The organism is Pseudomonas sp. PME37.24/025 (assembly GCF_055556615.1).
In genome coordinates this window covers 111,949-167,444 of sequence record NZ_JBVHNK010000004.1, presented here as the reverse complement: position 1 = coordinate 167,444, position 55,496 = coordinate 111,949, and the positions used below count along the sequence as shown (strand labels likewise).

The window sequence follows — 55,496 nt, the reverse complement described above, 5'->3', positions numbered from 1 at the left end:
CGCTGGAGTCGGCGCAGGTACTGGAGCGGGTGCAGGAGCAACCGGTGCCACTGGCTCTGGCGCCTTGGCCGGGGCCTTGTCGTCACCGCCACCGAACAGATTGGTGAAGAAGTTGCCTTTCTTCGCCGCCACTGCACCTGCCGCTGCTGCAGTCGCCGCCGGAACAACCTTCGCCGGCTCAAACGATTTGCCCGCCGCCAGGTCTTCTACCTGACTGGCTGCACGCTGTCCGGTGCGCAATGCGCCTTCCAGAGTGCCTGGGTACAAGGTATCGGTGTGTTCGCCGGCAAAGGCTACACGTTGCAGCGGACGTTCCCACAGACGCCAGTATTTGCTCATCTGGCCCGGGCCGAAGGCCAGGTAAGCGCCACCCATCGAGGGGTCGGTGCTGTAGCGACGGATTTCATAACCGGTGAACGAACCGCGTGCCTGTGGATAAAAGGCGTGCAGACGAATCAGCACCTGATCGACCATCTGCTTGTCGCCGAAGGCCTGCATCACGCGCGCGTTGTCGCCGGACAGGTTGATCACCACGTTGGCGCCGCCTTTCAGGGCAGGCTCGACCCACAACATACCCAGGCCGGTGTTGCTGTAGATCTCGCCGGACATGCGCGCCTTGCTTTCCCATACTGGCGTCTTGAACTTCAGCATGATCTGGTCGCGCCAGCCGTAGTTGGTGCCTTTGATGGCGCCCTGGTGCTGGGCATCCAGCGCCGGGGTCATCTGAATCTTGTTCAGTGCACGCAACGGCACGGCCAGCACAACGTAGTCCGCCTGATAGCCAACACTGCCGACCTTGACGGTCACGCCGTCCTTGTCCTGAGTAATGGCCGAAACCGGGGAGCTGGTCTTGATGGTTTTCAGTTGTTTGACGAAGGCCTGGGCCAGAAGCGGGCTGCCACCAGGCAGACGCGCGGCGCGCAGGTCACGGTCGGCAATACCACGGTAGACGCGGCTCTGTTGTGCGAAGTACAGCAGCGACAGGCGTGAAGGTTCGTCATAGTGGGTACGAATCTGCTGATTCACCAACTGACGCGCAGTGGCTGGCAGATTCAAGCGATCGAGCCAGTTGGACACGTTGATCTGGTCCAGGGCAAACAGCGTACTGTTGGCGGCCGGGTTCTGCGGGTCCTCAATCGAACGCGCCAGATCATCCAGGGTCTTTTCGTAGCGTTTCAGCGCTTCGGCGGTGGCCGGCTGTTTAGTCGCCAGATCGGCGGCGGTGAAGTATTCACCGTCGATCAGATAGCCTGGGGTGCGTACGAATTCAGGAGCTGGCGTGGTGGTCAGCTTGAACGTCGAGACGTACTTGTTCAGCACAGGCTGGGTCTTGTCGTTGCCGATCCACTCACTGGTGGCCATGCCGGAACGACCGCCCAGGGTCGGCTTGGCTTCCAGCAGGGTGACCTGCCAGCCTTTGTTCTGCAGCTCATAAGCCGCAGTAAGGCCCGCAAGCCCGCCGCCGACCACGATCGCCGTTTTATCCTTGGCCAGCGCCGAAACGCTGAACAGCCCCAACATCACCAGCGCACAGGCGCGCAGCCAACCAGCAGACATTCAGCGAACTCCGGAAATACACGAGGGAAATAGCGGTTTTACGAGTCAGACGACCCAAAGAACCGCGAAGAATACGTCAGCCATCAAAACGCCGCCAGCAACGTCTATCGTCCTATACAAAGTAGCTCAATCGACACAATGGGTTGTCCCGATGACGCGCATTGCATAGGCTTGCGCGATTGTTTGCCCGCGCACCAAGCGAGCCGCCTCGAGGAGACTGAACATGGGCCTGAATAATCAGTGGATGGAACGCGATCTCGCGGTGTTGTGGCATCCCTGCACCCAGATGAAAGACCACGAACAGCTGCCGCTGATCCCGATCAAACGCGGTGAAGGCGTCTGGCTGGAAGACTTCGAAGGCAAACGCTACCTCGACGCAGTCAGCTCCTGGTGGGTCAACGTTTTCGGTCACGCCAACCCGCGGATCAACCAGCGCATCAAGGATCAGGTCGATCAGCTGGAACACGTGATCCTCGCCGGTTTCAGCCATCAGCCGGTGATCGAACTGTCGGAGCGCCTGGTGAAAATGACGCCCGAAGGCCTGACCCGGTGTTTCTACGCCGATAACGGTTCGTCGTGCATCGAAGTCGTGCTGAAAATGAGCTTTCACTACTGGCTCAACCGCGGCCAGCCGAACAAGAAGCGCTTCGTCACCCTCACCAACGGTTACCACGGCGAGACCATGGCGGCGATGGCGGTGGGCGACGTGCCGCTGTTCACCGAGACCTACAAAGCCCTGCTGATGGACACCATCAAGGTGCCGAGCCCCGATTGCTATCTGCGTCCCGAGGGCATGAGCTGGGAAGAACACTCGCGCAACATGTTCGCCGCCATGGAGCAGACGCTGGCCGACAACCACGATACCGTGGCCGCCGTGATTCTGGAGCCGCTGATTCAGGGCGCCGGCGGGATGCGCATGTATCACCCGGTGTACCTCAAGCTGCTGCGCGAAGCCTGTGATCGTTATGGCGTGCACTTGATCCTCGATGAAATCGCCGTCGGCTTCGGCCGCACCGGGACGATGTTCGCCTGCGAACAGGCCGGTATCCGCCCGGACTTCCTCTGTCTGTCCAAGGCCCTGACCGGCGGATATCTGCCGTTGGCGGCCTGCCTGACCACCGATGAGGTCTACAGCGCCTTCTACGACGACTACCCGACCCTGCGCGCCTTCCTGCATTCCCACAGCTACACCGGCAATCCGCTGGCGTGCGCGGCGGCATTGGCGACGCTGGATATCTTCGAAGAAGACAACGTTATCGAGAACAACAAGGCCCTGGCCCAGCGCATGGCCTCCTCCACCGCGCACCTGGCCGATCACCCGAACGTTGCCGAAGTGCGCCAGACCGGCATGGTGCTGGCCATCGAGATGGTCAAGGACAAGGCCAGCAAGACCGCTTACCCGTGGCAGGAACGTCGTGGCTTGAAGGTGTTCCAGCATGCACTGGAGCGTGGTGCTTTACTGCGGCCGTTGGGTAGCGTGGTGTATTTCCTGCCGCCGTACGTGATTACCCCGGAGCAGATCGATTTTCTGGCCGAAGTGGCCAGCGAAGGCATCGATATCGCTACCCGTGACAGCATCAGCGTGGCGGTGCCGAAGGACTTTCATCCGGGCTACCGTGATCCGGGCTAACAGCCACTGAGTAACCCTGTGGCGAGGGAGCTTGCTCCCGCTCGGCTGCGAAGCAGTCGTAATCCGGTTTGCGCGCTTTAACTGACAAAACGCGGTCGCCGGGTTTGGGGCTGCTTCGCAACCCAGCGGGAGCAAGCTCCCTCGCCACAAAAAGCTGATTGCGCACGCTGCTACATTCGACTTTTTACAGAGACCCAGCATGAGACTGTCCCGCTTCTTTATCGACGCCCCCTTGGGCATCGGCGAACACGAGCTTCCCGAGGCCCAGGCCCATTACATCAGCCGCGTGCTGCGCATGGCCGAGGGCGATGCGGTGCAATTGTTCGACGGCTCAGGCCATGAGTTTCGCGGCACGCTGGCGGAGGTCGGCAAGAAGCGCGTCGTGGTGAACATCGATGAAAGCTTCGCCGGGCAGGTCGAATCGTCGCTGGCGGTCCATCTCGGCCAGGGTTTGTCCCGTGGCGAGCGGATGGACTGGGCGATTCAGAAAGCCACCGAACTGGGCGTCAGCGAAATCACCCCGATCTTCACCGACCGCTGCGAAGTCCGCCTCAAGGACGAGCGCGCCGATAAACGCCTGATGCACTGGCGTCAGGTGGCGATCAGCGCCTGCGAGCAATGCGGACGCTCATCGGTGCCGGTGATTCATCCGCCGCTGCTGTTGGCCGACTGGCTGAAGCAGACGCAGGCCGAATTGAAGCTGGTGCTGCACCCGGTCGCCGCGCCGCTGGTGAGCCATGCGAAACCGGCGACGCTGGCGTTTTTGATTGGCCCGGAAGGCGGGTTGTCCGACGCTGAAGTCGAGCAGGCCAAGGCTGGCGGCTTTCATGCCGCCCGCCTCGGCCCTCGCGTGTTGCGCACTGAAACCGCGCCGGTGGTGGCACTGGCGGTAGCCCAACAGTTGTGGGGCGACTTCTAGGGCCTCTTCGCGAGCAAGCCCGCTCCCACATTTCATCTCTGAACGACACAGATCAAGTGTGGGAGCGAGCCTGCTCGCGAAGGCCGGCGACGCGGTCTACAAGACATAAAAAGCAGGAACTACTGCACCGGATCACTCACAGGTTTGGCGATAATCGCCTTCAACTCGCTGGTCATCGGAAACTCAAGGTTCAAACCTTTAGGCGGAATCGGTTGCTGGAACCAGCGGTTGTAGATGCCGTTGATTTCCCCCGAGCTGTACAAATCGGCGAGCGTCGAATTCACCAACTCGAGAAATTGCGGATCGCCCTTGCGCACCATGCAGCTGTAGATTTCCCGCGATTGCTCCTCGCCCACCACGACCCACTTATGCGGATCACGAGCCTTGGCCCGTTCGCCGTAAAGCAACGCATCGTCCATATAGAACGCCGCCGCCCGCCCTGACTGCAGCATCTGGAATGCTTCGCCGTGGTCCTTGGCGCTGATCACGAACATATCGATCTTGTGATCGACGTTGTAGCTCTTCAGAAACCGCTCATTGGTGGTGCCGGCGGTGGTCACGACGTTCTTGCCGCGCAGATCGGCGAAACTCTTGATGCCGCTGTCCTTCGCCGTGAGCAACTGCCCCTTCACATAGATAAACCCATAGGAAAACGCCACTTGCTGCATGCGCTCGGCGGTCACGCCGGTGGAGCCGCATTCAAGGTCGACCGTGCCGTTCTGCACCAGTGGAATGCGCGTTTGCGAGGTCACCAGGTTGTACTTCACCTGCAGATCCGGCAGCTCGAGTTTTTGCTTGATGCGCTCGACAATCTTGCTCGCCAGGTCCACCGAATAGCCCATCGGCTGCCCCGTGTGATCACCCACGTAAGAGAACGGCACCGACGCGTCGCGATAACCCAGCGTGATGCTCTTGGCATTGGCAACCTTGTTCAGCGTGCCGGTCAGCGGCGTTTCATTGGCCTGGACCTGACTGGCGAGCAGCAGGCCAAGGGTGCAGCCGATCAACGTGATTTTTTGCATTGTTATTCTCCGTTGTGGGTGGATCGATTAGCGGCGGGCGGCGATCACAGTAATTTCCACCAGAACCTCTGGACGGGCCAGTTGCGCCTGCAATGTGGTGCGGGTCGGTGCCTTGCCCGGCGACAGCCATTGTGACCAGACCTCGTTCATGGCGGCGAAATCGCGGCCAATGTCGCTCAAGTAAATGGTCGCGCTGAGCACGTGATCCTTGTCGCTGCCAGCCTCGGCCAGCAACCCGTCGATTTTCGCCAGCACCTCTGCGGTTTGACCGGTAGCGTCGCGGCTGTCACCCGGCACCTGCCCCGATAGAAACACCAGTTCGCCGAAGGTCACGGCGCCAGAGAGTCGACTGTTGCTGTTGAAACGCTTGATGCTCATCGGTTCTTCCTTTTCCAGTCAGGCGACGCGGGGTGCGAGGCCCTGCATTTCGATCGAGGGTGCGCGCCGGGCAATCAACTCACTCAGCAGCCGAGCGCTACCGCAGGCCAACGTAAAGCCCAAGGCGCCATGGCCGAGGTTGAGCCAGAGGTTTCGGTACGCCGTGGCGCCAATCAACGGCACGCCGCTGGGAGTCGCCGGGCGCATGCCGGCCCATTCGATGGCAGCGTCGTAATCGCCGGCATTGGGCAAGGTTTCCTGTGCCTGGCGCTTGATCAGCGCCAGACGCTTGGGATCGAGTGCCGGGTCGAAGCCGACAATGTCGACCATCGCCGCCACCCGCAGTTGTGCACCGATGCGGGCGTAAACGATCTTGCGGTTGTAATCGGTGATGCTCAGCTCTGGCGCGCGATGTTCGGCGCGGATCGGCAGGGTCAGGCTATAGCCCTTGAGCGGATACAGCGGCAGGTTCATGCCCGGCAACGCCAGTGCCGGGCTGCGATGACCGGCAGCAATCACCAGTTGCTCGACGGGCAATACCTGCGTGCCCATTTCGATGGCCTGCACCGCGTCGTCCCCGTGGCGGATGCCGGTGACCGTGCGGCCCAGCAAAAACTCGCAACGCCCCGAGGCCTTGAGCCGGGCCGCCAGTTGCAGACAGAAAGCATGGCAATCGGCGACTTCTTCATCGGGCGTGTAGATCGCGCCCACAAACGGCGCCTCGGCGAGTGCCGGCTCCAACTGTGCGCACTCGGCCCGGGACAACACCTGTTGCTGTCGCGGATCAGCCAGCCCTTGGCGCGCATGCTCGAAGCTTGCGGCCTCACGAAACGTCACCAGTTTGCCGTTGCGTCGCCAGTCGAAACCGTCGAGGCGGTCTTCGTCGCGCCAGCCTTGCAGCGTGGCCTGGCTCAGCAGCGCCAGGCGCAGCAGATGTGCGCCGTTGCGCTGATTCACCGAACGACGGCAAGCCGCCAGAAAGGACGCCATCCAGCGCCATTGCGCCGGGTCCAGACGCGGGCGCAGCTTCAAGGGCGAGTCACCGCGCAACATCCAGCCCAGCGCCTGCAACGGTACGCCGGCGTCGGCCAGTGGCGCGACATAGCGGTAGGACAACTGGCCGCCATTGGCGAAACTGGTCTCGCTGGCAAACGAATCCCGAGCCTCGATCAGCGTCACGTCGATGCCGTCGCGAACCAGTGCGTAAGCCGTTGTCAGCCCAATGACGCCGCCACCGATGATGCAAACCCGCTGAGCCATGTCTGTCCTTAAGCGTTGTTGGAACGTGCTTCAGGTTAGGATCAGGTGACAGCCGTTGAACAATGCATAAAGATGCCTGACCCATAAACAAAGGTTATGGACTTGCCATGCGACTGCGACACATCGAGATTTTTCAGGCCATTCGTCAGACCGGTTCGGTCAGCGGCGCCGCCCAGTTGCTGCACGTGTCGCAGCCGGCGGTGAGCAAAGTGCTGCAACACGCCGAACAGCAATTGGGCTTTCCGTTATTCCTGCGGGTGCGCGGTAAATTGCAGCCGACGCCCGAAGCCCTGGAGCTTGAGCGCGAAGTCGACAAGGTCACCGAAAGCCTGCAAGGCGTGCGACGTCTGGCCCAGAGCCTGCGCCGCGAGCCGGGCCACAGCGTACGGATTGGCGCGATCCCGGCGCTGGCCTTGTCGCCGCTGCCGCCGGCGATCAACGAATGGACGCAACGCTACCCGGAAATCGCCTGCGAACTGTCCAGCGCCCACAGCCGTGAGCTGATGCAGAACCTGTTGATGCGCGAAGTGGATGTCGCCCTGACGTTGCAACTGCCCGATCATCCGGGCCTGAAGGCGCAGGCCCTGGCCTGTGGGATGTTGGTGGCGCTGGCGCCGAAGGACTTTTGGACCGACGACACTCTCGGTAAACCACTGCCGTTGATCGAACTGGCCGGTGCGCCGCTGATCGGCTTGTCCAGCGCCGACCCGCTGGCCGCCAGACTCGACAGCTACCTTGAGGCGGTCGATCCACCGCCAAAGGTACGCATTGCGGTGCAGACCTATTCACTGGCGCGGGCGATGGTTGAATCCGGTGCCGGGCTAGCAGTGATCGACCCGTTCACCGCACTCGGCGCGTCCCCCACCACCACGGCGATTCGCCCGCTGGCGCCGGCGCTACCGATCACCCTGTACGCAGTGACCCGCGCCGACGAACCTCCGCCACACACCTTGAGCGACTTGTTGCAGGTGTTCAGCCGACGGGCTCAGGCGCAACTGGATCGCCTGTGCCCCTGAGTGAGAAAGCCTGCTCGCGATCCCCTGTAGGAGCGAGGCTTGCCCTAATGTCACGCGGTTAAGCTGCGGAACCTGTGGGAGCGTGGCTTGCCCGCGATAGCGATCTGTCTGACACATCAATGGTGAATGTGCTGCCGCCATCGCGGGCAAGCCACGCTCCCACAGGTTTTGCAAATAGCGATCTACAAGACATAAAACAGAATCGCCACGAAGTGCAGCAAACTCCCGGCAATCACGAACAGATGCCAGATCCCGTGCGCATGACGCAGACGATGATCGAGGGCAAAAAAGATAATCCCCACGGTGTACAGCACCCCGCCCGACGCCAGCCAGGTGAAGCCCACAGGCCCCAGCGCCGCCAGTAATGGCTTGACCGCCACCAGCACGATCCAGCCCATCACCGCGTAAATCACGATCGACAGAATCCGCGCTTCCGAGCGGGGTTTGATTTCTTGCAGGATGCCGATCAGCGCCAGCCCCCAGACAATCCCAAACAGCGTCCAGCCCCACGGCCCGCGCAGGGTCACCAGGCAGAACGGCGTATAACTGCCGGCAATCAGCAGGTAGATCGAAAAGTGATCGACCTTCTGCATGATCGCTTTCTTGCGCCCGCGCACGCTGTGGTAGACGGTCGAAGCGCTGTAGAGCACCAGCAAGGTAAACGCGTAAATCGCCACGCTGACGATCTTCCACGGACTGCCATCCATACTGGCGATCACCAGCAGCCACACGCCCCCGACAAACGCCGCCACCGCCCCGACCAAATGCGTCCAGGCGTTCAATCTTTCCCCGTGATACATGTGTTGCTCACCTCAAAATTCGTTGCTGCATCGCGCAAGGCTCAAGCCTTGAGACTAAAAGCGCAATGTTTCAGAACACAGTGCCACCTGTAGGAGCTGTCGAGTGAAACGAGGCTGCGATCTTTTGATCTTGATTCTAGGCGCCCTCTGAAAGTGCGGAAGATCAAAAGATCGCAGCCTTCGGCAGCGCCTGCAAAAGCCATCGAGCCAAACGTCAGCCAATTGGGCACAATCGAGCGATTCGAATAAGAGTCACGCCCATGCTGATCGATGAAGAGTTGACCCTGAAAAAACTCGAGGTGTTCCTGGCCTTCATGCGCACCGGCAACCTGGCCCGCGCTGCCGCCGAGTTGCAAACCAGCAACGTCAGCGTGCACCGCGCCATCCACTCTCTGGAAAGCGCCCTGCGTTGCCCGCTATTCAAACACGAAGGCCGCAACCTGACCCCACTCGAAAGCGCTTATGTGCTGGAAGAACGGGCGCAGAAGCTGATTCATGACGTGCTCGAAAGCGTGCGCCTGACCCGCGAAGCGGCCGGCTTCTCTGCTGAGCGTTTCAAGCTTGGGTCACTGTATTCGCTGACGGTGAAAACCGTCCCGCAGCTGATCATGGGCCTGAAAATTCGCCGCAGCGAACTCAATATCGACCTGATCCTGGGCTCGAACATCGACCTGTTGTACAAGCTCAAGAACATGGAAGTCGACGCGATCCTGGTGTCGCTGGATGACAGCGTGAATGACCCGGACTGCGAGCAGATTCCGCTGTTTTCCGATGACATCTTCCTCGCTACGCCGGCTGATTCGCCCTTTGCCCAGCGGGCCGAAGTCGATCTGGCCGAGGTGCGTGACGAGACATTCATCACCTTGACCCAAGGCTTCGCCACACACCAGGACGGTATTCGGGTGTTCAAGCAGGCGGGGTTCGAGCCGAAAGTGGCGATGCAGGTCAACGACATCTTCACCCTGCTGAGCATGGTCAGCTCCGGGGTGGGTTATGCGTTGCTGCCGGGAAGGATTGCGGCGGTGTATGAGAACCGGGTGAAGCTGATTCCGTTGCAGGAAAAGTATCGGTTGCAGCAGCACATCGGCGTGGTATTTCTGAAGGCCAAGGAGCGTGACCCGAATTTGCTGGCGTTGCTGGCGGAGTGTCGGATGTATGCCAATCGTCAGGCTTGAGACCTTGTGGCGAGGGAGCTTGCTCCCGCTCGGGTGCGGAGCGCCCGCAAAATCAGGCCACCGGATTTACCTGATACGCCTCGGTGGTAGAAGTTGGGGCTGCTGCGCAGCCCAGCGGGAGCAAGCTCCCTCGCCACAAGAAGCAGTCATTCGTTAACCGACAATCCCGCGAACAATGAAGTACAGCAACGAAGGCCCAAGCAAGCACCCAAGCCCGGTGTGGAACGTCGCGGTCAACGCGCCATATGGCACCAGCCGCCGATCCGTCGCCGCCAGCCCTGCCGTCACCCCACTCACCGTCCCGGCCAAGCCGCCAAACACCATCGCCGAGCGCGGGTTGTCCAGCCCCATCCAGCGCGCCGCCATCGGTGTGCCGACCATCACCAGAATCGCCTTGATCAGCCCGGTAGCAATCGACAACGCCATCACATCGGACGTGGCACCAATCGCGGCCCCGGTCACTGGCCCGACGATGTACGTCACAGCGCCTGCACCAATGGTGGTCATGCTGATCGCATCGCGATAACCGAACACCCAGGCAATACTCGCCCCGACAATGAACGGCAGGATCGTGCCCAATAGCAGCGCGATGACGCCAATCATCCCGGCCTTTTTCGCTTCGGTGGCCTGCACCTCAAACGCCGTGGCAACGATGGCGAAGTCACGCAACATCGCGCCACCCATCAAACCAATGCCGGAAAACAGTGACAAATCCGCCAGGCCTTTTTGCCCGCCGGTCATGGTGCCGCCGACCCAGGCCAACACCAGGCCGATGACGATGGCAATCGCCGAGCCGTGAATTCGTCCGAAGGTCAGGCGTTTGGACAACACCACCGACACCCACATGATCACGCCAACGAACGCGAACGCTGTCACCAACCCGTTATGTTCCAGACCTTTCTCGATGAGATCCCACATATCAGCGACCTCCTGCCGGTGCGCCAACTGGCGTTATGTCCGCCGGTTCATCGGGCAAGGGTTCACCTTTGTGGGTCCGGCTGATCAGCGCAATGGTGCAGCCGCAGAGCACCACCGAACCGATCGCCGCCAACACCGCCACCGGGCCGCCGTGCAGGGCGGTAACGACGTTCTGTTGCGCGGCCATCGCCACCACCACCGGAATGTACATGGCGCCCCAGAAGCCGACGCCCATCTCGCAATCCTTGGTCATGCCGCCGCGTTTCTGCATCCACAACCGTGCGCAAATCAGCAGGATCATCGCGATCCCGACCCCGCCGACGTTGGATTTCACGCCCAGCAATGCGCCAAGCATGTCACCCATGATCACCCCTGCCAGCGTACAGATCGCCAACAGCGCCACACCGTAAATAATCATTGTTGTAGTCCTCAAAGTGCATCGTCGGAATTGTTGTTTTTGTAGTTCGCAGCCTGAGTCGGTGATCCAGGGGGCGTTCTCAGTTAGTTTCCCCGTCGCGTTGTCGCCTTAAAGCGGGCCAGGCAAGGCGCAGGCCGCTGGGAATGGTTGTTCCCTTTCCAAGGCCTGCAACGCAGCCTGGCCCGTTTTAAGGCACAACCCGAAGGGCCGGGCCTGCTGCTGTGCAGGGCTGCGTTGCTCGAAGCTTATTTGGAATGACCAAACCACGCTTCTCGCGCCTTGCCCTGCACAACAGCAGACCCGGCGCGACGGGGAAACTAATTGAGAACGCCCCCTAGGGTTGGCGGCTTCCCTCCTCACGCAACAGCGCCTGCAAGGTATCGAGCCGCGCACCGTCGAAGGCAATCACGGTGCCCTGCTCGAACACCCGGCGCGCCAGCCCGGTCAACACCGCACCGGGCGGCAGTTCGATCTGTAGACGTACGCCACGCTCGTAAGCGCTTTGTACCGTGCCGCGCCAATCCACCACGCGGCACATGTTGAAGGCCAGGTCGTCGCGTAACGCCTCGGGATTGATAACAGGCCGTGCGCGACTGCCGCTGAGGTACCCCAGGGTCGGCGTTTTCAATTGCACCTTGGCGAACGCTTCAGCCAGGGTTTTTGCCGGTGCTTCCAGCAGCGGGCAGTGGGACGGCACGCCGACCGCCAGACGTTTGGCCAGACCGGCGCCACAACCTTTCGCCAACTCGGCAACCGCTTTCATCGCACCATCGCTGCCGGCGATGACAACTTGGTTGTCAGCGTTGATGTTGGCCAGGTAAACCGGCATGTCGAGGCTGTGAACCTGCGCCAGCAACCTTTCCACCGTCGCCAGATCCAGACCGATGATCGCGGTCATGCCATAGCCCTGAGGATAAGCCTGCTGCATCAGCTCACCGCGCAGGCTGACCAGATGCAGTGCATCGCTGAAGTTCAAGGCGCCGGCGACCACCGCTGCGGGATAAGAACCGATGGACAATCCGGCCACGTAATCCGCGCTCAATAACAACTGGCGTGAAGCGGCGACTCCGGCGATCAGCAGGCACAGCTGAACAGCTCTGGTCGACTGCAACGCCTCGGCAGAATCGAGCAACAAAACATCTTCACCCAGCACCTCACTCGCCTCGATCAGCATTTCCCGAGGCAAACGATGGAGCATGCCCGGTTGCTGCGCGCCCTGGCCGGGGAACACCAGCAAACTGCTCACGCTGCTTGCTCCTGCGGGTTCCAGGGATCGGTGACCAGACAGGCGACCTGAGCGTTTTTGAGCAGCACCCGTTGCGACGGACCGGCCCATTCGCGCAGGGCCACCGCGCCGTAAGGTGTCTGCAATTGCATGTCGACCAGACATTCAGCGGTGCCGAGAAGCGTCACCCATTCTTGCGCTTGAAGTCGGCTCAACGGTTGCGGTGTACGCAGAATCAAATCCAGATCGCTGCGCTCATGGATCGCCGCAAAACCGCTGGCCAATTCAAATCCGGCGCTGCCGCTGACACCCCACACCCAACCGCAGGCGTCGAGTATTGGTCGCAATTGCGCCAGCGCTCGCAGGGCCGGCAGGTCCCGAACCGTCTCGACATGACACAGCTCTTCCGGCCTTACCCGACGTGAAATCGCTGCGATCGCCATCGACGTTGCATAGCGCTGCTCACGCAATTGCCCACGCACGCCGACCGCGATTTGATCCGGCGCAGTCATCGCACGCCGAACCACCACCGGTTGACCCGCACTGATCGACTCGATCACCCACGCAGGCGCATCCGCAGGCAACTGCTCCGGGGTCATCCCCCACAGCAGGTCGTGGGCCAGAAACGTGTTCACCACTGCGCTCTCAGCAGTTGGCGAACCTTGCTCGACGCGGCGCGATTGCTCGCACCCAAACGGCCGCTCAAATCGCGACGACCTGCCTCGACATCTGCAATCGCCTGAACCAGACACTCGTTCACCCGCGCCAGATCCGCCGTCGTCGGTTGTTCGATCTGATCCACCGACAAGGTTTCCCAGAGCAAACCCAGGCTGGCAAAGCTGTCGATGTCATAGGCCATCGGCGGCACGCTGGCGGCCAAGGCTTCAAGTTCTTCGACGCTGCGCAATGTGACCCGCGCCGCCGACGCCTTGCCCATCGCATGCACCATCACGCCCGGGTCGCGCAACGCGATCAGCCGGTTGGCCTGATAACCATGAGCGAGAAACGCCCCGGACATCGCCTTGCCCACCAGCAAACCGATCACCGCGTGCCCGGCCAGTCGGGCGCGGGCATAGCTGTCCGCAGCACCGGCCAAGGCTTGATGAATGCCGAGGGCTTCTTCGCGCCGGCCGTAAGCCTGGCTCGGCACATCGACAATGGCGATCAAGGCGCGTTTTTGAGGTTTGTCGTTATCCGCAGCAATAACGTCATCCACCGCTTTGGCCAGGCCCCAGCCTTCCAGCAAACCCACCTCGCCATTGCGGGCACGGACGAAGCGGTTGTCGGGATCGGCCACCACCGCGATAAAACGCGCAGGCTGCTCACCCAATAAACCATCGGCGACTTTCAACGATGCCGGTAAACCCTCGACCGGTTTCGCGCCGGCACTCAGGGCGTTGAACCAGTTCAAGCCTCTCAGGGAATACGAACTCATGAGCGCTCTCCTTGATACAGATCGCGAACCGTCGCCGGCTCGATTTGTGGTTCAGCATCGAGGCTGGCCAGCCGTTGCAGAAACCATTCGGCCTGGCGGCTACGTTGCTGCGCCGGCAAACCCTGCTGGAGCAACTCGCTAACCTGCTGCTGAATCTGCGCCACGTCATCGCCGACATAGCGATCCACCAACCCACTGGCGAACCGTTGCTCGCCGCCGGTCAGGCTCCAGATAAACGGCCGGTCACGGGAGTCGTATTCCTCAAGCCCGGCTTCCTGCTCGATCACTTGGGGGCCGTTGAGGCCAAGGCGCGCTTCCTGAGTCACCAGCAAATAGCTGCACAACCCGGCGGCAATCGACATGCCGCCAAAGCAACCGACGCTGCCGGCGACTACGCCGACTACTGGCTGGTACTGGCGCAAATCGACAATCGCCGCATGAATATCGGCAATCGCCGCCAGCCCCAGATTCGCTTCTTGCAAACGCACACCACCGGTTTCAAGCAGCAACACGGCGCGAGTGGGAATGCCTTTACGGTTATCCTCGGCGGCCAGCTCCAGCGCACCGGCAATCTTCGCCCCGCCGACTTCACCCAGGCTGCCGCCCTGAAACGCACCTTCGATGGCCGCGATCACCACCGGCAAACCACCGAGGCTGCCCTTGGCGATCACCACGCCGTCATCGGCTTGCGGCACCACGCCCTGGCGTGACAGCCATGGCGACATGACGCGCTGAAACGGGTCGAGCAGTTCACGGAAAGTACCCGCGTCGAGCAAGGCTTTCGCTCGTTGCCGGGCGCCGAGTTCGACGAAGCTATGCCTTTCAAGGAACGGGTTGAGAAGCGCTGCGCTGTCAGTCATGGCCGATCTCCTCGAAGCCTTGTTCCAGGCGCAAGCGCACCACGCCGGGAGTGGCGCCGAAATCGTGGATATCGATCGCCATCGCGGGCGGTGTCTGGCCGTCGAACATCCGCGCGAACAGATGCTGCCAGCGTTGTTCACTGCCGTTGACCGAGGTTTGCACCTGGATCGTCAGCTTGCCCGCCAGCCCCGGTTCGATCAGCACTTCCAGATCGCCCGAGCCCACGCAGCCCACCAGCGCCCTTCCCCGAGGCGGCTGCCCGGCGGGGAATTCAAAGGATAAGGTTTCCATCAAAACGCTCCCTGGAAGATGCCGTCGTCCGAGTCGATGCGGTCGATAAACAGGCAGGCTGCGAGCAAGTCCGCAGCGCCGCCGGGCGAGGCATTCAACGCGATTAATTGTTGGTCCAGCTCATGTAAACGGCGACGACCGGCCAGGCTCGCACTGCCGCCGGCGTCGAGCACCGCTTGGGCGCCGAGTTGCATGGTCTGCAGGCCTTGTTTGCCTGCGCGGTAGAGCACGCAGGTGTCGGCCAGTGTCGTCATGATCGCCAGCAAGGCGTCGAGCCGAGCGTTCTGCTCACCATGGCCGGCGGCGCGGCTGCGTTTGAGTTGCGGCAGTGCGCGTTGAATCACTGCAGGGAAACCAAGCTGTGCTTCTTCGCGTGCACCGCGAGCGCCGTAACGCTGGGCGACTTGGGCGCCATGGCTCAAAGGACGCGGCGCGTAACGGTCGTCGAGCAAGGCCAGACGTGCAGCGCGCAAGGTCACGGCGCTTGCTTTGGTATTCGCGCACTCCAGCGCCGCCGCAGCGACCAACAGCCCCAACGCCCAGATCGCCCCACGATGAGTATTCACACCGTTGGTGGTGGCGAGCATCGTTTGCTCACCGTCACGACCAATCCGCCCAAGGGCTTCGCGCAGGGGTAAACCGACTTCGCCGAATTCGATGGCCGCTTCTGCCATTGCCTTGAACGCCGGCCACAACGACAGCGCCGAGGCGTGCATCAGGCTCAGGTGTAAATCGGTGTGCGCGCCATTGCCGCGACGGTCGACCAGCGCCGGTTTCGGCGATAGATCCGCTTCGTCGATCAGTGCGTCCACCGCGAAATCCGCCAGCCGCTCAGTCAGGGTTAAAGGTTTCGGTTGCAGATTGAATGCGTGCATTACCAGCTCCTGAACTTGGCGGGTGGGTTGTAGAGACCACCGGACCACTCCACCAGATCGGCCACGCTTTTCGCTGCGAGCAATTCGCGGGTGGCGTCGGTGCGGCGAATGCCGAGGTCTTCGGGCAAGGCGATCAGGCCTTCGCGGCGCATGCGGGCGGTGTCTTTCGGGTTGTGGCGCAGGCCGATGGCAGTCACCCCGGCCACGGCCGCGATCATCGCCTGACGCTCTTCGAGGGAACGGGCCTTGTACAAATAGGCGATGCCTTCCTCGGTGAGCAGATGGGTGACGTCGTCGCCGTAGATCATGATCGGCGCCAGCGGCATGCCGCTTTTCTTCGCCACTTCCACTGCGTCAAGGGTTTCGACGAAGGTCGGTTTACCGCCCTCCTGAAAGGTCTCGACCATTTGCACCACGAGTTTTTTTCCGCGCTCCAGCAGCGCTTCGGGCGCATCGTCGTGACGCATGTCGAGCCAGGCCGGCGTGCCGTGACGGCGACCGCGCGGGTCGTGGCCCATGTTCGGCGCACCACCGAAACCGGCCAGCCGTCCACGGGTCACGGTGGAGGAATGACCGTCACCGTCGACTTGCAGGGTCGCGCCGATGAACAGGTCCACCGCGTATTGCCCGGCCAGTTGGCAGAACATCCGATTGGAGCGCAGTGAGCCGTCGCGGCCGGTGAAGAACACATCCGGTCGGGCAGCGATGTAGTTTTCCATGCCCAGTTCGGTGCCGAAGCAATGCACGCTTTCGACCCAGCCGCTTTCGATGGCCGGGATCAGGGTTGGGTGAGGATTGAGCGTCCAGTTGCGGCAGATCTTGCCCTTCAAACCGAGGGATTCGCCGTAGGTCGGCAGGATCAGTTCGATGGCTGCGGTGTTGAAACCGATGCCGTGGTTCAGGGACTGGACGTTGTGTTTTTCGTAGATCCCGCGGATCGCCATCATCGCCATCAACACGTGCACAGGCTTGATGTGTCGTGGGTCGCGGGTGAACAGCGGCTCGATGTAGAACGGCTTGTCGGCCACCACCACGAAGTCGACCCAGGACGCGGGAATGTCGACACGGGGCAGTTCGCTGACATCGTCCACCAATTGGTTGACCTGGACGATGACGATGCCGTCGCTGAAGGCAGCAGGTTCGATCAACGCGGGGGTGTCTTCGGTGCTCGGCCCGGTGTAGATGTTGCCGGCGCGGTCAGCCATGAAACCGGCCGAGAGCACGACGTTCGGGATCAAGTCCACCACCAACCGCGCATAGAGCTCGATGTAGGTGTGGATCGCGCCGATTTCCAGCAGGCCATCTTCCAGCAACTGACTGATGCGCAGGCTCTGGGTGCCGGCAAAAGAGAAGTCGAGCTTGCGGGCGATGCCGCGCTCGAACAGGTCCAGGTGCTCGGAACGCCCGACGCTGGGCATGATCATGTGCAGATCATGCAGCTTGCCCGGATCGGTCTTGGCCAGGGAGCGGGAAAGGAAGTCCGCCTGCTTCTGGTTATTGCCCTCCAGTACCACACGGTCGCCAGGCAGAATCAACGCCTCCAGCGCCGCAACGATCTTGTCGGTGGGCAGCACCACACCGTCGGCTAGATCCTTGACCAACTCAAGGCGCCGCTGCTTTTCGCTGCGCCGCCGCGTCCATCGCGAGTCGGGGGTTATTGTTGTTGTCATGACCACTCCACGGGTTCGCTGTCGTGGGAGTCACCTTAGGAGCGTTGGGTGGGGGGCATCAATCAAGCAGAGTGTTGAATCGTTACGGTCAGGGTAATGATCGACAGAAGACCTCTGTTGCCAGTACTGGCCTCATCGCGGGCAAGCCCGCTCCCACAGTGTCCGTGCCTTGCTCAAATCCTGAGTCATCCACAATACCTGTGGGAGCGGACTTGCCCGCGAAGGGGCCAGAACAATCCCCGCAGTTTTCGATGACGAAGATTTCGTCGCTCATGGCAGAGAGCAAACAACCGATAAGTCCAAAAATAGGACCGATCGGTCCCTTTTTGGGAATCTTCAACCTGGCGCAGAACCCTGTGGCGAGGGGGCTTGCCCCCGTTCGGCTGCGAAGCAGTCGTAAAACCATTGTTCTCGGTGTACCTGATACACCTCGATTGCAGGTTTTGGGGCCGCTTCGCGACCCAGCGGGAGCAAGCTCCCTCGCCACAGGGATCCGGTCAGACCAGACCCGTACTCACTAGCAGTTCTTCCAGCGCCAACAAATCCGGCACCTTGGCCACTTGCTCCCCCACCTGCACCGCCGCCTGTTCCAGCGAACACAACGGCACATCGACATAGCTCAACTGGCTATCCAGCTTGTAAGACCGCGGAATCCCCTGCACCAGCAGCGCAATGAACTTCAGCTCAGGCCGCCCGCCGAGGGCGTTGAGGATGACGATCCGTGCTCGCTCGCCGATCACCACTTTGTTGCCACACGCCGACTCGAAACTGAGCAATGGAATCTGTCGCTCCCGCCACATTACCCGCCCCAGATACCACGGCGGTGTATCGAGATCGAAAGCCCCCGGCTGATAGTCGATGAGTTCAGCGACAGCGACGTTGGGCAGGATCAGATTGCGATCAGCCAAGGGCAATAAAAGCCCAGTGAGATTGCTGGAGCGGTGTTCATGCATGGGTTTTGCTCCACCGGGCGATGCTATCGAGCAGCACCGATTCCTGATACGGCTTGCCAAGGTAGTCGTTGACGCCGATGGCCATGGCGCGGTCGCGGTGTTTTTGGCCGGTACGAGACGTGATCATGATGATCGGCAGATGCTGCAAACGCTCGTCGGCGCGTACCTGGGTCGCCACTTCGAAGCCATCCATGCGCGGCATTTCGATGTCCAGCAGCATCAGGTCGGGCATGTGTTCTTCGAGCAGCAGCATGGCGTCGACCCCGTCCTTGGCGGTCAGCACGTTCATCCCGTGGCGTTCCAGCAGACGGCTGGTGACCTTGCGCACGGTGACCGAATCGTCGACCACCAGCACCAGCAACGGCCGTTGCGATTCGGGCTCTACGTCCTGCGTCACCGGTCGTTGCGGCACCCGCGCTTGCATGGCGCGGATCGGCGCCAGCAAGTCGAGAATCAGCACCACCCAGCCATCGCCCAGAATCGTCGCGCCGGACAAACCCTGCACCGCAGCGAACTGCGGGCCCAGGCTTTTGACCACGATCTCCCGGGTGCCGGCCATGGCATCCACCTGCACCGCGACGTGCCGCTCGTTGCATTGCACCAGCAACACCGGCAATGGCAGGCTCTGGCCCAGCAGTTTCGGGCGGGGGGTGGTTTTCAGCAGCTCGCCGAGATAGCACAACTCATAACGTTGCCCGGCATATTCGTAAGTCGGCGGATCGAGCCGGTAATGCCCTTCGAGTTCGTTGGGCAACACCCGAACGATGCCGTCGATGGTGTTCAAAGGGATCGCGTATTGATCCTCTGCGCACTGCACCATCAGCGCGCGGTTGACCGACACGGTGAACGGCAGGCGAATCCGGAAATGCACGCCCTGCCCCGGCACAGAGTCGATGATCATGCTGCCGCCGAGCTGCCGGACTTCTTCGTGAACCACGTCCATGCCCACGCCACGCCCGGAGATCTGGGTGATTTTTTCGGCGGTGGAGAACCCCGGTTGCAGGATGAATTGCAGCACGTCGCGGTCGCTGATGTCGCTGTCCGGGTGGAGTAACCCGCGTTTGATCGCCTTGCGCCGCACGGCGTCCAAAGGCACGCCGGCACCGTCGTCGCGGATGTCGAAAATGATGTCGCCGCCCTCTCGGGACAAATCCAGAGTGATCTTGCCTTGGGCCGGTTTACCCGCCGCGATACGCACCTCGGCCGATTCCAGCCCATGGTCGACGGCGTTGCGCAGCATGTGTTCCAACGGCGCGGCCATGCGTTCGAGGACGTTGCGGTCCATCTCGCCTTCGGCGTTGCCGACGACGAAGTCCACGTCCTTGCCCAGTTCGCTGGCGACCTGCCGAACAATGCGCTTCAAACGCGGCAGCATTCGCTCGAACGGCACCATGCGCGTACGCATCAGGCCTTCCTGCAATTCGGTGTTGATGCGGCCTTGCTGTTGCAGCAGGTTTTCCGCGTCATGATTACGCCGCTCGAGGGTTTCCTTGAGGTCGAGCAGATCGGAGGCAGACTCGAACAGCGCCCGCGACAGCTGTTGCAGCTGCGAGTGACGGTCCATCTCCAGCGGGTCGAACTCTTCGTACCCCAGGCGTTCGGCGTCGACTTGCTGACGGCTGAGAATCCGCCCCTGGGTTTCGGTATCGAGGCGGCGCAATTGGTCGCGCATGCGCTCGATGGTGGTTTCCATCTCGCTCAGCGCCACCCGTGCGTCGTTGACCTGTTGTTCGATGCGGCCACGGAAGATTGAAGTTTCCCCGGCCAGGTTGACCAGGTCGTCGAGCAACTCCGCCGAGACCTTGACCGTGTCAGCGCCTTCCGGTTGCAGCGCGGTTGGCTCGGCTTTGGGCGCTACGGGCAGCGTCACGGGGGCCGATGTTTCGGGCACCGCCGGATGGCTGAAATTCTTGATCGCATCGATCAGCCGATCGGCCGGCGGCAATGGCTGACCGGCGCGGGTGGCGTCGAGCATCTGCGCCAGTCGGTCATGGCTGCGTTGCAACAGCGAGAACAGCTCGGCGGTGGGTTGCAGAACGCCAGCCGACAAGCCTTCGTAGAGGAATTCCAGTTCGTGGGCCAGGTCGCCAATCGGCGCAATTTCCACCATCCGAGCGCCACCCTTGAGGGTGTGCAGATCGCGCAGCAGGGTTTCCACTTCCTGGCGATTCGACGGTTCGGCCTGCCAGCGCAACAGTGCCGCGCCGGAGTTTTCGATGATGTCGAAACCTTCTTCGAGGAAGATCTCCAGAAGCTCGGAATCATGGCCCGCTGAGTCATTGCTGACCGCTGGCTCGATCACCTCGGCGCTGCCGGCATTGCCCTGGCGAAACTCACGAATAGCTTCGATCAACTCGCCCGGGTCACCCAGCGGACGGTTGTGCTGCAACTGATCAAGGAACATGGCCAGTCGGTCATGGCTCTGTTGCAGCAACTGCGCCAGCGCTTCGCTGTGGCTGTAACGGCGGTCCACCAAGCCTTCGTAAAGGCTTTCCAATTCATGGGCCAGATCGCCGACCGGCTCGACCTCGGCCATCCGCGCACCGCCCTTGAGGGTGTGCAAATCGCGCTGCAAGGACGACAGCGGCGCGGCGTTGTCCGGGTCACTCAGCCAGCGTTGCAAGGCTTGGCCGGCGCTTTCGAGGATATCCACCGCTTCTTCAAAGAAGATCGAAACGATTTCGTCGTCCAGCTCCACCTGCGTTGCGGCTTGCTCCAGCTCGGCCGTGGCGCTGCTCAGCTCCCGAATGCTCAGGGTGCGGCTGCCGTCACTGCGGATCAGGCCCATGGAGGATGGATCGAGACTCTCATCGAGCAAGTCGCGCAAGGCCCGCACCCGCTGCGGTTGAGCAGTAACTTCCTGGCCAGCGGCCAGTTCGTCGAGCATGTTGATCAGCGCCTCATGGGCACTTTGCGCTTCGTGGAAAAACCTGTCGCTGACCGCCAGGCTGCTTTCTTCCACCGCGCCATAGAGGTCGAGCAATGCTTCGCAGAGCTCATCCACCGGATGCAGATCGGCCAGGTGCGCGCCTTCGCCGAGGGTGGTCAATTCGTCCAGTAGCGCGCTGAGTTCCTGCCGCTCGCCGGGGTGCTGCTGCCAGCGCTGCAACAGGCTTTCGGCGTCCAGCAGGATGTCCATGCCCTGGGCGAGGAAGTTGTTGATCAGTTGCGGATCGCGCTTGATGCGCTGCTTCGTATTGGGCGTGCTCAACAGGCTTTGCAGACGCTCGGCCAGCAATGCCTTGGTTCGCTCGATCAGCGAGCGAGCGTCGGGGATTTCAGCCAGCGGGTCACTCTTGAGTTGTCGCAGCCCAAGGCGGAACAGACCTTCGGCTTCCAGCAGCAATTCAACTTCGTCCAGGTCGAGGGCAATCCGGTGTGCCTTGTACTCCCGGGCCAGTTCATCCAGCGACGCCGCCAACTCGGCAATCGGCAGTACGCCGGCCATCGAGGCGCTGCCCTTGAGCGTATGCAACGCCCGCTGCAACTCGTCGCTGGCCTGAAGCGGTACGTGTTCGGAGGCTTGGTCGAGGAAGCGATTGAGGCTGCTCAAATGGGTTTCGGCTTCGTTGCGGAAGATCTCCAGCAACAGTGGATCGAGCGCCGCGACATCCTGCGTGTCCTCATCGGACACCGGCTTATCACCCTTGGCGAGGGCATGCGCACGGGCGGCCAATTGATCGACATCGTTGCGCTGGCGCTGGGCATTGGCGGCGAACTCGGCCACCAGTTCCGGCAGCAGCTTCAACGCATCGCCCACCAGTTGTTGCACCGCTGGCCCTGGGGAGACGCTGTGCTCAAGCACGCGGTTGAGCAGGTTTTCCACCGCCCAGGCCAACTCACCGAGCACCAGCGCACGGACCATCCGGCCACTGCCTTTGAGGGTGTGGAAGGCGCGGCGTAGTTCACTCAAGGCCGATGTGCTGTCAGGGTTGGCCGACCAGCGCGGCAGATACTCCTCGAAGATTTCCAGCACCTCGTCAGTCTCTTCGAGAAAGACTTCCCGCAGCTCATCATCCACCGGTTCTTCACCGGCGGGCGGCGGCAGCAGGCTACCCGGCGTGGTCAGGGCTGGCGGGTTGACGGACGACACCGGGCTGGCCAACACATCGGCCAGAGACTGAACGGTTTCGGGGTCGTCGAGTTCCTGCATGTCCTGCATGATCAGGGCTTCATTGGGGCTGAGCACCTCCTTGAGCATCGGCACCCGCTGTTTGCTGGGGAAGAAGCCGAGTGAGGCCAGGCCTTTTTCCGCGACATCGAGCAGGTGTTCCCCCGGTGCTTCGGGGTCGTCGCCGAGGCGCTCCAGGTAATACTCGATGCTGGTGATGACGTCGGCCAGGCTGTCCAGTTGCTGCCAGCCGGGCTGGTCCGGGTCCACCAGCAGATGCTCGCGGATGAAGCCGTTGCAGGTTTCGACGAGGCTCGCCGCGCGGGCCAACGGAATCATCGCCAACGCACCGCGCACTTGCGTCAGCAACGCCGGCAAGGGTTGCAAATGCTGGCGGTCCCAGTCGGCGTCGATGTAGTCGACGATCATGTCCTTGGCCTGTTGCAGGCAAATGCGCGCTTCCCTGATCACGATCTGATGGATCTGCGTCAGGTCGGTGGTCGGCAGACGGCTGTCTTCCTGGCTTTCCGGCTCCACGGTACCGACCATGCCGGCCAGGGTCGCTTCGACGTAAAGCAAGGCACCGGCGACGTCCATGAGGGTCGCGTCGTTGGGTTCGCGCTGGCCTTGGGCGAGGCTCAGCACCACTGCCAGTTGATCGATGATGACCTTGCGCGGCTGGCCGAAACCGAGCACCGCCAGGGTGTCGGCGATTTGCCGCAGGGGCGCCAGCAGGCTTTCGAGGTCCGAGGTGTGCTGACGGTCGCTGCGCACGAACAAGTCCAGGCGCTCCTTGACCCGCACCAGCTCTTCGCACAGCGCCGACAATACCGAGCGCATGGCGTCGCGGTCAGGGCCGGCCAGCCTTGCCCGTTCTTCATCGACCATCGCGCCATCGGGTAGCGCATCGTCAAGTGAGTAGCGATCTTTCATGGTCAGCATCTGCCCGGTGGGGTGTTCGGCCTTGGCAATATAGAACAACAAACTCTTGAGCAGCTCCGGCGGTGCCGGTTGATTGATTCCGGGCATGCCCTGTTCGAGCAAACGCTTGAGCTCTTGGTCGGTGTCCTTGAACAAGCTGCGCAACGCGGGGCTGTTGGCAATCGAGCCATTGCGCATACCCTCGACCAGCGCCGAAGCGACTTGCCATAACGGGCTCAGCGGCGCGTTGTCGCACAGCGCTTCGAGGCGCGCAAACACCCTGGCCAGATAACCGAAGTGGGTTTCGTCATCCTGCTCACGCAACAAACCTACCAGGGCCATCTGCAACATTTGCCGCAACTTGCGCAGCACATTCGGCAAGTCGGACGGTTCCAGCAGCGCCAGGGCTTCTTGGCTCAGGGGCGGCAGCTCTGGCAGTTGCGGGCTGAACAGGCTGGTTTCCGATAACAGGCTTTCGCCGCGGGCGCTGCGCAGGTCGTTGATCAAAGGCAACACGACTAAAGGCAAATCACGACGGGCGCCTTGCACCCGGTCGAGGTAAGTCGGCAATTGCCCCAGGGCTTGCAGCAACAGATGGATCGCCTCGTCGCGATGGCTGACGCGGTTCTGCTGCAAGGCGCTGGTCAACTGCTCGATTTCTTCGGCGAGCAGGGCCGCGCCGTAGAACTCGACCATCTGCAAGCTACCGTGAACCTGATGGACACAGGCCAGACACTCACTCAGCGTGTGCGTCGCCTGCGGGTCGTCGATCAGGGTTTCGATCGCCTGATGAGCCTGTTTCAGCGTTTCGGCAATCTCGCCTTTGACCCACTCGAGGGCCACATAGTCGTGCCGATCACCCATAACTACTCCAATCAAATGCATACGCCCTGAGGCGGTTCAAGCTTTGTCCGCAGCCTGCGCTTTAGCGGCCGGCAAGGTGAAACCGGACACCGAACGCCGCAGCTGGCTGGCCATTTTCGCCAGGTTGCCAATGCTCTCGGCGGTGGCGGTGGAGCCGGACGAGGTTTGCGTGGTGATCTGCTGGATCACGTTCATCGTCAGGGAAATCTGGCCGGCCGACGAAGTCTGTTGCTGCGCGGCGTTGGAAATACTCTGGATCAGTGCCGCGAGGGTCTTCGATACGCCTTCGATTTCTTCCAGGGCCACTCCGGCATCCTGCGCCAGACGCGCGCCGCGCACCACTTCGGTGGTGGTCTGCTCCATGGAAATCACCGCTTCGTTGGTGTCGGTCTGAATCGCCCGCACCAGTGTTTCGATCTGCCGGGTCGCCGCGGACGAACGCTCGGCCAGACGCTGCACTTCGTCGGCCACCACCGCAAAACCGCGCCCGGCGTCACCGGCCATGGACGCCTGAATGGCCGCGTTGAGGGCGAGGATGTTGGTCTGGTCGGCAATGTCATCGATCAGACTGACAATGTCGCCGATTTCCTGAGAAGACTCACCTAGCCGTTTGATGCGCTTGGCGGTGTCCTGAATCTGCTCGCGAATATTGTCCATGCCATGAATGGTGTTGTGCACCACTTCGTTGCCCTTGTTGGCGATTTCCACCGAGCGCTCGGCTACCGCAGAGGATTCGGCGGCGTTGGCCGAGACCTGATCGATGGACTGGGCCATGTCGTTGATGGCCGTGGAGGCTTCGGAAATCTGCTGGGCCTGATGCTCCGAGGCTTGGGCCAGGTGCATGGCGGTGGCCTGGGTTTCCTGCACGGCGGCGGCGACCTGGCCGGCGGTGAGGTTGATGGTCGCCACCAGATCGCGCAGTTGGTCGACGGAATAGTTGATCGAGTCAGCGATGGTCCCGGTGAAGTCTTCAGTCACCGAGGCGGTCACGGTCAGGTCGCCGTCGGCGAGGTCTTCGATTTCGTCCAGCAAACGCATGATCGCGTTCTGGTTGCGCTCGTTCTTCTCGGCGGTTTCCCGCAACTGACGGTTGGTTTCGCGCACCATCACCAGGCCGATGAGGATGATCGATGTCAGTGCGAGCAAGCCCAGCACGTAACCGCCGATGGTATCGGTGTTGCGCCCGCCGGCGAGGTTTTCGAAACGGCTGGCCAGGTGCGAGGCTTCATCGAGCAGGGTTTGCGACAGGGTAAAAATGTTGCTGGCCGATTCGCGGACCTTGAACAGCTGCGGCGAAGTTTCGAGGATTTCATCCACCGAACCCGAGACGAATTCAAACAGTTCGGAAATTTCGGTCAAACGGGTACGCGCATCACGGTCTTCGACCTGGCTGATTTTCAGTGCCGCATTGCCCTGAAGCATGCCGTTGAGCACCAGGCCGAAACGCGCCGCGTCGCGACCGAAAGCGTCGGCCGCCTGCTGCGAATTTTCATCGCCGGACAGCACGGTATTCACCGCACCGAGAATCCGCTCGGCCAGCAGCGACTGACGCTGGGCCATCGCCACCTGAGTGGCCGGGGCGCCACGTTGCAGGAGGGTTTCGACGACCTTTTCATACTCGACCTGCAACTGCGGCACAGTTTCGGCCAAGGTTGCGGCCACTTGATGCAAGGACAACACGGTCTGTTCGCTGGAGAGGATGGCGTCGGTATTTTTCAGCAGACGCTCCCAATCCAGCTGCACGGCGCGCATTTCCGGGCGCACGGTGGACGGTGCCGGCGGTAGGCCGGTGGAAGGATCGCCTTTCTTCAGATAACCCCAACGCTGGGCGAAGTCGTTGCGCGCATCGCTGAGCAATTTGAACGCCGCTGCCTTGCCGGCGGCGGCTTCGGTGGCGTTCTTGGCGATGCGTTGGGACAGCACGCGCAGCTCACCGGCGTGGCCGATGTACTGTTTGTCGTAATTCGCCTGGGTGTTGAGGTACGCGAAGTTGGCGAACAGCAACATGATGAAGACAATCAGCGCGATGAACAGCACGATGATCTGCGACCGGCTGCGCGACCCTTCTGGCTTGCCTGTGTTTGCTTTTATCATCGGTCCTCGCCTGTTAACCAACACCCTTGTGAGACCTGCCAGGAACCCTGTGGGAGCGGGCTTGCCCGCGATGAGGGCGTGTCAGTCGACATCTATTGAACCTGACACACCGCTATCGCGGGCAAGTCGGATCGCCGCACCGCCGCTCCCACAGGTTATACGGCGACGTTCATGAATCCTTGCGACTGCGCCAACGCAAACGGGCTGAACACCTGCCACATCTGTTCACGCTGAAACCGGCCTTTGACGAACGCCGACATCGGCCCTTGCAAGTCACCGACCGGCACCGGCTCCAGACTGTCCTGGGCAAAGTGCTGCAAGCCGAAGACCTCATCGACCATCAACCCTGCAAACACGTCTTTGTGCTCCACCACCAATATCCGCCGTTGCTTGCGCAAGGCAGGCAGTTCATGGCCGGGCTCATGACCATAAAAAAAGCCATGCAAATCCATGATCGGCAGCAGGCGCCCGCGCAGGTTAGCCACGCCCTTGACCCAGGGTTTGACCCCCGGCAATTGCGTAACCCGCGGTTCGTGCAGGACCTCGCTGACTTCGCCCATGGGCGCAACATACCAATGCTCGCCCAAGCGAAAACCGATGCCGCTCCAGCTGTCCTGTCGGGTCGGCTGGGACGGCAGGTCTGCCGCCAGCAGACGACAGCGCTGGTCAATCTGCAGCAGCAGTTCGAAAGCCGTCAGCGACTCGGTCATGACCGGACGATCAACCGGCCAGCACGTTGTTCAGGGTTTTGATCAGGGTGTCTTCGTCGACCGGTTTGGTCAGGTAGTCCTTGGCGCCTTGGCGCGTGCCCCAGACCTTGTCGGTTTCTTGATCCTTGGTGGTGATGATGATCACCGGAATGTGCCCGGTTTCCGGGTCTTTGGTCAGCTGACGGGTCGCCTGGAAACCATTGAGGCCGGGCATGACGATGTCCATCAGCACCGCGTCGGGTTTTTCCTGACGGGCCAGGGCCACGCCGTCGGCGCCGTTTTCGGCTTTCAACACCTCATGACCGTGCTTTTCGAGCATGCCGGTCAGTTTGTACATTTCAGTCGGCGAGTCATCGACGATCAGAATACGTGCCATGGTCTTCCCCATTCTTGTCGACACCGGGCCCCATGGCCGAGCGTCACTGTGGTGTCCTACTGCGGCGAAACGGCGGCGAAGCCCGGTACATGGGCCTGAATCGCGTTCAGCAGTTCTTCCTTGCTGAAAGGCTTGGTCAAAAACTGGTCGGAACCGACGATCCGGCCTTTGGCCTTGTCGAACAACCCGTCCTTGGACGACAGCATAATCACTGGCGTGGACTTGAACGCACTGTTGTTCTTGATTAAAGCGCAGGTCTGATAACCATCCAGACGCGGCATCATGATGTCGACAAAGATGATGCCGGGGTGATTGTCGGCAATCTTGGCCAGGGCATCGAAACCGTCGATTGCGGTGATGACTTCACAGCCCACATTTTTCAACAGCGTTTCGGCGGTGCGACGAATCGTTTTCGAATCATCGATCACCATGACCTTCAAGGCGCTGGAATGCTGTTCCATAGTGGCTCTACCGTCGCCTTTGTGAATCCATTTGTCCGTTTTCCGCCCACCGCTGGCTCGAAACCCTTGATACTTAAGGGCCAATACGGCATGGCAGCCTTTTTAGCACAGTCTCCCCATCCAATCTATCGGGCGACCCTGGCGGTGGTTTTTCCTTGACCGGGAACACACTCAGCGCCACTCTGACGCCACTTTTTCACAACACTTTCCACCCCAATTTCGAGGAAAACCCCATGAGCGTTCGCGTCGGGATTGTCATGGATCCTATCGCCAGCATCTCCTATAAAAAGGATAGCTCGCTGGCCATGCTGCTGGCCGCGCAAAAGCGTGGCTGGGAACTGTTCTATATGGAACAGCGCGATTTGTATCAGGCTGAAGGCGAGGCTCGCGGGCGGATGCGTCCGCTGAAGGTGTTCGCCAATCCGGAAAAATGGTTTGAGCTGGGCGCCGAAAGCGACGCGCTGCTGAGCGACCTGGACGTGATCCTGATGCGCAAGGATCCGCCGTTCGACATGGAATTCGTCTATTCCACGTATTTGCTGGAACAAGCGGAGAATGCCGGCGTACTGGTGGTGAACAAGCCGCAAAGCCTGCGTGACTGCAACGAAAAGCTGTTCGCCACGCTGTTCCCGCAGTGCACGCCGCCGACCATCGTCAGCCGTCGTCCGGACGTGTTGCGTGAATTCGCCGACCATCACGGTGACGTGATCCTCAAGCCGCTGGACGGCATGGGCGGCTCGTCGATCTTCCGTCACACCGCTGGCCACCCGAACCTGTCGGTGATCCTCGAAACCCTGACCTTGCATGGCCGTCAGCAGATCATGATCCAGGGTTACCTGCCGGCGATCGTTGATGGCGACAAACGCATCCTGATGATCGACGGCGAGCCGGTGGATTACTGCCTGGCCCGAATTCCCGCCGCAGGCGAAACCCGTGGCAACCTCGCCGCCGGTGGCCGTGGCGAAGCCCGACCACTGACCGAGAAAGATCGCTGGATCGCCGCGCAAGTCGGCCCGACCCTGCGCGAGAAGGGTTTGCTGTTCGTCGGTCTCGACGTGATCGGTGAGCATCTGACCGAAATCAACGTCACCAGCCCGACCTGCATTCGCGAGATCGATAACGCATTCGGTACCGACATTGGTGGCCTTCTGATGGATGCCATCGATCAGAAGCTCAAGGCTCGTTGATAAGCCAAACCAACATTGCGTTATCATGCCCGGCCTGTGAAAACGCGATGTTGGTTTCCTTGTTATGACACTCCCGTCCGATCTGCCCCCTGAACTCGCCCACCTTGGCGTGCGTCCGGCTGATCGCCTCGGTTTTACCCTGTTTCTCGCGGCGCTGATTCACCTGGCCTTGCTGTTGGGCGTCGGGTTCTCCATGGTCGAGCCCCAGCAAATCAGCAAAACCCTGGAAATCACCCTCGCCACTTTCAAAAGCGAAAAGAAGCCTGCGAAAGCTGACTTTCTCGCCCAGGAAAATCAGCAAGGCAGCGGCACCCTGGAGAAAAAGGCGATTCCCAAGACCACCGAGGTCGCGCCCTTCCAGGACAACAAGGTGCAGCAAGTCACCCCTCCGCCGGCGGCCAAGCCTCAAGTGCAGGAAGCCGCGCCCAAGGCGTCTGTGACCACCGTCGCGCCGAAGCCGAAAAAAGCCGCAACCAAGACTGAAGAACCCAAACCCCTGACCAAACCCCAAGTGGCGGCACCGACGTTCGACAGCTCGCAGCTGTCCAGCGACATCGCCAGCCTGGAAGCGGAACTGGCCAACGAACAGCAGCTGTACGCCAAGCGCCCGCGCATTCACCGCTTGAGCGCCGCGTCGACCATGCGCGACAAAGGCGCCTGGTACAAAGATGAATGGCGCAAGAAGGTCGAGCGCATCGGCAACCTCAACTACCCCGACGAGGCTCGGCGCAAACAGATCTACGGCAATTTGCGACTGATGGTCTCGATCAACCGCGACGGCTCGCTGTATGAAGTGCTGGTGCTGGAATCGTCCGGCCAGCCGCTGCTGGATCAGGCGGCGCAACGCATCGTAAGGCTCGCGGCGCCGTTTGCACCGTTTACCGGGGATTTGTCGGATATCGATCGTCTGGAAATCATCCGGACCTGGAAGTTTGCGCGTGGGGACCGGTTGTCCAGTAATTAACCGCCACCAAACCCTGTGGGAGCGGGCTTGCCCGCGATAGCGGTCTGTCTGACACTTCAATTTTGGATGTACCGCCGTCATCGCGGGCAAGCCCGCTCCCACAGGGAACAGGTTGTTTGCAGGGATTCGGGGCATTTCCTGTGCATCCCCGGCTTGTCAGTTCGCCCCTCCAACGCCACACTAGCGCTCATGAAGAACGTCAGCCCCAGCTACCTCAAGCATCACTTCCTGATCGCCATGCCTCACATGGCCGACCCGAACTTTGCGCACACCTTGACCTACATCGTCGAGCACACGGCCAATGGTGCCATGGGGCTGGTGGTCAATCGCCCGCAGGACCTGAACCTGGCCGATATCCTCGAGCAATTGCGCCCCGATATAGAACCGCCGCTGCTCTGCCAGCATGTGCCGATCTTTATGGGTGGCCCGGTGCAAACCGATCGCGGTTTTGTCCTGCACCCGTCGGGGAAAACCTTTCAGGCGACCGTCGATCTGGAAGACGAGCTATCGCTGTCGACCTCCCAGGACGTGCTGTTCGCCATCGCCGACGGCGTCGGCCCCGCGAAAAGCCTGATCACCCTCGGCTACGCCGGTTGGGAAGCAGGACAATTGGAAGCCGAACTGGCCGACAACGCCTGGCTGACCTGCCCGTTCAATGCCGACATCCTGTTCAACACCAGCAGCGAATTGCGTCTTGAAGCGGCGGCCAAACACTTGGGCGTCAATCTCAGCCTGCTCACCAGCCAGGCGGGGCACGCCTGATGGCCCTGCGGTTGATTTTGGGTTTCGACTACGGCACCAAACAGATCGGCGTTGCGGTCGGCCAGGTGATTACCGGCCAGGCCCGCGAGCTGTGCACCTTGAAGGCGCAAAACGGCATTCCCGACTGGAATCAGGTCGAAGCGCTGATTAAAGAGTGGAAACCCGACGCCGTGGTGGTCGGTCTGCCGCTGAACATGGATGGCACGCCGAGCGACATGTGCCTGCGGGCCGAGAAGTTCGCCCGACGCCTGAACGGCCGCTACAACCTGCCCTTCTATACGCATGACGAGCGCCTGACCACCTTCGAGGCCAAGGGCGAACGCCTGGTCCGGGGCGGCCAGAAAGGCAGTTACCGCGATAACCCGGTCGATGCCATCGCCGCCGCGCTGCTGCTGCAAGGCTGGCTCGACGAAAACACCGCACTGTTCGAATCCTGACCGCACCTAATTCTGAAGAGCCGCTGCGGCGTCTCCCTTAGCTACAACCCGAGCCACCACTCAAGCAACATCCGGCTCGGGACAAAGAAGGAGCAAACCATGAGCCTGCCCAATCCCGCCGAACTGATCAGCCAGATGGCGATCCGTCTCAAGGCTTATCTGGAAAACCGTGGCATCAGCGAACCGCGCTATATCGGCATTCGGACCGGTGGCGTCTGGGTCGCGCAGGCGTTGCTCGATGAACTGGGCAGCGATTCGCCCCTGGGCACCCTGGACGTTTCGTTCTACCGCGACGACTTCAGCCAGAACGGCCTGCACCCGCAAGTACGCCCATCCGCACTGCCGTTCGAGATCGAAGGCCAGCACCTGGTGCTGATCGACGACGTGCTGATGAGCGGTCGGACCATCCGCGCCGCGATGAACGAACTCTTCGACTACGGCCGCCCGGCCAGTGTGACGCTGGTATGCCTGCTGGACCTGGACGCCGGTGAGCTGCCGATCCGCCCGAACGTGGTTGGCGCGACCCTGTCGCTGGCGGCCCACGAACGAGTGAAACTGTCCGGCCCGGAACTCAAGCTCGAACTTCAAGACCTCGCCCTTTAATTCGCCCTATTGAGAGTCCCCCTCGCGATGACGCCTCTAGAAACCAAGCGCCCGCTGCAGCTCAATGATCAGGGCCAGCTGCGCCACTTCCTCTCGCTCGACGGTTTGCGCCGCGAGCTGCTGACGGAAATCCTCGACACCGCCGACTCGTTCCTCGAAGTGGGCGCCCGGGCGGTGAAGAAAGTCCCGTTGCTGCGCGGCAAGACCGTGTGCAACGTGTTCTTCGAGAACTCCACCCGCACCCGCACCACCTTCGAACTGGCGGCTCAGCGGCTGTCGGCTGACGTGATCACCCTGAACGTGTCCACGTCGTCGGCGAGCAAGGGCGAAACCCTGCTCGACACCCTGCGCAACCTGGAAGCCATGGCCGCCGACATGTTCGTCGTGCGTCACGGTGACTCCGGCGCGGCGCACTTCATCGCCGAGCATGTCTGCCCACAAGTGGCAATCATCAACGGCGGCGACGGCCGTCACGCCCACCCGACCCAGGGCATGCTCGACATGCTCACCATCCGTCGGCACAAGGGCGGCTTCGAAAACCTTTCGGTGGCCATCGTCGGCGACATCCTACACTCGCGGGTAGCGCGCTCGAACATGCTGGCCCTGAAAACCCTCGGCTGCCCGGACATCCGCGTGATCGCGCCGAAAACCCTGCTGCCTATCGGCATCGAGCAGTACGGTGTGAAGGTCTACACCGACATGACCGAAGGCCTGAAAGACGTCGACGTGGTGATCATGCTGCGCCTGCAGCGTGAACGCATGACCGGCGGCCTGCTGCCGAGCGAAGGCGAGTTCTACCGCCTGTTCGGCCTGACCACCGCACGCCTGGCCGGGGCCAAACCGGATTGCATCGTCATGCACCCGGGGCCGATCAACCGCGGGGTGGAAATTGAGTCGGCGGTGGCCGACGGTCCGCACTCGGTGATTCTCAACCAGGTGACCTACGGCATCGCGATTCGTATGGCCGTGTTGTCCATGGCCATGAGCGGGCAAACTGCCCAGCGCCAATTCGAGCAGGAGAACGCCCAGTGAAGCTCAGCATTCTCGGCGCACGCGTTATCGATCCGGCCAGCGGCCTGGATCAAGTGACTGATATCCACGTTGAAGCCTGCAAGATCGTCGCCCTTGGCGCCGCTCCGGCCGGTTTCGTTGCAGTAGACACCATCGACGCCAAGGGCTTGGTGGCGGCCCCGGGTCTGGTTGACCTGAACGTCGCCCTGCGCGAGCCGGGCTACAGCCGCAAAGGCTCGATCGCCAGCGAAACCCGCGCAGCTGCTGCCGGTGGCGTGACCAGCCTGTGCTGCCCACCGAAAACCAAACCGGTGCTGGACACCTCGGCCGTGGCCGAACTGATCCTCGACCGCGCTCGCGAAGCCGGCAACACCAAAGTCTTCCCGATCGGCGCCCTGAGCAAAGGCCTGGACGGCGAGCAACTTGCAGAGCTCGTTGCGCTGCGCGATGCCGGCTGCGTGGCTTTCGGCAACGGCCTGGAGAGTTTCCGCAATACCCGCACCCTGTGCCGGGCGCTGGAATACGCGGCGACGTTCGACCTGACGGTGATTTTTAACTCGCAGGACCATGATCTGGCCGAAGGTGGCCTGGCTCACGAAGGCCCGACCGCCAGTTTCCTGGGTTTGCCAGGCATTCCGGAAACCGCCGAAACCGTGGCCCTGGCCCGGGATCTGCTGCTGGTCGAGCAAAGCGGCGTGCGTGCGCACTTCAGCCAACTTACCAGCGCCCGCGGTGTGGCGCTGATCGCTCAGGCCCAGGCCCGTGGCCTGAAGGTCACGGCGGACGTGGCGTTGTATCAGCTGATCCTCACCGACGAAGCGCTGATCGACTTCAGCAGCCTCTACCACGTCCAGCCGCCGCTGCGCACTCGTGCGGACCGCGATGGCCTGCGGGCAGCAGTGAAGTCGGGGGTGGTGTCAGCCATCTCCAGCCATCACCAACCCCATGAACGCGATGCCAAACTGGCGCCGTTCGGCGCGACCGAGCCAGGCATCAGCAGTGTTGAATTGCTGCTGCCGCTGGCGATGACCTTGGTGGAAGACGGTTTGCTGGACTTGCCGACGCTGCTCGCACGCTTGGGCGCCGGTCCTGCCGAAGCGTTGCGTCTGCCGGCAGGAAAATTGGCGGTAGGCGGCCCAGCGGACATCGTGCTATTCGACCCGACAGCCTCGACCGTGGCCGGTGAGACCTGGCTGTCCAAGGGCGAAAACTGCCCGTTCATTGGTCACAGCCTGCCGGGTGTGGTGCGTTACACCCTGGTGGACGGGCGGATCAGCCACCAGGCTTAAGACCTGTGGCGAGGGAGCTTGCTCCCGCCGGGCTGCGCAGCAGACCTGTTTTGGGGTCGCTTCGCGACCCAGCGGGAGCAAGCTCCCTCGCCACAACTTACTGGAAGGCGCCTCTATTCTGCGCATTGCGAATCGACACTTGGTCATTCAACGTCCAGAAGTCATACAACACCCCCAGAAAGAACACCCCGCCCGTCACCAGGTACAGCAACCCGCTGATCCACTTCCCCTGATACATCCGGTGTACGCCGAAAACCCCGAGAAATGTCAGCAGAATCCACGCAACGTTGTATTCGATGGGGCCAGCGGTAAAACGCAGGTCCGCTTCACGATCCATGGCAGGGATCAGAAACACGTCGATCAACCAGCCGATACCCAGCAAACCGAAGGTAAAAAACCAGATCGTCCCGGTCACCGGCTTGCCGTAATAGAAGCGGTGAGCCCCGGTAAAACCGAAAATCCACAATAGGTAACCAATCACTTTGCTGTGTGTGTCTTGCTCTGAAGCGGGGTGTTGATAGGTGTTCATGGATGACCTCAACTCACACGATAGAGAAATATTCTTGAATTCTTTGTGACTTTTTTACAGGCGGCCGACATACGGCAAATGCTACCTTCACTCCTGTCAAAGCCTTGTAATACCTGACCTCTGTCCGACAATCGCGTCCATTTTCTGCTTATTTGGTTCCATTGCCCGCAAAGTGAATCGACCAACGGACTCGGAAGGGCCAAAAAAGCTGTTATAAAGTTGCGCGTTCACCCATATGAGCCTTGCCTAATGCGTCCATTTTTCAAGACATGGCTAACCATTTGCCTATTATTGCCCCTGGCCGCCCACGCCACCAATCGTGAGCAACGTCTTCCTAACGTTAATGGTTACACCCCAAAATCCCATGTTTCTGCTCCTTCGAGCAAAGACAAACAGACCGTAAAACGCTCCAGCCAACTGAGCGGCGTAAACAGCAAGCTGGTCCCGCCGATGGCGACCAAGGAAAGCAGCAACGTGCTGAGCCGCGCGGTAAACGTGCTCGGTACGCCTTATCGTTGGGGCGGCAGCAGCCCAAGTAAAGGGTTCGATTGCAGCGGCCTGGTGAAATACGCGTTCAACGACGCCACGTTCGACTTGCCACGTACCTCTAACGCCATGGCCAGCGGTCATGGCGAGAAAGTCGATCGCAACGATCTGAAGCCAGGCGACCTGATTTTCTTCAACATCAAGAGCCGTCGGGTCAATCATGTTGCCATCTACCTGGGCAACGACCGCTTCATCCACGCACCGCGCCGTGGCAAGTCGGTGAGCATCGACACCCTGAAGAAACCGTACTGGGAAAGCCACTACGTGGTTGCCAAGCGGGTTCTGCCAAAAGAACAGAACGCATTGCGGGTTGTTCAGCGTTGATTTGAAATTCCCCCACCTTCTGAAGGCGGGCATTTGTGACGAGGGAGCTTGCTCCCGTTCGAGTGCGTAGCGCTCGCAGTTTTTTTGCGCCGCTTCGCAGCCCAGCGGGAGCAAGCTCCCTCGCCACAGGTTCGCATTCCAGCCTTAAAAATTATCCGGCGACCGTGCCTTCTCCCGCGCATGTTCGCGGCTGATCACGCCCTTGGTCACCAGCTCCTTCAGGCACATATCCAGCGTCTGCATCCCCAGCGAGCCTCCGGTCTGAATCGACGAATACATCTGCGCCACCTTGTCTTCACGGATCAGGTTACGGATCGCCGCAGTGCCAAGCATGATTTCGTGGGCAGCAATTCGCCCGCCGCCGATTTTCTTGATCAATGCCTGCGACACCACCGCCAGCAACGACTCGGAGAGCATTGAACGCACCATCGATTTCTCGTCGCCCGGAAACACGTCCACCACCCGGTCGATGGTTTTCGCCGCCGACGTGGTGTGCAACGTGCCGAATACCAGGTGACCCGTTTCGGCGGCGGTCAATGCCAGCCGAATAGTCTCCAGATCACGCATTTCCCCTACCAGAATCACGTCCGGGTCTTCGCGAAGGGCCGAGCGCAGGGCCGTGGCGAAGCTGCGGGTATCGCGATGGACTTCGCGCTGATTGATCAGGCATTTGCGCGATTCGTGGACGAACTCGATGGGGTCTTCGATGGTGAGGATGTGGTGATGGCGATGGTTGTTCAGGTGATCGATCATCGCCGCCAATGTGGTGGACTTGCCGGAACCGGTCGGACCGGTCACCAGCACCAGGCCCCGGGGCGCTTCGGTAATCTTGCGAAACACTTCCCCCATCCCCAGGTCGTCCATGCTCAGAACCTTGGACGGGATGGTCCGGAACACCGCGCCCGCGCCACGATTCTGGTTGAAGGCATTGACCCGAAAACGCGCCACACCGGGCACTTCGAAGGAAAAGTCGGTTTCAAGATGCTTCTCGAAGTCCACCCGCTGGAGGTCGTTCATGATGTCGTAGATCAGGTCATGCACTTCCTTGTGATCCAGGGCCGGCAAGTTGATGCGTCGCACATCGCCGTCGACACGGATCATCGGTGGCAGGCCGGCGGACAGGTGCAGGTCAGACGCGCCTTGTTTGGCGCTGAAAGCCAGCAGCTCAGTGATATCCATAGCGCTCCTCAATTCCAGTAGAATGCCGCGAACCTTCAGACCGCTGGCGCCTCTTGATGTCCACGATAGCAGACAACATTCTTCAGGTTAGTTCACGCATCCAGGCAGCAGCCAAAGCCGCCCACCGCGATGAGAACAGCATCCAGCTACTGGCCGTGAGCAAAACCAAGCCCGCCGAGGCCCTGCGTGAAGCCTATGCCGCCGGGATCCGCGATTTTGGCGAGAACTACCTGCAGGAAGCCTTGAGCAAACAGCTCGAATTGGCCGACCTGCCCTTGATCTGGCACTTCATCGGCCCCATTCAATCGAACAAGACTCGCGCTATCGCCGAGCATTTCGACTGGGTGCATTCCGTGGATCGCTTGAAAATCGCACAACGCCTGTCCGAACAACGCCCTGCCGATTTGCCTCCCTTGAACGTCTGCATCCAGGTCAACGTCAGTGGTGAAGCCAGCAAGTCCGGCTGCACCCCGGCCGATCTGCCCGCCCTGGCCAATGCCATCGGCGCTCTGCCGCGCTTGAGATTGCGCGGTTTGATGGCGATTCCCGAGCCGACTGAAGATCGCGCCGCCCAGGATGCAGCCTTTGCTGCCGTACAGAGCCTGCAAGCCAGCCTGAATCTGCCACTCGACACACTTTCCATGGGCATGAGCCACGACCTCGAGTCGGCCATTGCTATGGGCGCCACCTGGGTCCGTATCGGAACGGCCCTTTTTGGTGCCCGCGACTACGGCCAGCCTTGAAACAATGGCTGACACCTCTCTTTATAAGGACCTGACATGAGCAAGACTCGTATTGCCTTTATCGGAGCCGGCAACATGGCCGCCAGCCTGATCGGCGGCCTGCGCGCCAAAGGTCTGGACGCCGCGCAGATCCGCGCCAGCGATCCGGGTGAAGAAACCCGTGCCCGCGTGAGCGCCGAACACGGCATCGAAGTGTTTGCCGAGAACGCCGAAGCCATTCAGGGCGTGGACGTGATCGTGCTGGCGGTCAAACCGCAGGCGATGAAAGCCGTTTGCGAAGCCATTCGCCCAAGCCTCAAGCCGAATCAACTGGTGGTCTCGATTGCAGCCGGCATCACTTGCGCCAGCATGAACAACTGGCTTGGCGCCCAGCCTGTCGTGCGCTGCATGCCCAATACCCCGGCGCTGCTGCGCCAGGGCGTGAGCGGCTTGTACGCCACCAACGAGGTGAGCACCGAACAACGCCAGCAAGCTGAAGAGCTGCTGTCGGCGGTTGGCATTGCCTTGTGGCTGAACGAAGAACAGCAACTGGATGCAGTCACTGCCGTTTCCGGATCGGGCCCTGCGTACTTCTTCCTGCTAATCGAAGCCATGACCGCCGCGGGCGTGAAGCTCGGTCTGCCAGCGGACATCGCCGCCCAACTGACCGTGCAAACCGCGTTGGGCGCAGCACACATGGCGGCCGCCAGTGATGTCGACGCGGCTGAACTGCGTCGTCGCGTAACGTCGCCGGCGGGCACCACCGAAGCGGCGATCAAGTCGTTCCAGGCCGGTGGTTTCGAAGCCCTGGTAGAACAAGCACTCGGCGCCGCTGCGCACCGCTCGGCCGAGATGGCTGAGCAACTTGGCCGCTAATCAGCTCTTACAAAGGAATCAATGATGCTCGGACTCAATGACGCTGCCATTTTTATCATTAAAACCCTTGGCAGCCTGTACCTGCTGATCGTACTGATGCGCTTCATCCTGCAACTGGTCCGGGCGAATTTTTACAACCCGCTTTGCCAGTTCATCGTGAAAGCCACTCAACCGCTGCTCAAACCTCTGCGCCGGGTCATCCCAAGCATGTTCGGGCTGGATATGTCGTCGCTGGTACTGGCGTTGATCGTGCAGATGCTGCTGATTGCGGTCATCCTGCTGTTCAAAGGCTTCATGGTCGACTGGCTATTTTTGGTGCCTTGGGCCCTGATCGCCATCTTCTCGCTGTTTTTGAACATTCTGTTCTACGCGATGATCATCAGTGTGATTCTGTCCTGGGTCGCCCCAGGGAGCCACAATCCGGGCGCAGAGCTGGTCGCGCAGATTACTGAACCGGTACTCGCCCCGTTCCGCCGGATCATTCCGAACCTGGGTGGCCTCGACATTTCGCCGATCTTCGCGTTTATCGCGATCCAGCTGCTGCAAAGCTGGCTGATCCCACGCCTTGCGTACTACGCCCTGATGCCCAACGGGCTGCTCGGGCTGATCTGACCCGGTGAGCTACTTTCGCTGGGACGGTGATGACCTGATTCTGGAATGTCACCTGCAACCTGCGGCCCGCAGCGATGATTTCTGCGGGCTGCATGGCGATCGCCTGAAGATCCGCCTGACCGCACCGCCCGTTGAAGGCAAGGCCAATGCGTACCTGATGGCGTTTCTGGCCAAGGCATTCGGGGTTTCCAAGAGTCAGGTGAGTTTGATCAGCGGAGAGCTGAACCGGCAGAAGCGGGTGCGGATCTGTTCGCCGAAGAAGCTGCCGGATTTGCCGGATCTGGTGCGCCCGGCCTGACCTCAATGTGGCGAGGGAGCTTGCTCCCGCTGGGCTGCGAAGCGGCCCCAGACCAGTCGCTGCAAGATCCCTGACAGACCCGGGCATCCGCTTTCAGGGCCGCTTCGCGCCCCAACGGGAGCAAGCTCCCTCGCCACAGGTACATCGGAAAAAAATCAGGCCCGGCCTTTGCTTGCCGCTAACCCCACCGGTCTTTAGACTTACGCCTCATTTCAATGAGAGCAGGGTCGATGCCAGCTGCCTTCCCCCCCGATTCTGTTGGTCTGGTGACGCCGCAACTGGCGCACTTCAGTGACCCCCTGGCCTTGGCCTGCGGCCGTTCGCTGCCCGCTTATGACCTGATCTACGAAACCTACGGCACGCTGAACGCTACGGCGAGCAATGCCGTGCTGATCTGCCACGCCTTGTCCGGTCACCATCACGCTGCCGGCTTCCACAGCCCCGACGACCGCAAACCCGGTTGGTGGGACAGCTGCATCGGCCCCGGCAAGCCGATCGACACCAACAAGTTCTTCGTGGTCAGCCTGAATAATCTCGGCGGCTGCAACGGTTCCACCGGCCCCAGCAGCATCAATCCGGAAACCGGCAAGCCATTCGGCGCCGACTTCCCGGTACTGACCGTGGAAGACTGGGTGCACAGCCAGGCGCGTCTCGCCGACCTGCTCGGCATCCGTCAATGGGCAGCGGTGATCGGCGGCAGCCTCGGCGGCATGCAGGCCTTGCAGTGGACCATCACTTACCCGGACCGCGTGCGGCACTGCCTGGCCATCGCCTCGGCACCGAAACTGTCGGCGCAGAACATCGCATTCAACGAAGTCGCACGCCAGGCGATCCTCACCGACCCGGAGTTCCACGGCGGCTCGTTCCAGGAAGCGGGCGTGATCCCCAAGCGCGGACTGATGCTGGCGCGGATGGTCGGGCACATCACGTACCTGTCCGACGACTCCATGGGCGAGAAATTCGGTCGCGGCCTGAAGAGCGAAAAGCTCAACTACGACTTCCACAGCGTCGAGTTCCAGGTCGAAAGCTACCTGCGGTATCAGGGCGAGGAGTTTTCCGGACGTTTCGACGCCAACACCTACCTGCTGATGACCAAGGCGCTGGACTACTTCGACCCGGCGGCAAACTTCGACGATGACCTGGCGAAAACCTTCGCCAATGCCCAGGCCAGGTTCTGCGTGATGTCCTTCACCACCGACTGGCGCTTCTCCCCTGCCCGCTCGCGGGAACTGGTGGACGCGCTGATGGCGGCCAGGAAAGACGTCTGCTACCTGGAGATCGACGCTCCGCAAGGCCACGATGCCTTCCTGATTCCGATCCCGCGTTATTTGCAGGCCTTCAGCAATTACATGAACCGTATAGCGCTTTGAGGAAGACATGAGAGCCGATCTGGAAATCATCCAGGAATGGATCCCCGCCGGCAGCCGCGTGCTCGACCTCGGTTGCGGTGACGGCGAGCTGCTGACCTGGCTGCGCGACCACAAACAGGTCACCGGCTATGGCCTGGAAAACGACCCGGACAACATTGCCGAGTGCGTGGCCAAGGGCATCAACGTCATCGAGCAGGACCTGGACAAGGGCCTGGGCAACTTCGCCAGCAACAGCTTCGACATCGTGGTCATGACCCAGGCCCTGCAAGCTGTGCACTACCCGGACAAGATCCTCGACGAAATGCTGCGGGTCGGTCGCCAGTGCATCATCACCTTCCCCAACTTCGGTCACTGGCGCTGCCGCTGGTACCTGGCGAGCAAGGGCCGGATGCCGGTTTCCGATTTTCTGCCGTACACCTGGTACAACACGCCGAACATCCACTTCTGCACTTTCGAAGACTTTGAAGCGCTGTGTCGCGAACGTGAAGCCAGGGTCATTGATCGACTTGCCGTGGATCAACAGCATCGACACGGGTGGGCCAGTAAGCTATGGCCTAATCTGTTAGGTGAGATCGGTATCTATCGCGTCAGCAGCCCCGGTCTGCCGGACCACAAGGTCGCGGTCTGAATCACGACACTTCGAGGAGAACGATCATGGGTCGTCTAGCGCTGTTTTTACTTACTGCCTGCCTGAGCATTACCACCATGGCCGCCGATGTCATCAAGGGCGAGCGCAAGGAAACCTTTGGCGATGTGACGGTGCACTACAACACCTTCAACTCCACCTTCCTGACGCCGGAGATCGCCAAAGCGGCCGAGCTGACCCGCAGCAAGAATCAGGGCGTGATCAACGTCTCGATACTGAAGGAAGGCAAACCACAGACGGCTCAGGTCAGCGGCACGGTCAAAGACCTGACCAGCCAAAGCATCCCGCTGAAGTTCAAACAGATCACTGAAACAGGCGCGGTATACTACATCGCCCAGTTCCCGGTGGATCAGCAGGAAATCCGCACCTTCGACATCAAGGTGCAGACCGGCGACAAAACCAACACCATCAGTTTCCAACAAGAGCTTTTCCCTGGCCAATGATGAATTTCACGCAACTCGTACTGGCCAGCCATAACGCCGGCAAACTCAAGGAACTCCAGGCCATGCTCGGCGAATCGGTGCACTTGCGCTCGATCGGCGAGTTCAGCAGCGTCGAACCTGAAGAAACCGGCCTGTCGTTCGTCGAGAACGCCATTCTCAAGGCCCGCAACGCCTCGCGCATTTCCGGTCTGCCGGCCTTGGCCGACGATTCGGGGCTGGCAGTGGATTTCCTTGGCGGTGCGCCGGGCATCTATTCGGCCCGCTACGCTGACGGTAAAGGCGATGCGGCGAACAACGCCAAACTGCTCGACGTCTTGAAAGACGTGCCCGAAGCCGAGCGCGGTGCGCAGTTCGTCTGTGTGCTGGCGCTGGTGCGTCATGCCGACGATCCGTTGCCGATCCTCTGCGAAGGCCTGTGGCACGGGCGCATCCTGACCCAGGCCAGCGGTGAGCATGGTTTTGGCTACGATCCGCTGTTCTGGGTGCCCGAGCGCGAATGCTCCAGCGCCCAACTGAGCCCGAGCGACAAGAACCTCATCAGCCACCGCGCCCGTGCAATGGATCTGCTGCGCCAGCGTCTGGGCCTGAAATGACCCATGACTCGTCCGCGTCGCCGCTGATCTTCGGCGGCGCCGCACAATCGCCTCGAGCGGCCCTGCCCGTGTTGCCGCCCCTGGCGTTGTACATCCACATCCCGTGGTGTGTACGCAAATGCCCTTATTGCGACTTCAACTCCCACACCGCCAGCCCCGTGCTGCCGGAAGAAGAATATGTCGACGCCCTGCTGGCCGACCTCGATCAAGACCTGCATGCGGTCTATGGTCGCGAGCTGAGTTCGATCTTCTTCGGTGGCGGTACGCCGAGCCTGTTCAGCGCCGAGGCTCTGGGCCGTTTGCTCAAGGGCGTCGAGCAACGAATTCCGTTTGCCAGCGACATTGAAATCACCCTGGAAGCCAACCCGGGAACGTTCGAGCAGGAGAAATTCCGCGCCTACCGGGCACTGGGCATCAATCGCCTGTCGATCGGCATCCAGAGCTTTCAGGAAGAGAAACTCAAGGCCCTGGGGCGGATTCACAACGGCGATGAAGCCGTGCGTGCCGCCGGCATGGCCCGTCAGGCCGGCTTCGACAACTTCAATCTGGACCTGATGCACGGTTTGCCCGATCAGTCCCTGGACGATGCCCTGAACGACCTGCGCCAGGCCATTGCCCTGAAGCCGACGCACCTGTCCTGGTATCAACTGACGCTGGAACCGAACACGGTGTTCTGGAACCAGCCGCCGACGCTGCCGGAAGACGACACCCTGTGGGATATTCAGGAGGCCGGTCAGGCACTGTTGGCCGAACACGGTTACGCGCAATACGAAGTCTCGGCCTATGCCCAGCCCGGTCGTCCGGCACGGCATAACCTCAATTACTGGAGTTTCGGCGACTTCATCGGCATCGGCGCCGGCGCCCACGGCAAGCTCAGCCATCCGGACGGGCGCATCGTGCGCACCTGGAAGACCCGCCTGCCGAAGGACTATCTCAACCCAACCAAAAGCTTCCAGGCCGGCGAGAAAGCCCTGACCAACGAAGAACTGCCGTTCGAGTTCCTGATGAACGCCTTGCGCCTGACCGAGGGCGTCGAAGCGCGGTTGTATCCAGAGCGCACCGGGCTGCCCCTGGAAAGCCTCGCCGAAGGCCGTCGCGAGGCCGAACAAAGTGGCTTGTTGCAGGTCGAACCGTCACGTCTGGCGGCCACGCTGCGCGGACAACTCTTTCTCAATGACTTGCTGCAGAATTTTCTGACATAAGGAAATCGAATGGATCTGGTACTCGACCTGCTCGCCACCGTGTCCCGCTGGAGCCGTAGCAACCTGTCGGAAATCTCGCTGGCGCTGGTGGGCTGCTTGCTGGTGCTGTTTGGCGCCGACATCAAGGGCTGGGTCGACCAACGCCTGGGCAGCATCGCCGGCGCCTTGCGCGTCCCGCTGATGGCCCTGCTGTGCATGGTCGGCAGCGGCGTGGCGCTGATCTATGCGACGCCATGGATCATCAAAGGCCTGAGCCAGTTCAACAACTACAGCCTGGCACCGGTGTTGTTGGTGGTGTTGGTATTGATTGGCGTCGTAGCCGACCGCCGCTGAATTCAGCTACAACCGAAAACAACTGTGGGAGCGAGCTTGCTCGCGATGAGGCCATAACATTCAACATCTCAGTTGACTGTCAGGCCGCCATCGCGAGCAAGCTCGCTCCCACAGTTTTTACTGCGTCACGGTTTAGGACTGTTTTTCGAACTTCAAATCCCACACGCCATGCCCAAGACGTTCGCCGCGGCGTTCGAACTTGGTGATCGGGCGTTCGGTCGGGCGCGGGACGCATTTGCCGTCTTCGGCCAGGTTGCGATAACCCGGCGCGACGTTCATCACTTCCAGCATGTACTCGGCATATGGTTCCCAGTCGGTGGCCATGTGCAACACTCCGCCGACCTTCAACTTGCTGCGCACCAGCTCAGCGAACGACGCCTGAACGATACGACGCTTGTGGTGACGGCTCTTGTGCCACGGATCCGGGAAAAACAGCATCAAGCGATCGAGGCTGTTGTCGGCAATGCAACGGTTGAGCACTTCGATCGCATCGCAATCGTAGACGCGCAGGTTGGTCAGGCCCTGAGTCAGCACGCCATTGAGCAGCGCACCGACACCCGGACGGTGAACCTCAACGCCAATGAAATCCTGCTCCGGCGAGGCTGCGGCCATTTCCAGCAGCGAATGGCCCATGCCGAAACCGATTTCCAGCGAGCGCGGTGCCGAACGACCGAACACCTGATCGAAGTCCACCGGCGCATCGGCCAGAGGCAACACGAACAGCGGCGTGCCCTGCTCCAGACCTTTTTGCTGGCCTTCGGTCATGCGCCCGGCGCGCATCACGAAACTCTTGATGCGGCGGTGTTGGCGCTCTTCGCCTTCTTCCGGCTGGATAGGCGTTTCGTTTGATTCAGTCATCAATGGCTCTTACTTGATCAGACCATCCAGCGGCGAGGAGGCGCTGGCATAGAGTTTTTTCGGCATGCGGCCGGCGAGGTAGGCCAAGCGACCTGCCACGATGGCGTGTTTCATGGCTTCAGCCATCATGATCGGCTGCTGGGCATGGGCGATGGCCGAGTTCATCAGCACCGCTTCGCAACCCAGCTCCATGGCGATGGTGGCGTCGGAGGCGGTACCGACACCGGCATCCACCAACACCGGGATCTTGGCTTCTTCGAGGATGATCTGCAGGTTGTACGGGTTGCAGATCCCCAGGCCCGTGCCGATCAAACCGGCCAGCGGCATGACCGCGATGCAGCCGATTTCCGCCAGTTGACGGGCAATGATCGGGTCATCGCTGGTGTACACCATCACGTCGAAACCTTCCTTGACCAGCACTTCGGCGGCCTTGAGGGTTTCGATCACGTTGGGGAACAGGGTTTTCTGGTCTGCCAGCACTTCCAGCTTCACCAGGTTGTGGCCGCCGAGCAGCTCACGGGCCAGGCGGCAGGTGCGCACAGCCTCGGTAGCGTCGAAGCAGCCGGCGGTGTTAGGCAGGAAGGTGTAGCGTTCCGGCGACAGGACTTCGAGCAGGTTCGGTTCGCCCGGGTTCTGGCCGAGGTTGGTGCGGCGCACGGCGAAGGTGACGATCTCGGCGCCGGAGGCTTCGATGGCCAGGCGGGTTTCTTCCATGTCGCGGTACTTGCCGGTGCCTACCAGCAAACGCGACTGGTAAGTACGACCGGCCAGGACGAAGGGCTTGTCGCTACGAACGATGCTCATGGGAAATCCTCTGTAGGGGTGAGGTTCTTGCAGAATAATTCTGTGGCCGCTCGGGCCGGGCGACTAGCCGCCGCCGATGGCGTGCACCACTTCGACCGAATCACCGTCGTTCAATGTGGTTTCTGCGTGCTGGCTGCGCGGGACGATATCCAGATTGAGTTCGACCGCCACCCGGCGTCCGGTCAGTTCCAGACGGGTCAGCAGGGCCGCAACGGTTTCACCGTCGGGCAGTTCAAGGGATTCGCCGTTCAATTGAATGCGCATACCGAATGCCGCCATCATTTTTAGGGGCTGGCATTCTAGCCCGATCAGTCAGGCCGACCCAAGCCATTCGTCACGAAATGGACCGCGTGGTCAGCTCAACCGCCAGGCGGCAAGTCCCAGGCAAACCCAGCCGACCAGGAACGCCAGGCCACCGAAGGGCGTAACGATCCCGAGCTTGCTGATGCCCGTTATCGTCAGCAGGTACAGGCTGCCGGAAAACAACAGAATGCCGATAGCAAATGATGCGCCGGCCCAAGTCATCAGTCGACCGGGCATTTGCGTGGCAAGCAGCGCTACACCCAGCAGCGCCAGGGTGTGCACCAATTGATAGGTGACGCCCGTATGGAAAATCGCCAGGTACTCGGCGCTCAGGCGGCTTTTCAGGCCATGGGCGGCGAATGCGCCCAAGGCAACACCGGTGAAGCCGAAAAAAGCAGCCAGCATCAGGAAGCCACGCAACATGAAGAACTCCAGTCAGACTCGATCAACAGGGTCTGTATAATGGCCGGCTCAACGGGTTCGGCCAAGCCATCTCTATGCTGCGTTTAATTTTCCGTCGTTTCACGAAGGCCCTGCTCTGGTTCGCGGGCGGCAGCGTATTGCTGGTGTTGCTGTTTCGGGTGGTGCCGCCACCGGGAACGGCGCTGATGGTCGAGCGCAAAGTCGAATCCTGGTTCGACGGCGAACCCATCGACGTGCAACGCACCTGGAAACCCTGGGATGAAATCTCCGATGACCTGAAGGTTGCGGTGATTGCTGGTGAAGATCAGAAGTTTCCCGAGCATTGGGGCTTTGATATCGGCGCGATTCAGGCGGCGTTTGCGCATAACGAGCGCGGTGGTTCGATTCGTGGCGCCAGCACCCTGAGCCAGCAAGTGTCGAAGAACTTGTTTCTGTGGTCTGGCCGCAGCTGGCTACGCAAAGGCCTGGAGGTCTGGTTTACCGGGCTGATCGAGGTGTTCTGGCCCAAGCAGCGGATTCTTGAGGTGTACCTCAACAGCGTCGAGTGGGATGAAGGCGTGTTCGGCGCCGAAGCGGCGGCCCGGCATCACTTTGGTGTGGGCGCTCGCTCGATATCCCGACAGCAGGCGAGTTTGCTGGCCGCGGTACTGCCGAACCCACGGGTGTGGAGCGCCAGCCATCCAACCTCTTACGTTGCAAGACGCGCCGGGTGGATTCGCCAGCAGATGAGTCAGTTGGGCGGGGACAGTTATCTGCTCGGCCTCAACGATTCGCGCCGGGCGCCTTGGTCTCAATAGTCGAACACTACTTTCTAAACACTGAAGATCCCTGTGGGAGCGGGCTTGCCCGCGAAGGCGTTGTGTCAGTCAACACAACAGTCACAGACACACCGCTATCGCGGGCAAGCCCGCTCCCACAGGGACCAAGGTGAAGTTGGAAATTCAACACACACAAAAACGCCCCGTTCAATAATGATCGGGGCGTTTTTTATTGCCGGTGCGCAGGTTATGCGGCGATCGACAACTTGAGCTTGTTCATCGCGCTCTTCTCGAGCTGACGAATACGCTCGGCCGACACGTTGTACTTCTGCGCCAGGTCGTGCAGCGTAGCTTTTTCTTCTGCCAGCCAGCGCTGGTAGAGGATGTCGCGGCTGCGGTCGTCCAGCACTTCAAGCGCTTCGTGCAGGTTGTGGTTCGAGTTGTCGCTCCAGTCAGCATCTTCCAGTTGACGGGCCGGATCGTACCGGTGGTCTTCCAGATAGTTGGCAGGCGACTGGAATGCACTGTCGTCGTCCGCTTCCGCAGCCGGGTCGAAAGCCATGTCATGGCCGGTCAGGCGACTTTCCATCTCGCGCACTTCCCGCGGCTCTACGCCGAGGCTTTCCGCCACGCGATGGACTTCCTCGTTGTTCAGCCAGGCCAGACGTTTCTTCTGGCTGCGCAGGTTGAAGAACAACTTGCGCTGAGCCTTGGTGGTCGCGACTTTCACGATCCGCCAGTTGCGCAGGATGAACTCGTGGATTTCCGCCTTGATCCAGTGCACCGCAAAGGACACCAGGCGTACACCCATTTCCGGGTTGAAACGCTTGACCGCTTTCATCAGGCCGACGTTGCCTTCCTGGATCAGGTCAGCCTGGGCCAGGCCGTAGCCGGAATAGCTACGGGCAATGTGTACGACAAAACGCAGGTGGGCGAGCACCATCTGCCGAGCCGCCCCCAAATCCTGCTCATAATAGAGACTCTCGGCCAGTTCACGCTCCTGCTCCGGCGTCAGCAATGGAATGCTGTTCACCGTGTGCACATAGGCCTCCAGGTTCGCACCCGGGACCAGAGCATATGCAGGCTGCAAAGAATTGGTCATACGAAAAAACCTCCGACTTACATAACTCGTGCAGTTCAGCACTGCGAAAATTGACCGGAAACCAAAAGGCAAGTTCCCATAAACGCTGAAAGGTCAATACGAGCAAAATGATATTACTTTGGCGCAAGCTCCCGCAGGTGGCGTGCGACTGCAATCCATGCACCGATATACCCCAACAGCACCGCGCCAAGCAAGAGCGATAGACCATCGGCAACTGGCACTCCGGCCAGCGCAAAATCACTGCCGTACAAACCGGCCAGTCCAACCACCGCGTCGTTCAGCCAGTTCAGGCCGAACGCCAATACACCCCAGGAAAGAATCCCCGCACCAAAGCCATAAAGCGCGCCCATATACAGAAAGGGCCTGCGCACATAGCTGTCAGTGCCGCCGACGAGTTTAATCACTTCTATCTCTGTGCGGCGGTTTTCAATATGAAGACGAATGGTATTGCCTATCACCAAAAGTAATGCAGAAACCAAAAGCACGGTCAGACCGAAGACAAAACGGTCGCCCAGCTTGAGGATGGCTGCCAGACGCTCGACCCAGACTAGATCAAGTTGCGCCTGTTGTACCTTCGGCAATTCGGAAAGTTTTTGTCTCAATGCTTCAAGCGCGGGCTTGTCGACCTCGTTCGGGGTCACCAAGACCACGCCCGGCAGCGGGTTTTCCGGGAGTTCCTTGAGCGCTTCGCCCAGCCCGGACTGCTGCTGGAACTCTTCCAGTGCCTGATCGCGACCCACGTATTCGGCCTCGGCCACGCCCGGCATGCCCTTGATCTGCTCACGCAACGACTCGCCCTGTTCGGGGCTGGCATCGAGTTGCAGGTACAGGGAAATCTGCGCCGCACGCTGCCAGGAACCGCCGAGACGCTCGACGTTACTTAGCAGAAGTGACAGGCCCATCGGCAAACTGAGGGCAACCGCCATCACCATGCAGGTAAAAAAGCTGCCGATCGGGTGTTTGCCCAAGCGGCGCAAGCTGTCCAGCAGACTGGCACGATGGCTTTCGACCCAGGCGCGGAACAGCGTAGAGAAATCCGGGCCATCGTCATCGTCGCGCTTTTTCTTCTGCTGCTGCGGTTGCGGATCGGCGGCCTTCGGGGCCACGCGCTCGGAAACCTTGGGGCTACGTGTTGCACTCATACGCCAGCCTCCCCGTCGCCGATCAATCGGCCACGCTGCAGGGTCAGCATGCGATGACGCATGCGGGCAATCAGTGCCAGGTCGTGACTGGCGATCAGCACACTGGTACCCAGACGGTTGATGTCTTCGAACACGCCCATGATTTCTGCCGCCAGACGCGGGTCGAGGTTACCGGTGGGTTCGTCCGCCAGCAGCAAGGCCGGACGGTGAACGATGGCGCGAGCAATGCCGACGCGCTGTTGCTGACCAGTGGACAGGTCGCCGGGGTAGAGATCGGTTTTGTCCGAGAGCGCCACGCGCTCCAGGGCCGAGTCCACGCGCTTGGCGACTTCGGCCTTGGACAGGCCAAGGATCTGCAGCGGCAACGCGACGTTGTTGAACACCGTGCGATCGAACAGCAACTGGTGATTCTGGAACACCACGCCGATTTGCCGGCGCAGGAATGGAATCTGCGCATTGCTGATGGTGCTCAGGTCTTGCCCTGCCAGCAGCAATTTACCGGTGGTCGGACGTTCCATGGCCAACAACAGCCGCAACAAGGTGCTTTTACCGGCGCCGGAATGGCCAGTGACAAACAAGAATTCGCCCCGACGGACTCGAAAGCTCAGCTCATGCAAGCCGACGTGACCATTCGGGTAGCGTTTACCGACCTGTTCGAAACGAATCATGAACGCTCCCGCTCGGCAAACAATGCCTGGACAAAGGGTTCTGCTTCAAAAGTACGCAAATCATCGATGCCTTCGCCGACGCCGATATAGCGAATCGGCAAGCCAAACTGCTTGGCCAGGGCGAAAATCACCCCACCCTTGGCGGTGCCATCGAGTTTGGTCAGCGCCAGGCCGGTCAGTTCGACGGTCTGGTTGAATTGCTTGGCCTGGTTGATGGCGTTCTGGCCGGTACCGGCGTCGAGCACCAACAGCACTTCGTGCGGCGCATCGGCGTCGAGCTTGCCGATCACCCGGCGAACCTTTTTCAGTTCTTCCATCAGGTTGTCTTTGGTGTGCAAACGACCGGCGGTGTCGGCGATCAGCACGTCAATCCCACGGGCCTTGGCGGCTTGCACGGCATCGAAGATGACCGAAGCCGAATCGGCGCCGGTGTGCTGGGCGATCACCGGAATCTTGTTGCGCTCGCCCCAGACCTGCAATTGCTCCACCGCTGCGGCGCGGAAGGTGTCACCGGCGGCGAGCATGACTTTCTTGCCTTCCAGTTGCAGCTTCTTCGCCAGTTTGCCGATGGTGGTGGTCTTGCCGGCGCCGTTGACGCCTACCACCAGAATCACGAATGGCTTGTTCTGGGAGGTGATTTTCAGTGGCTGTTCGACGGGTTTGAGCATCGCCGCCAGCTCGGCTTGCAAGGATTTGTACAACGCATCGGCATCGGCCAGTTCTTTGCGGGCGACTTTCTGGGTCAGGCGCTGAATGATCACCGAGGTCGCTTCGACGCCGACATCGGCGGTCAGCAGACGGGTTTCGATGTCTTCGAGCAACTCGTCATCGATGATTTTCTTGCCGAGGAACAGGCTGGCCATGCCCTCGCCAATGCTGGCGCTGGTCTTGGACAAGCCTTGTTTGAGACGGGCGAAGAAACCGGCCTTGGTCTCCTCGGTACGCACAGGCTCGACCGGAGTTTCAACGGGAGCAACGGGCGTGGTGGCGACAGGAGCGATAACCGGTGCAGGTGCAGGTGCAGGTGCAGGCGCTTGAACAATCGGAGCAACCGGAGCAGGAGCAACAAATACCGGCACTACAGGTTCTGGAACAACCGGTGCAGGCTCAGCCACGAACACAGGTTCAACGACCGGCTCAACCACTGGCGCCTGAACCGGCTCAGGAGCAAACGCGGTCGGGGCCGGAATCGGCGGCGTGATGTGAGCCGCTTGCTCATCTTCGACCAACGCCACCGGCTCTTCCGCCACCGGCAACGTCAGCCACGGCTCGGCGGCTGACGTCAGCGGCAACGGGGCCACGACTACGGTTTCAGGAACAGGAACAGGAACAGGCTCGACCGCGGATTGCAGCACCGGCTCGGCGATCGGCAGGGCAATCGGCGCGGGCACTTCTTCCATGACCGGCGCCGGTGTTGGCTCAGGAAGTGGTTGTGGCTGTTCGACAACGGGTTCCTGCGGCTTTTTGCGCAGCCATCCGAACAGGCTTTTTTTCTCGCCAGCCGCAGCTGGGGTCTTCTTGTCGTCGTTGGAACCAAACATGGAGGACGGCTATCTCACGGTAGCGACGCGCCAAAGGGCGCCTCGGCAATAAATAATTCGATGCAGAACAGACTGCGATTCATCCAGCTTGTTCACGCGCAACATTTTGTCGAGGTACCAACGGCACCTCAAAGGTTGATTAATACGAAGGACTGGAACGGCATCGTCGGCGAAAACGCAGAGTTTAGCTGACAAACTCAAAGCCCAAGCCGCAAACCCAAACAACCTACTGACCGATCAAAGGCCTGATAGGCGTGGCCGCCAGTAAAACGGATCAGTATCCTAGCACCTCCTCGCCCGCCTAGGCTAAGACCAAGCGGGCAGCCCCAAAGGTTTAAAAACGAATGAATGCTCTAGCCCGCCGCGCTGCAGGCCTGCTGTTCAGCACAGTTTGTCTGCCCCTCTCGGCCCTGGCTGCCGATCCACAACCCACCCACGAATTCACCCTCGACAATGGCCTGAAGGTCGTCGTGCGTGAAGACCATCGTGCGCCGGTCGTCGTTTCCCAGGTCTGGTACAAGGTCGGCTCAAGCTATGAGACCCCGGGCCAGACCGGGCTGTCCCACGCACTGGAACACATGATGTTCAAGGGCAGCGAGAAAGTCGGCCCTGGCGAAGCGTCGCTGATCCTGCGCGACCTCGGTGCCGAAGAGAACGCCTTCACCAGCGACGACTTCACCGCGTATTACCAAGTGCTGGCCCGTGATCGTCTGGGCGTGGCCTTCGAGCTGGAAGCCGACCGCATGGCCAACCTGCGCCTGCCGGCCGACGAGTTCACCCGCGAGATCGAGGTGATCAAGGAAGAACGTCGCCTGCGCACCGACGACAAGCCGATGTCCAAGGCCTACGAGCGCTTCATGGCGATGGCCTACCCCGCCAGCGGTTATCACACGCCGACCATCGGCTGGATGGCGGACCTCGACCGCATGAAGGTCGAAGAACTGCGCCACTGGTATCAATCCTGGTACGTGCCGAACAACGCTACCCTGGTAGTGGTCGGTGACGTGACCCCGGATGAAGTCAAAGCCCTGGCCCAGCGTTACTTCGGCCCGATCGCCAAGCGCGACGTGCCACCCGCGAAAATCCCGCTGGAACTGGCCGAGCCCGGCGAACGGAAGATCACCCTGCATGTGCAGACCCAATTGCCGAGCCTGATGCTGGCTTTCAACGTGCCGAGCATCGCCACCGCCGAAGACAAGCGTTCGGTGAACGCTCTGCGCCTGATCTCCGCACTGCTCGACGGCGGCTACAGCGGCCGGATCCCGACGCAACTGGAACGCGGCGAAGAACTGGTGTCCGGCGGTTCGTCGAGCTACGACGCCTACACCCGTGGCGACAGCCTGTTCACTTTGTCGGCCACGCCGAACACCCAGAAGAAGAAAACCATGGCCCAGGCGGAAGCCGGCCTGTGGAAACTGCTCGAACAGCTGAAAACCACCGCGCCGTCCACCGAAGAGCTGGAGCGCGTGCGAGCGCAGGTCATTGCCGGTCTGGTCTACGAGCGCGACTCGATCACCAGCCAGGCCACCGCCATCGGCCAACTGGAAACCGTCGGGCTGTCCTGGAAACTGATGGACACCGAACTCGCCGACCTGGAAAGCGTGACCCCGCAAGACATCCAGAAGGCCGCCAAGCTGTATTTCACCCGCGCACGTCTCAGCGTCGCCCATGTACTGCCAGAGGAGACGACTCATGAGTGAGCGTAAAAAACCGCGCCTGGCCCTGATCGGCCTGATCGTCATTGCACTGCTCGGGTCTGCCGCCTTCTATTTGTCCAAGTCTGACGAAACCAGCGCCAGCGAAGCCCTCGACAAAGCCAAGGCAAGCCAGAAACTGCAATCGCTGGCCGAACTCGACGGCAAGGCCCCAAGCCATCGCTCTCTGAACGTGCAGACCTGGAACACCGCCGAAGGCGCCAAGGTGTTGTTCGTCGAAGCCCGTGAGCTGCCGATGTTCGATATGCGCCTGATCTTCGCCGCCGGCAGCAGCCAGGACGGCGATGCATCTGGCCTGGCACTGTTGACCAACGCCATGCTCAACGAAGGTGTGGCGGGCAAAGACGTCGGCGCTATCGCCCAAGGCTTCGAAGGCCTGGGGGCCGATTTCGGTAACGGCGCCTATAAAGACATGGCGATTGCCTCGCTGCGCAGTCTCAGTGCCGCGGACAAACGCGAGCCTGCCTTGAAGCTGTTCGCTGAAGTCGTCGGCAAACCGACCTTCCCCGCCGACTCGTTTGCCCGCATCAAGAACCAGATGCTGGCCGGCTTCGAATACCAGAAACAGAACCCCGGCAAACTCGCCAGCCTGGAGCTGATGAACCGCTTGTATGGCGATCATCCATACGCGCATTCCAGCGATGGCACGGCGAAAAGCATTCCGCCGATCACCTTGGCGCAATTGCGGGCCTTCCATCAGAAAGCCTACGCGGCTGGCAACGTGGTCATTGCGCTGGTGGGCGATTTGTCGCGCGCCGAGGCCGAGGCGGTTGCCGCACAAGTGTCCGCCGATCTGCCCAAAGGGCCGGCCCTGGCGAAAATCGAACAACCGACCGACCCCAAGTCCAGCATCGGCCACATCGAGTTTCCGTCCAAGCAGACCAACCTGATGATCGCGCAACTGGGCATCGACCGTGACGATCCGGATTACGCAGCGTTGTCGCTGGGCAATCAGATCCTTGGCGGCGGTGGCTTCGGCACCCGGTTGATGAGCGAAGTGCGCGAGAAGCGTGGCCTGGCTTACGGCGTGTATTCGGGTTTCAGCCCGATGCAGGTTCGCGGCCCGTTCATGATCAACCTGCAAACCCGCGCCGAGATGAGCGAAGGCACGCTGAAACTGGTGCAGGACGTGCTCGCCGACTACCTTAAAACCGGCCCCACCGAGAAAGAGCTCGACGATGCCAAGCGTGAACTGGCCGGCAGCTTTCCGCTGTCCACCGCCAGCAACGCCGATATCGTCGGGCAACTCGGCGCCATGGGTTTTTACAACTTGCCGCTGAGCTACCTGGAAGACTTCATGCAGCAGTCCCAGAGCCTGACCGTCGAGCAAGTCAAAGCCGCATTGAACAAACACCTGAGCACGGACAAACTGGTCATCGTCAGCGCTGGCCCGACCGTGCCACAAAAGCCGTTGCCGGCCCCTACTGATAAACCTGCCGAGCAACCGCTCGGGGTTCCGGAGCATTAATGGCCCGTCCAAAAAAACCTGTTCACAACGTGCATAACGGTGTGAATCAATTGCGCATCATCGGCGGCGAATGGGGCAGCCGAAAGCTGAGCTTCCCCGATGCGCCAGGCTTGCGCCCAACACCGGACCGAGTCCGTGAAACCCTGTTCAACTGGCTCGCGCCTTATGTCGCCGGGGCCAAGGTGCTCGACCCCTTTGCCGGTAGCGGCGCATTGTTTCTCGAGGCTTTGTCCCGTGGTGCAGCAATGGGCCAGGCGCTGGATGCCAGCAACATTGCAGTCGCGAGCATCAAGGAACATCTGGGCACCCTGCGCTGCACCACCGGCCAGGTACAGACTGCCGACGCCTTGCGCTATCTGGAAACCCAACCGGCAACGGCATTCGATCTGGTGTTTCTCGACCCGCCGTTTAATCAGAATCTGTTGCCGGCCGTTTGCACGTTACTCGAAGAGCGTCATTGGCTGAGTGACGATGCGTGGGTCTACACTGAAAGCGAAACGGCACCGTCGATGTTGGGTTTGCCAGAAAATTGGCGCCTGCATCGGGAGCAAAAATCCGGACGGGTGTATTACGCGTTGTGGCAACGTATGGCAGGGATCGCCGGTTAGTCCGGCCTGTAAAAACGGTGCGAAGCTCAGTCAGTTAACGCTGCGGGTAAGCACCGCTGCATCGAGAGCAATCGTGTCCCATCTGCCAGAACGCTTCACCCCCGCCTTCACGCCCGCCTACGGCTTGGGCAATCCGCACTTACAAACCCTGTGGGGACCGCTATGGCGCAAAACCACGCATATCAACCGCGAGCGCGAACGTTTGTGGCTCGAAGACGGCGACTTTCTTGACCTGGACTG

General features: G+C 60.9%; 58 protein-coding genes (2 of these 58 only partly in view). 28 read left to right on the top strand and 30 right to left on the bottom strand.

Annotation, left to right across the window (positions count from 1 at the left end; genetic code table 11):
* A protein-coding gene (locus ACZ3HH_RS09510; RefSeq protein ID WP_465804187.1) for a flavin monoamine oxidase family protein crosses the window boundary here: on the bottom strand, window positions 1–1,557 show its 5' portion. Its footprint begins 216 nt before the window's first position; 1,557 of the gene's 1,773 nt are visible here — the first part of the coding sequence; the start codon lies at window positions 1,555–1,557; the stop codon falls past the left edge of the window.
* Between the two features lie 223 nt (window positions 1,558–1,780).
* On the opposite strand from ACZ3HH_RS09510, the gene ACZ3HH_RS09505 reads away from it, so the two are divergent.
* Window positions 1,781–3,187 (top strand): adenosylmethionine--8-amino-7-oxononanoate transaminase, encoded by a 1,407-nt coding sequence (locus tag ACZ3HH_RS09505; protein ID WP_465804186.1) that lies wholly within the window; start codon window positions 1,781–1,783, stop codon window positions 3,185–3,187.
* Between the two features lie 199 nt (window positions 3,188–3,386).
* On the top strand, window positions 3,387–4,106 hold the full coding sequence (locus ACZ3HH_RS09500; protein ID WP_465804185.1) for a 16S rRNA (uracil(1498)-N(3))-methyltransferase: 720 nt from the start codon (window positions 3,387–3,389) through the stop codon (window positions 4,104–4,106).
* Window positions 4,107–4,225: 119 nt separating this feature from the next.
* On the opposite strand, the gene ACZ3HH_RS09495 is transcribed toward ACZ3HH_RS09500, so the two are convergent.
* Genes ACZ3HH_RS09495 through ACZ3HH_RS09485 form a run of 3 tightly spaced genes read right to left on the bottom strand, consistent with a single transcriptional unit; the run spans window position 4,226 to window position 6,766 of the window.
* Window positions 4,226–5,128: a transporter substrate-binding domain-containing protein gene (locus ACZ3HH_RS09495; protein WP_465804184.1), complete on the bottom strand. Its 903-nt coding sequence runs from the start codon at window positions 5,126–5,128 to the stop codon at window positions 4,226–4,228.
* A gap of 27 nt (window positions 5,129–5,155) precedes the next feature.
* The gene (locus ACZ3HH_RS09490) at window positions 5,156–5,506 is read right to left on the bottom strand and encodes a RidA family protein (protein WP_465804183.1); all 351 of its coding nucleotides are present in this window, start codon (window positions 5,504–5,506) and stop codon (window positions 5,156–5,158) included.
* A gap of 18 nt (window positions 5,507–5,524) precedes the next feature.
* Window positions 5,525–6,766: a D-amino acid dehydrogenase gene (locus ACZ3HH_RS09485; RefSeq protein ID WP_465804182.1), complete on the bottom strand. Its 1,242-nt coding sequence runs from the start codon at window positions 6,764–6,766 to the stop codon at window positions 5,525–5,527.
* 107 nt (window positions 6,767–6,873) lie between these two features.
* Here ACZ3HH_RS09485 and ACZ3HH_RS09480 point away from each other — a divergent pair, with 107 nt between their 5' ends.
* The gene (locus ACZ3HH_RS09480; protein ID WP_465804181.1) at window positions 6,874–7,782 is read left to right on the top strand and encodes a LysR family transcriptional regulator; all 909 of its coding nucleotides are present in this window, start codon (window positions 6,874–6,876) and stop codon (window positions 7,780–7,782) included.
* Window positions 7,783–7,964: 182 nt separating this feature from the next.
* Here ACZ3HH_RS09480 and trhA read toward each other — a convergent pair whose 3' ends face one another.
* The gene (gene trhA / locus ACZ3HH_RS09475) at window positions 7,965–8,582 is read right to left on the bottom strand and encodes a PAQR family membrane homeostasis protein TrhA (RefSeq protein ID WP_465804180.1); all 618 of its coding nucleotides are present in this window, start codon (window positions 8,580–8,582) and stop codon (window positions 7,965–7,967) included.
* 260 nt (window positions 8,583–8,842) lie between these two features.
* On the opposite strand from trhA, the gene ACZ3HH_RS09470 reads away from it, so the two are divergent.
* Window positions 8,843–9,757 carry a LysR family transcriptional regulator gene (locus ACZ3HH_RS09470; protein WP_465804179.1) on the top strand — a complete coding sequence of 305 codons (915 nt, stop codon included), beginning with the start codon at window positions 8,843–8,845 and terminating at the stop codon, window positions 9,755–9,757.
* 153 nt (window positions 9,758–9,910) lie between these two features.
* Here the strand turns inward: ACZ3HH_RS09470 and madM are convergent, their stop codons facing one another.
* The 15 genes from madM to pilG all read right to left on the bottom strand — a co-directional run bounded on the left by madM (window position 9,911) and on the right by pilG (window position 27,940).
* Window positions 9,911–10,675 (bottom strand): malonate transporter subunit MadM, encoded by a 765-nt coding sequence (gene madM, locus ACZ3HH_RS09465; RefSeq protein WP_465804178.1) that lies wholly within the window; start codon window positions 10,673–10,675, stop codon window positions 9,911–9,913.
* Between the two features lies 1 nt (window position 10,676).
* Window positions 10,677–11,093 carry a malonate transporter subunit MadL gene (gene madL / locus ACZ3HH_RS09460; RefSeq protein WP_123357305.1) on the bottom strand — a complete coding sequence of 139 codons (417 nt, stop codon included), beginning with the start codon at window positions 11,091–11,093 and terminating at the stop codon, window positions 10,677–10,679.
* Window positions 11,094–11,427: 334 nt separating this feature from the next.
* A complete protein-coding gene (gene mdcH / locus ACZ3HH_RS09455; RefSeq protein WP_465804177.1) occupies window positions 11,428–12,339 on the bottom strand; it encodes a malonate decarboxylase subunit epsilon in 912 nt (303 codons plus the stop codon).
* Entirely contained in the window at window positions 12,336–12,956 is a 621-nt protein-coding gene (locus ACZ3HH_RS09450; RefSeq protein ID WP_465804176.1) for a malonate decarboxylase holo-ACP synthase, read from the bottom strand. Before ACZ3HH_RS09450 ends, mdcH begins: the two co-directional genes overlap by 4 nt.
* Complete coding sequence (gene mdcE, locus ACZ3HH_RS09445; RefSeq protein ID WP_465804175.1) at window positions 12,950–13,753, bottom strand: biotin-independent malonate decarboxylase subunit gamma; 804 nt, start codon at window positions 13,751–13,753, stop codon at window positions 12,950–12,952. The genes ACZ3HH_RS09450 and mdcE overlap by 7 nt, the downstream gene beginning before the upstream one ends.
* Window positions 13,750–14,613, bottom strand: a complete 864-nt coding sequence (locus ACZ3HH_RS09440) for a biotin-independent malonate decarboxylase subunit beta (protein ID WP_465804174.1) — start codon at window positions 14,611–14,613, stop codon at window positions 13,750–13,752. Before ACZ3HH_RS09440 ends, mdcE begins: the two co-directional genes overlap by 4 nt.
* Window positions 14,606–14,905 carry a malonate decarboxylase subunit delta gene (locus ACZ3HH_RS09435; protein WP_007941972.1) on the bottom strand — a complete coding sequence of 100 codons (300 nt, stop codon included), beginning with the start codon at window positions 14,903–14,905 and terminating at the stop codon, window positions 14,606–14,608. Before ACZ3HH_RS09435 ends, ACZ3HH_RS09440 begins: the two co-directional genes overlap by 8 nt.
* Window positions 14,905–15,780: a triphosphoribosyl-dephospho-CoA synthase gene (locus ACZ3HH_RS09430; RefSeq protein WP_465804173.1), complete on the bottom strand. Its 876-nt coding sequence runs from the start codon at window positions 15,778–15,780 to the stop codon at window positions 14,905–14,907. Before ACZ3HH_RS09430 ends, ACZ3HH_RS09435 begins: the two co-directional genes overlap by 1 nt.
* Window positions 15,780–17,450, bottom strand: coding sequence for a malonate decarboxylase subunit alpha (gene mdcA / locus ACZ3HH_RS09425; protein WP_465804172.1), 1,671 nt, complete (start codon window positions 17,448–17,450; stop codon window positions 15,780–15,782). The genes ACZ3HH_RS09430 and mdcA overlap by 1 nt, the downstream gene beginning before the upstream one ends.
* A 497-nt stretch (window positions 17,451–17,947) precedes the next feature.
* The gene (locus tag ACZ3HH_RS09420; protein WP_465804171.1) at window positions 17,948–18,403 is read right to left on the bottom strand and encodes a chemotaxis protein CheW; all 456 of its coding nucleotides are present in this window, start codon (window positions 18,401–18,403) and stop codon (window positions 17,948–17,950) included.
* Complete coding sequence (locus tag ACZ3HH_RS09415; RefSeq protein ID WP_465804170.1) at window positions 18,396–24,299, bottom strand: Hpt domain-containing protein; 5,904 nt, start codon at window positions 24,297–24,299, stop codon at window positions 18,396–18,398. The genes ACZ3HH_RS09420 and ACZ3HH_RS09415 overlap by 8 nt, the downstream gene beginning before the upstream one ends.
* A gap of 36 nt (window positions 24,300–24,335) precedes the next feature.
* Window positions 24,336–26,393, bottom strand: a complete 2,058-nt coding sequence (locus tag ACZ3HH_RS09410; RefSeq protein WP_465804169.1) for a methyl-accepting chemotaxis protein — start codon at window positions 26,391–26,393, stop codon at window positions 24,336–24,338.
* Window positions 26,394–26,548: 155 nt separating this feature from the next.
* Window positions 26,549–27,103, bottom strand: coding sequence for a chemotaxis protein CheW (locus ACZ3HH_RS09405; RefSeq protein ID WP_465804168.1), 555 nt, complete (start codon window positions 27,101–27,103; stop codon window positions 26,549–26,551).
* Between the two features lie 10 nt (window positions 27,104–27,113).
* Window positions 27,114–27,479: a twitching motility response regulator PilH gene (gene pilH, locus ACZ3HH_RS09400; protein WP_007897961.1), complete on the bottom strand. Its 366-nt coding sequence runs from the start codon at window positions 27,477–27,479 to the stop codon at window positions 27,114–27,116.
* A 56-nt stretch (window positions 27,480–27,535) separates the two neighbouring features.
* On the bottom strand, window positions 27,536–27,940 hold the full coding sequence (gene pilG / locus ACZ3HH_RS09395; RefSeq protein WP_038980984.1) for a twitching motility response regulator PilG: 405 nt from the start codon (window positions 27,938–27,940) through the stop codon (window positions 27,536–27,538).
* 233 nt (window positions 27,941–28,173) lie between these two features.
* Between pilG and gshB the strand changes: the two genes are divergently transcribed.
* The 7 genes from gshB (at window position 28,174) to ACZ3HH_RS09360 (ending at window position 34,193) form a co-directional block, all read left to right on the top strand.
* A complete protein-coding gene (gene gshB, locus ACZ3HH_RS09390; protein ID WP_465804167.1) occupies window positions 28,174–29,127 on the top strand; it encodes a glutathione synthase in 954 nt (317 codons plus the stop codon).
* A 64-nt stretch (window positions 29,128–29,191) separates the two neighbouring features.
* On the top strand, window positions 29,192–30,091 hold the full coding sequence (locus ACZ3HH_RS09385) for a TonB family protein (protein ID WP_465804166.1): 900 nt from the start codon (window positions 29,192–29,194) through the stop codon (window positions 30,089–30,091).
* Window positions 30,092–30,280: 189 nt separating this feature from the next.
* Window positions 30,281–30,853 (top strand): YqgE/AlgH family protein, encoded by a 573-nt coding sequence (locus tag ACZ3HH_RS09380; protein WP_465804165.1) that lies wholly within the window; start codon window positions 30,281–30,283, stop codon window positions 30,851–30,853.
* Entirely contained in the window at window positions 30,853–31,290 is a 438-nt protein-coding gene (ruvX, locus tag ACZ3HH_RS09375) for a Holliday junction resolvase RuvX (RefSeq protein WP_007897947.1), read from the top strand. Before ACZ3HH_RS09380 ends, ruvX begins: the two co-directional genes overlap by 1 nt.
* A gap of 99 nt (window positions 31,291–31,389) precedes the next feature.
* Complete coding sequence (pyrR, locus tag ACZ3HH_RS09370) at window positions 31,390–31,893, top strand: bifunctional pyr operon transcriptional regulator/uracil phosphoribosyltransferase PyrR (protein WP_007897945.1); 504 nt, start codon at window positions 31,390–31,392, stop codon at window positions 31,891–31,893.
* A 27-nt stretch (window positions 31,894–31,920) separates the two neighbouring features.
* Window positions 31,921–32,925: an aspartate carbamoyltransferase catalytic subunit gene (locus ACZ3HH_RS09365; protein WP_007897943.1), complete on the top strand. Its 1,005-nt coding sequence runs from the start codon at window positions 31,921–31,923 to the stop codon at window positions 32,923–32,925.
* Window positions 32,922–34,193 carry a dihydroorotase gene (locus ACZ3HH_RS09360; RefSeq protein WP_465804164.1) on the top strand — a complete coding sequence of 424 codons (1,272 nt, stop codon included), beginning with the start codon at window positions 32,922–32,924 and terminating at the stop codon, window positions 34,191–34,193. The genes ACZ3HH_RS09365 and ACZ3HH_RS09360 overlap by 4 nt, the downstream gene beginning before the upstream one ends.
* Before the next feature lie 97 nt (window positions 34,194–34,290).
* Here ACZ3HH_RS09360 and ACZ3HH_RS09355 read toward each other — a convergent pair whose 3' ends face one another.
* A complete protein-coding gene (locus tag ACZ3HH_RS09355; protein WP_465804163.1) occupies window positions 34,291–34,722 on the bottom strand; it encodes an NINE protein in 432 nt (143 codons plus the stop codon).
* 249 nt (window positions 34,723–34,971) lie between these two features.
* Between ACZ3HH_RS09355 and ACZ3HH_RS09350 the strand changes: the two genes are divergently transcribed.
* Entirely contained in the window at window positions 34,972–35,592 is a 621-nt protein-coding gene (locus tag ACZ3HH_RS09350) for a C40 family peptidase (RefSeq protein WP_465804162.1), read from the top strand.
* Between the two features lie 144 nt (window positions 35,593–35,736).
* Here ACZ3HH_RS09350 and ACZ3HH_RS09345 read toward each other — a convergent pair whose 3' ends face one another.
* Window positions 35,737–36,771 (bottom strand): type IV pilus twitching motility protein PilT, encoded by a 1,035-nt coding sequence (locus ACZ3HH_RS09345; protein WP_465804161.1) that lies wholly within the window; start codon window positions 36,769–36,771, stop codon window positions 35,737–35,739.
* Window positions 36,772–36,827: 56 nt separating this feature from the next.
* Between ACZ3HH_RS09345 and ACZ3HH_RS09340 the strand changes: the two genes are divergently transcribed.
* From ACZ3HH_RS09340 to ACZ3HH_RS09295, 10 genes are all read left to right on the top strand, one after another.
* Window positions 36,828–37,514, top strand: a complete 687-nt coding sequence (locus ACZ3HH_RS09340) for a YggS family pyridoxal phosphate-dependent enzyme (protein ID WP_465804160.1) — start codon at window positions 36,828–36,830, stop codon at window positions 37,512–37,514.
* 36 nt (window positions 37,515–37,550) lie between these two features.
* Window positions 37,551–38,369: a pyrroline-5-carboxylate reductase gene (proC, locus tag ACZ3HH_RS09335; RefSeq protein ID WP_465804159.1), complete on the top strand. Its 819-nt coding sequence runs from the start codon at window positions 37,551–37,553 to the stop codon at window positions 38,367–38,369.
* A 24-nt stretch (window positions 38,370–38,393) separates the two neighbouring features.
* Window positions 38,394–38,981: a YggT family protein gene (locus tag ACZ3HH_RS09330; protein ID WP_465804158.1), complete on the top strand. Its 588-nt coding sequence runs from the start codon at window positions 38,394–38,396 to the stop codon at window positions 38,979–38,981.
* A 4-nt stretch (window positions 38,982–38,985) separates the two neighbouring features.
* Window positions 38,986–39,279 (top strand): DUF167 domain-containing protein, encoded by a 294-nt coding sequence (locus ACZ3HH_RS09325; protein WP_018928703.1) that lies wholly within the window; start codon window positions 38,986–38,988, stop codon window positions 39,277–39,279.
* A 230-nt stretch (window positions 39,280–39,509) separates the two neighbouring features.
* Window positions 39,510–40,649, top strand: coding sequence for a homoserine O-succinyltransferase MetX (metX, locus tag ACZ3HH_RS09320; protein WP_465804157.1), 1,140 nt, complete (start codon window positions 39,510–39,512; stop codon window positions 40,647–40,649).
* 7 nt (window positions 40,650–40,656) lie between these two features.
* Window positions 40,657–41,277 (top strand): methionine biosynthesis protein MetW, encoded by a 621-nt coding sequence (metW, locus tag ACZ3HH_RS09315; RefSeq protein ID WP_465804156.1) that lies wholly within the window; start codon window positions 40,657–40,659, stop codon window positions 41,275–41,277.
* Window positions 41,278–41,303: 26 nt separating this feature from the next.
* Window positions 41,304–41,738, top strand: coding sequence for a DUF4426 domain-containing protein (locus ACZ3HH_RS09310; protein WP_123719694.1), 435 nt, complete (start codon window positions 41,304–41,306; stop codon window positions 41,736–41,738).
* Window positions 41,735–42,331 (top strand): RdgB/HAM1 family non-canonical purine NTP pyrophosphatase, encoded by a 597-nt coding sequence (gene rdgB, locus ACZ3HH_RS09305; RefSeq protein WP_465804155.1) that lies wholly within the window; start codon window positions 41,735–41,737, stop codon window positions 42,329–42,331. Before ACZ3HH_RS09310 ends, rdgB begins: the two co-directional genes overlap by 4 nt.
* Complete coding sequence (gene hemW / locus ACZ3HH_RS09300) at window positions 42,328–43,533, top strand: radical SAM family heme chaperone HemW (protein WP_465804154.1); 1,206 nt, start codon at window positions 42,328–42,330, stop codon at window positions 43,531–43,533. The genes rdgB and hemW overlap by 4 nt, the downstream gene beginning before the upstream one ends.
* A 9-nt stretch (window positions 43,534–43,542) precedes the next feature.
* The gene (locus tag ACZ3HH_RS09295; protein ID WP_007897907.1) at window positions 43,543–43,866 is read left to right on the top strand and encodes a DUF3392 domain-containing protein; all 324 of its coding nucleotides are present in this window, start codon (window positions 43,543–43,545) and stop codon (window positions 43,864–43,866) included.
* Window positions 43,867–43,998: 132 nt separating this feature from the next.
* On the opposite strand, the gene trmB is transcribed toward ACZ3HH_RS09295, so the two are convergent.
* The 4 genes from trmB to ACZ3HH_RS09275 all read right to left on the bottom strand — a co-directional run bounded on the left by trmB (window position 43,999) and on the right by ACZ3HH_RS09275 (window position 46,254).
* Window positions 43,999–44,724: a tRNA (guanosine(46)-N7)-methyltransferase TrmB gene (trmB, locus tag ACZ3HH_RS09290; RefSeq protein ID WP_033060486.1), complete on the bottom strand. Its 726-nt coding sequence runs from the start codon at window positions 44,722–44,724 to the stop codon at window positions 43,999–44,001.
* Between the two features lie 9 nt (window positions 44,725–44,733).
* Entirely contained in the window at window positions 44,734–45,528 is a 795-nt protein-coding gene (locus ACZ3HH_RS09285) for a thiazole synthase (protein WP_465804153.1), read from the bottom strand.
* A 63-nt stretch (window positions 45,529–45,591) separates the two neighbouring features.
* Window positions 45,592–45,792: a sulfur carrier protein ThiS gene (thiS, locus tag ACZ3HH_RS09280; RefSeq protein WP_007897898.1), complete on the bottom strand. Its 201-nt coding sequence runs from the start codon at window positions 45,790–45,792 to the stop codon at window positions 45,592–45,594.
* Between the two features lie 90 nt (window positions 45,793–45,882).
* Window positions 45,883–46,254, bottom strand: coding sequence for a DUF423 domain-containing protein (locus ACZ3HH_RS09275; RefSeq protein ID WP_465804152.1), 372 nt, complete (start codon window positions 46,252–46,254; stop codon window positions 45,883–45,885).
* A 74-nt stretch (window positions 46,255–46,328) separates the two neighbouring features.
* On the opposite strand from ACZ3HH_RS09275, the gene mtgA reads away from it, so the two are divergent.
* A complete protein-coding gene (gene mtgA, locus ACZ3HH_RS09270) occupies window positions 46,329–47,051 on the top strand; it encodes a monofunctional biosynthetic peptidoglycan transglycosylase (RefSeq protein ID WP_465804151.1) in 723 nt (240 codons plus the stop codon).
* 208 nt (window positions 47,052–47,259) lie between these two features.
* On the opposite strand, the gene rpoH is transcribed toward mtgA, so the two are convergent.
* The 4 genes from rpoH to ftsY all read right to left on the bottom strand — a co-directional run bounded on the left by rpoH (window position 47,260) and on the right by ftsY (window position 51,465).
* Complete coding sequence (gene rpoH / locus ACZ3HH_RS09265) at window positions 47,260–48,114, bottom strand: RNA polymerase sigma factor RpoH (RefSeq protein ID WP_007897890.1); 855 nt, start codon at window positions 48,112–48,114, stop codon at window positions 47,260–47,262.
* A 113-nt stretch (window positions 48,115–48,227) separates the two neighbouring features.
* Window positions 48,228–49,256 (bottom strand): permease-like cell division protein FtsX, encoded by a 1,029-nt coding sequence (gene ftsX / locus ACZ3HH_RS09260; RefSeq protein ID WP_038980961.1) that lies wholly within the window; start codon window positions 49,254–49,256, stop codon window positions 48,228–48,230.
* Entirely contained in the window at window positions 49,253–49,924 is a 672-nt protein-coding gene (gene ftsE, locus ACZ3HH_RS09255) for a cell division ATP-binding protein FtsE (protein WP_007897888.1), read from the bottom strand. The genes ftsX and ftsE overlap by 4 nt, the downstream gene beginning before the upstream one ends.
* On the bottom strand, window positions 49,921–51,465 hold the full coding sequence (gene ftsY / locus ACZ3HH_RS09250) for a signal recognition particle-docking protein FtsY (protein ID WP_465804150.1): 1,545 nt from the start codon (window positions 51,463–51,465) through the stop codon (window positions 49,921–49,923). Before ftsY ends, ftsE begins: the two co-directional genes overlap by 4 nt.
* Here ftsY and ACZ3HH_RS09245 point away from each other — a divergent pair.
* From ACZ3HH_RS09245 to ACZ3HH_RS09225, 5 genes are all read left to right on the top strand, one after another.
* Window positions 51,355–51,657, top strand: a complete 303-nt coding sequence (locus ACZ3HH_RS09245) for a hypothetical protein (RefSeq protein WP_465804344.1) — start codon at window positions 51,355–51,357, stop codon at window positions 51,655–51,657. The two genes, ftsY and ACZ3HH_RS09245, sit on opposite strands and share 111 nt — an antisense overlap.
* A 152-nt stretch (window positions 51,658–51,809) precedes the next feature.
* Window positions 51,810–53,165, top strand: coding sequence for a M16 family metallopeptidase (locus ACZ3HH_RS09240; RefSeq protein WP_465804149.1), 1,356 nt, complete (start codon window positions 51,810–51,812; stop codon window positions 53,163–53,165).
* Window positions 53,158–54,648: a M16 family metallopeptidase gene (locus tag ACZ3HH_RS09235; RefSeq protein ID WP_465804148.1), complete on the top strand. Its 1,491-nt coding sequence runs from the start codon at window positions 53,158–53,160 to the stop codon at window positions 54,646–54,648. Before ACZ3HH_RS09240 ends, ACZ3HH_RS09235 begins: the two co-directional genes overlap by 8 nt.
* Window positions 54,648–55,256, top strand: a complete 609-nt coding sequence (gene rsmD, locus ACZ3HH_RS09230) for a 16S rRNA (guanine(966)-N(2))-methyltransferase RsmD (protein WP_465804147.1) — start codon at window positions 54,648–54,650, stop codon at window positions 55,254–55,256. The genes ACZ3HH_RS09235 and rsmD overlap by 1 nt, the downstream gene beginning before the upstream one ends.
* Window positions 55,257–55,329: 73 nt before the next feature.
* Window positions 55,330–55,496 carry the start of a hydrolase gene (locus tag ACZ3HH_RS09225; RefSeq protein WP_465804146.1) on the top strand. Its footprint extends 844 nt past the window's final position, so 167 of the gene's 1,011 nt are visible here — the first part of the coding sequence; its start codon is at window positions 55,330–55,332; its stop codon lies off the right edge, out of view.

Coding starts and splice junctions, on each gene's coding strand:
- ACZ3HH_RS09505 (WP_465804186.1), top strand. CDS start 1,781: ATGGGCCTGAATAATCAGTGGATGGAACGCGATCTCGCGGTGTTGTGG.
- ACZ3HH_RS09500 (WP_465804185.1), top strand. CDS start 3,387: ATGAGACTGTCCCGCTTCTTTATCGACGCCCCCTTGGGCATCGGCGAA.
- ACZ3HH_RS09495 (WP_465804184.1), bottom strand. CDS start 5,128: ATGCAAAAAATCACGTTGATCGGCTGCACCCTTGGCCTGCTGCTCGCC.
- ACZ3HH_RS09490 (WP_465804183.1), bottom strand. CDS start 5,506: ATGAGCATCAAGCGTTTCAACAGCAACAGTCGACTCTCTGGCGCCGTG.
- ACZ3HH_RS09485 (WP_465804182.1), bottom strand. CDS start 6,766: ATGGCTCAGCGGGTTTGCATCATCGGTGGCGGCGTCATTGGGCTGACA.
- ACZ3HH_RS09480 (WP_465804181.1), top strand. CDS start 6,874: ATGCGACTGCGACACATCGAGATTTTTCAGGCCATTCGTCAGACCGGT.
- trhA (WP_465804180.1), bottom strand. CDS start 8,582: ATGTATCACGGGGAAAGATTGAACGCCTGGACGCATTTGGTCGGGGCG.
- ACZ3HH_RS09470 (WP_465804179.1), top strand. CDS start 8,843: ATGCTGATCGATGAAGAGTTGACCCTGAAAAAACTCGAGGTGTTCCTG.
- madM (WP_465804178.1), bottom strand. CDS start 10,675: ATGTGGGATCTCATCGAGAAAGGTCTGGAACATAACGGGTTGGTGACA.
- madL (WP_123357305.1), bottom strand. CDS start 11,093: ATGATTATTTACGGTGTGGCGCTGTTGGCGATCTGTACGCTGGCAGGG.
- mdcE (WP_465804175.1), bottom strand. CDS start 13,753: ATGAGTTCGTATTCCCTGAGAGGCTTGAACTGGTTCAACGCCCTGAGT.
- ACZ3HH_RS09440 (WP_465804174.1), bottom strand. CDS start 14,613: ATGACTGACAGCGCAGCGCTTCTCAACCCGTTCCTTGAAAGGCATAGC.
- ACZ3HH_RS09435 (WP_007941972.1), bottom strand. CDS start 14,905: ATGGAAACCTTATCCTTTGAATTCCCCGCCGGGCAGCCGCCTCGGGGA.
- ACZ3HH_RS09430 (WP_465804173.1), bottom strand. CDS start 15,780: ATGCACGCATTCAATCTGCAACCGAAACCTTTAACCCTGACTGAGCGG.
- mdcA (WP_465804172.1), bottom strand. CDS start 17,450: ATGACAACAACAATAACCCCCGACTCGCGATGGACGCGGCGGCGCAGC.
- ACZ3HH_RS09420 (WP_465804171.1), bottom strand. CDS start 18,403: ATGCATGAACACCGCTCCAGCAATCTCACTGGGCTTTTATTGCCCTTG.
- ACZ3HH_RS09415 (WP_465804170.1), bottom strand. CDS start 24,299: ATGGGTGATCGGCACGACTATGTGGCCCTCGAGTGGGTCAAAGGCGAG.
- ACZ3HH_RS09410 (WP_465804169.1), bottom strand. CDS start 26,393: ATGATAAAAGCAAACACAGGCAAGCCAGAAGGGTCGCGCAGCCGGTCG.
- ACZ3HH_RS09405 (WP_465804168.1), bottom strand. CDS start 27,103: ATGACCGAGTCGCTGACGGCTTTCGAACTGCTGCTGCAGATTGACCAG.
- pilH (WP_007897961.1), bottom strand. CDS start 27,479: ATGGCACGTATTCTGATCGTCGATGACTCGCCGACTGAAATGTACAAA.
- pilG (WP_038980984.1), bottom strand. CDS start 27,940: ATGGAACAGCATTCCAGCGCCTTGAAGGTCATGGTGATCGATGATTCG.
- gshB (WP_465804167.1), top strand. CDS start 28,174: ATGAGCGTTCGCGTCGGGATTGTCATGGATCCTATCGCCAGCATCTCC.
- ACZ3HH_RS09385 (WP_465804166.1), top strand. CDS start 29,192: ATGACACTCCCGTCCGATCTGCCCCCTGAACTCGCCCACCTTGGCGTG.
- ACZ3HH_RS09380 (WP_465804165.1), top strand. CDS start 30,281: ATGAAGAACGTCAGCCCCAGCTACCTCAAGCATCACTTCCTGATCGCC.
- ruvX (WP_007897947.1), top strand. CDS start 30,853: ATGGCCCTGCGGTTGATTTTGGGTTTCGACTACGGCACCAAACAGATC.
- pyrR (WP_007897945.1), top strand. CDS start 31,390: ATGAGCCTGCCCAATCCCGCCGAACTGATCAGCCAGATGGCGATCCGT.
- ACZ3HH_RS09365 (WP_007897943.1), top strand. CDS start 31,921: ATGACGCCTCTAGAAACCAAGCGCCCGCTGCAGCTCAATGATCAGGGC.
- ACZ3HH_RS09355 (WP_465804163.1), bottom strand. CDS start 34,722: ATGAACACCTATCAACACCCCGCTTCAGAGCAAGACACACACAGCAAA.
- ACZ3HH_RS09350 (WP_465804162.1), top strand. CDS start 34,972: ATGCGTCCATTTTTCAAGACATGGCTAACCATTTGCCTATTATTGCCC.
- ACZ3HH_RS09345 (WP_465804161.1), bottom strand. CDS start 36,771: ATGGATATCACTGAGCTGCTGGCTTTCAGCGCCAAACAAGGCGCGTCT.
- ACZ3HH_RS09340 (WP_465804160.1), top strand. CDS start 36,828: ATGTCCACGATAGCAGACAACATTCTTCAGGTTAGTTCACGCATCCAG.
- proC (WP_465804159.1), top strand. CDS start 37,551: ATGAGCAAGACTCGTATTGCCTTTATCGGAGCCGGCAACATGGCCGCC.
- ACZ3HH_RS09330 (WP_465804158.1), top strand. CDS start 38,394: ATGCTCGGACTCAATGACGCTGCCATTTTTATCATTAAAACCCTTGGC.
- metX (WP_465804157.1), top strand. CDS start 39,510: ATGCCAGCTGCCTTCCCCCCCGATTCTGTTGGTCTGGTGACGCCGCAA.
- metW (WP_465804156.1), top strand. CDS start 40,657: ATGAGAGCCGATCTGGAAATCATCCAGGAATGGATCCCCGCCGGCAGC.
- ACZ3HH_RS09310 (WP_123719694.1), top strand. CDS start 41,304: ATGGGTCGTCTAGCGCTGTTTTTACTTACTGCCTGCCTGAGCATTACC.
- rdgB (WP_465804155.1), top strand. CDS start 41,735: ATGATGAATTTCACGCAACTCGTACTGGCCAGCCATAACGCCGGCAAA.
- hemW (WP_465804154.1), top strand. CDS start 42,328: ATGACCCATGACTCGTCCGCGTCGCCGCTGATCTTCGGCGGCGCCGCA.
- ACZ3HH_RS09295 (WP_007897907.1), top strand. CDS start 43,543: ATGGATCTGGTACTCGACCTGCTCGCCACCGTGTCCCGCTGGAGCCGT.
- trmB (WP_033060486.1), bottom strand. CDS start 44,724: ATGACTGAATCAAACGAAACGCCTATCCAGCCGGAAGAAGGCGAAGAG.
- ACZ3HH_RS09285 (WP_465804153.1), bottom strand. CDS start 45,528: ATGAGCATCGTTCGTAGCGACAAGCCCTTCGTCCTGGCCGGTCGTACT.
- thiS (WP_007897898.1), bottom strand. CDS start 45,792: ATGCGCATTCAATTGAACGGCGAATCCCTTGAACTGCCCGACGGTGAA.
- ACZ3HH_RS09275 (WP_465804152.1), bottom strand. CDS start 46,254: ATGTTGCGTGGCTTCCTGATGCTGGCTGCTTTTTTCGGCTTCACCGGT.
- mtgA (WP_465804151.1), top strand. CDS start 46,329: ATGCTGCGTTTAATTTTCCGTCGTTTCACGAAGGCCCTGCTCTGGTTC.
- rpoH (WP_007897890.1), bottom strand. CDS start 48,114: ATGACCAATTCTTTGCAGCCTGCATATGCTCTGGTCCCGGGTGCGAAC.
- ftsX (WP_038980961.1), bottom strand. CDS start 49,256: ATGAGTGCAACACGTAGCCCCAAGGTTTCCGAGCGCGTGGCCCCGAAG.
- ftsE (WP_007897888.1), bottom strand. CDS start 49,924: ATGATTCGTTTCGAACAGGTCGGTAAACGCTACCCGAATGGTCACGTC.
- ftsY (WP_465804150.1), bottom strand. CDS start 51,465: ATGTTTGGTTCCAACGACGACAAGAAGACCCCAGCTGCGGCTGGCGAG.
- ACZ3HH_RS09240 (WP_465804149.1), top strand. CDS start 51,810: ATGAATGCTCTAGCCCGCCGCGCTGCAGGCCTGCTGTTCAGCACAGTT.
- ACZ3HH_RS09235 (WP_465804148.1), top strand. CDS start 53,158: ATGAGTGAGCGTAAAAAACCGCGCCTGGCCCTGATCGGCCTGATCGTC.
- rsmD (WP_465804147.1), top strand. CDS start 54,648: ATGGCCCGTCCAAAAAAACCTGTTCACAACGTGCATAACGGTGTGAAT.